At 54.0% G+C, this 53,882-nt stretch carries 66 protein-coding genes and 1 tRNA gene (2 of these 67 cut by a window edge); 36 read left to right on the top strand and 31 right to left on the bottom strand.

The window, feature by feature from the left end; genetic code table 11:
* Both leuA and ybiB read right to left on the bottom strand, forming a co-directional pair.
* Positions 1-1,044, bottom strand: the 5' portion of a protein-coding gene (gene leuA / locus AWB76_RS04355; protein ID WP_061158872.1) for a 2-isopropylmalate synthase. 609 nt of this gene lie to the left of the window's left edge; the window shows 1,044 of its 1,653 coding nt (coding positions 1-1,044); its start codon is at positions 1,042-1,044; its stop codon lies off the left edge, out of view.
* A gap of 424 nt (positions 1,045-1,468) precedes the next feature.
* The gene (gene ybiB, locus AWB76_RS04360) at positions 1,469-2,461 is read right to left on the bottom strand and encodes a DNA-binding protein YbiB (RefSeq protein ID WP_061158873.1); all 993 of its coding nucleotides are present in this window, start codon (positions 2,459-2,461) and stop codon (positions 1,469-1,471) included.
* A 326-nt stretch (positions 2,462-2,787) separates the two neighbouring features.
* On the opposite strand from ybiB, the gene AWB76_RS04365 reads away from it, so the two are divergent.
* From AWB76_RS04365 to AWB76_RS04375, 3 genes are read left to right on the top strand one after another with little or no spacing between them, the layout of a single operon-like run.
* Complete coding sequence (locus AWB76_RS04365) at positions 2,788-3,486, top strand: fumarylacetoacetate hydrolase family protein (protein WP_061158874.1); 699 nt, start codon at positions 2,788-2,790, stop codon at positions 3,484-3,486.
* Between the two features lie 10 nt (positions 3,487-3,496).
* Positions 3,497-4,141 (top strand): maleylacetoacetate isomerase, encoded by a 645-nt coding sequence (gene maiA, locus AWB76_RS04370; RefSeq protein WP_061158875.1) that lies wholly within the window; start codon positions 3,497-3,499, stop codon positions 4,139-4,141.
* Complete coding sequence (locus tag AWB76_RS04375) at positions 4,138-4,770, top strand: LysE/ArgO family amino acid transporter (RefSeq protein ID WP_061158876.1); 633 nt, start codon at positions 4,138-4,140, stop codon at positions 4,768-4,770. The genes maiA and AWB76_RS04375 overlap by 4 nt, the downstream gene beginning before the upstream one ends.
* A gap of 33 nt (positions 4,771-4,803) precedes the next feature.
* On the opposite strand, the gene ftsY is transcribed toward AWB76_RS04375, so the two are convergent.
* Positions 4,804-6,027, bottom strand: coding sequence for a signal recognition particle-docking protein FtsY (ftsY, locus tag AWB76_RS04380; protein ID WP_061158877.1), 1,224 nt, complete (start codon positions 6,025-6,027; stop codon positions 4,804-4,806).
* 229 nt (positions 6,028-6,256) lie between these two features.
* Here ftsY and rsmD point away from each other — a divergent pair, with 229 nt between their 5' ends.
* From rsmD to AWB76_RS04400, 4 genes are all read left to right on the top strand, one after another.
* The gene (gene rsmD, locus AWB76_RS04385; protein WP_061158878.1) at positions 6,257-6,883 is read left to right on the top strand and encodes a 16S rRNA (guanine(966)-N(2))-methyltransferase RsmD; all 627 of its coding nucleotides are present in this window, start codon (positions 6,257-6,259) and stop codon (positions 6,881-6,883) included.
* Between the two features lie 99 nt (positions 6,884-6,982).
* Complete coding sequence (gene coaD, locus AWB76_RS04390) at positions 6,983-7,489, top strand: pantetheine-phosphate adenylyltransferase (RefSeq protein ID WP_061158879.1); 507 nt, start codon at positions 6,983-6,985, stop codon at positions 7,487-7,489.
* 215 nt (positions 7,490-7,704) lie between these two features.
* On the top strand, positions 7,705-8,694 hold the full coding sequence (locus AWB76_RS04395; protein ID WP_061158880.1) for a tyrosine-type recombinase/integrase: 990 nt from the start codon (positions 7,705-7,707) through the stop codon (positions 8,692-8,694).
* Positions 8,695-8,722: 28 nt separating this feature from the next.
* Positions 8,723-8,971, top strand: a complete 249-nt coding sequence (locus tag AWB76_RS04400) for a hypothetical protein (RefSeq protein WP_061158881.1) — start codon at positions 8,723-8,725, stop codon at positions 8,969-8,971.
* A gap of 91 nt (positions 8,972-9,062) precedes the next feature.
* On the opposite strand, the gene AWB76_RS40635 is transcribed toward AWB76_RS04400, so the two are convergent.
* The 13 genes from AWB76_RS40635 to AWB76_RS04445 form a co-directional block, all read right to left on the bottom strand.
* Positions 9,063-9,239, bottom strand: a complete 177-nt coding sequence (locus tag AWB76_RS40635) for a hypothetical protein (RefSeq protein WP_157696041.1) — start codon at positions 9,237-9,239, stop codon at positions 9,063-9,065.
* Positions 9,240-9,280: 41 nt separating this feature from the next.
* Entirely contained in the window at positions 9,281-9,508 is a 228-nt protein-coding gene (locus AWB76_RS04405) for a hypothetical protein (protein WP_061158882.1), read from the bottom strand.
* 7 nt (positions 9,509-9,515) lie between these two features.
* Positions 9,516-9,746 carry a hypothetical protein gene (locus tag AWB76_RS04410; protein ID WP_157696042.1) on the bottom strand — a complete coding sequence of 77 codons (231 nt, stop codon included), beginning with the start codon at positions 9,744-9,746 and terminating at the stop codon, positions 9,516-9,518.
* 100 nt (positions 9,747-9,846) lie between these two features.
* On the bottom strand, positions 9,847-10,266 hold the full coding sequence (locus AWB76_RS04415) for a hypothetical protein (RefSeq protein WP_157696043.1): 420 nt from the start codon (positions 10,264-10,266) through the stop codon (positions 9,847-9,849).
* A gap of 26 nt (positions 10,267-10,292) precedes the next feature.
* Positions 10,293-11,645 carry a tail fiber domain-containing protein gene (locus AWB76_RS40640; protein WP_157696044.1) on the bottom strand — a complete coding sequence of 451 codons (1,353 nt, stop codon included), beginning with the start codon at positions 11,643-11,645 and terminating at the stop codon, positions 10,293-10,295.
* Entirely contained in the window at positions 11,642-12,013 is a 372-nt protein-coding gene (locus AWB76_RS40645; protein WP_157696045.1) for a hypothetical protein, read from the bottom strand. The genes AWB76_RS40640 and AWB76_RS40645 overlap by 4 nt, the downstream gene beginning before the upstream one ends.
* Positions 12,014-12,057: 44 nt before the next feature.
* Complete coding sequence (locus AWB76_RS04425) at positions 12,058-12,390, bottom strand: hypothetical protein (protein WP_061158886.1); 333 nt, start codon at positions 12,388-12,390, stop codon at positions 12,058-12,060.
* A gap of 5 nt (positions 12,391-12,395) precedes the next feature.
* Positions 12,396-14,123 carry a glycine-rich domain-containing protein gene (locus tag AWB76_RS42635; protein ID WP_157696046.1) on the bottom strand — a complete coding sequence of 576 codons (1,728 nt, stop codon included), beginning with the start codon at positions 14,121-14,123 and terminating at the stop codon, positions 12,396-12,398.
* Positions 14,123-16,921 (bottom strand): beta strand repeat-containing protein, encoded by a 2,799-nt coding sequence (locus tag AWB76_RS40655; protein ID WP_157696047.1) that lies wholly within the window; start codon positions 16,919-16,921, stop codon positions 14,123-14,125. The genes AWB76_RS42635 and AWB76_RS40655 overlap by 1 nt, the downstream gene beginning before the upstream one ends.
* A 2-nt stretch (positions 16,922-16,923) precedes the next feature.
* On the bottom strand, positions 16,924-17,301 hold the full coding sequence (locus AWB76_RS40660; protein WP_157696048.1) for a hypothetical protein: 378 nt from the start codon (positions 17,299-17,301) through the stop codon (positions 16,924-16,926).
* Between the two features lie 16 nt (positions 17,302-17,317).
* A complete protein-coding gene (locus AWB76_RS38880; protein ID WP_074171284.1) occupies positions 17,318-17,806 on the bottom strand; it encodes an HNH endonuclease signature motif containing protein in 489 nt (162 codons plus the stop codon).
* 299 nt (positions 17,807-18,105) lie between these two features.
* Complete coding sequence (locus AWB76_RS40665; protein ID WP_157696049.1) at positions 18,106-18,393, bottom strand: hypothetical protein; 288 nt, start codon at positions 18,391-18,393, stop codon at positions 18,106-18,108.
* Positions 18,393-18,935: a hypothetical protein gene (locus tag AWB76_RS04445; RefSeq protein ID WP_061158890.1), complete on the bottom strand. Its 543-nt coding sequence runs from the start codon at positions 18,933-18,935 to the stop codon at positions 18,393-18,395. The genes AWB76_RS40665 and AWB76_RS04445 overlap by 1 nt, the downstream gene beginning before the upstream one ends.
* Before the next feature lie 108 nt (positions 18,936-19,043).
* Here AWB76_RS04445 and AWB76_RS04450 point away from each other — a divergent pair, with 108 nt between their 5' ends.
* Positions 19,044-19,337, top strand: coding sequence for a hypothetical protein (locus tag AWB76_RS04450; RefSeq protein ID WP_157696050.1), 294 nt, complete (start codon positions 19,044-19,046; stop codon positions 19,335-19,337).
* Positions 19,338-20,097: 760 nt separating this feature from the next.
* Here AWB76_RS04450 and AWB76_RS04460 read toward each other — a convergent pair.
* The 7 genes from AWB76_RS04460 to AWB76_RS04485 all read right to left on the bottom strand — a co-directional run bounded on the left by AWB76_RS04460 (position 20,098) and on the right by AWB76_RS04485 (position 23,427).
* Positions 20,098-20,319 (bottom strand): hypothetical protein, encoded by a 222-nt coding sequence (locus tag AWB76_RS04460; protein ID WP_061158893.1) that lies wholly within the window; start codon positions 20,317-20,319, stop codon positions 20,098-20,100.
* Positions 20,320-20,380: 61 nt separating this feature from the next.
* Positions 20,381-20,752: a hypothetical protein gene (locus AWB76_RS04465; protein ID WP_061158894.1), complete on the bottom strand. Its 372-nt coding sequence runs from the start codon at positions 20,750-20,752 to the stop codon at positions 20,381-20,383.
* Positions 20,749-20,919, bottom strand: coding sequence for a hypothetical protein (locus AWB76_RS40670; RefSeq protein ID WP_157696051.1), 171 nt, complete (start codon positions 20,917-20,919; stop codon positions 20,749-20,751). Before AWB76_RS40670 ends, AWB76_RS04465 begins: the two co-directional genes overlap by 4 nt.
* Positions 20,920-21,315: 396 nt before the next feature.
* A complete protein-coding gene (locus AWB76_RS04475; protein ID WP_061158896.1) occupies positions 21,316-21,771 on the bottom strand; it encodes a hypothetical protein in 456 nt (151 codons plus the stop codon).
* Between the two features lie 63 nt (positions 21,772-21,834).
* Entirely contained in the window at positions 21,835-22,170 is a 336-nt protein-coding gene (locus AWB76_RS04480) for a hypothetical protein (RefSeq protein WP_157696052.1), read from the bottom strand.
* Positions 22,167-22,370, bottom strand: coding sequence for a hypothetical protein (locus tag AWB76_RS40675; RefSeq protein WP_157696053.1), 204 nt, complete (start codon positions 22,368-22,370; stop codon positions 22,167-22,169). The genes AWB76_RS04480 and AWB76_RS40675 overlap by 4 nt, the downstream gene beginning before the upstream one ends.
* Positions 22,351-23,427 (bottom strand): hypothetical protein, encoded by a 1,077-nt coding sequence (locus AWB76_RS04485; RefSeq protein WP_061158898.1) that lies wholly within the window; start codon positions 23,425-23,427, stop codon positions 22,351-22,353. Before AWB76_RS04485 ends, AWB76_RS40675 begins: the two co-directional genes overlap by 20 nt.
* A gap of 793 nt (positions 23,428-24,220) precedes the next feature.
* On the opposite strand from AWB76_RS04485, the gene AWB76_RS04490 reads away from it, so the two are divergent.
* The 28 genes from AWB76_RS04490 to AWB76_RS04605 all read left to right on the top strand — a co-directional run bounded on the left by AWB76_RS04490 (position 24,221) and on the right by AWB76_RS04605 (position 47,818).
* Positions 24,221-24,409 (top strand): hypothetical protein, encoded by a 189-nt coding sequence (locus AWB76_RS04490; protein WP_061158899.1) that lies wholly within the window; start codon positions 24,221-24,223, stop codon positions 24,407-24,409.
* Positions 24,409-24,738 carry a hypothetical protein gene (locus AWB76_RS38885; protein WP_208606534.1) on the top strand — a complete coding sequence of 110 codons (330 nt, stop codon included), beginning with the start codon at positions 24,409-24,411 and terminating at the stop codon, positions 24,736-24,738. Before AWB76_RS04490 ends, AWB76_RS38885 begins: the two co-directional genes overlap by 1 nt.
* Positions 24,739-24,912: 174 nt before the next feature.
* A complete protein-coding gene (locus AWB76_RS04495; protein ID WP_157696054.1) occupies positions 24,913-25,203 on the top strand; it encodes a hypothetical protein in 291 nt (96 codons plus the stop codon).
* Positions 25,203-25,358, top strand: coding sequence for a hypothetical protein (locus AWB76_RS40680; protein ID WP_157696055.1), 156 nt, complete (start codon positions 25,203-25,205; stop codon positions 25,356-25,358). The genes AWB76_RS04495 and AWB76_RS40680 overlap by 1 nt, the downstream gene beginning before the upstream one ends.
* Positions 25,355-25,726 (top strand): hypothetical protein, encoded by a 372-nt coding sequence (locus AWB76_RS04500; RefSeq protein ID WP_061158901.1) that lies wholly within the window; start codon positions 25,355-25,357, stop codon positions 25,724-25,726. Before AWB76_RS40680 ends, AWB76_RS04500 begins: the two co-directional genes overlap by 4 nt.
* Positions 25,727-25,832: 106 nt before the next feature.
* A complete protein-coding gene (locus AWB76_RS04505; RefSeq protein ID WP_157696056.1) occupies positions 25,833-26,093 on the top strand; it encodes a hypothetical protein in 261 nt (86 codons plus the stop codon).
* A 124-nt stretch (positions 26,094-26,217) separates the two neighbouring features.
* Positions 26,218-26,781 (top strand): hypothetical protein, encoded by a 564-nt coding sequence (locus AWB76_RS04510; protein WP_061158903.1) that lies wholly within the window; start codon positions 26,218-26,220, stop codon positions 26,779-26,781.
* Positions 26,782-26,963: 182 nt separating this feature from the next.
* Positions 26,964-27,212 (top strand): hypothetical protein, encoded by a 249-nt coding sequence (locus AWB76_RS04515; protein WP_061158904.1) that lies wholly within the window; start codon positions 26,964-26,966, stop codon positions 27,210-27,212.
* Positions 27,213-27,303: 91 nt separating this feature from the next.
* Positions 27,304-27,726: an antirestriction protein gene (locus tag AWB76_RS04520; RefSeq protein WP_061158905.1), complete on the top strand. Its 423-nt coding sequence runs from the start codon at positions 27,304-27,306 to the stop codon at positions 27,724-27,726.
* A gap of 63 nt (positions 27,727-27,789) precedes the next feature.
* Complete coding sequence (locus tag AWB76_RS04525; protein WP_061158906.1) at positions 27,790-28,107, top strand: hypothetical protein; 318 nt, start codon at positions 27,790-27,792, stop codon at positions 28,105-28,107.
* Positions 28,108-28,236: 129 nt separating this feature from the next.
* Positions 28,237-28,701: a hypothetical protein gene (locus AWB76_RS04530; RefSeq protein ID WP_157696057.1), complete on the top strand. Its 465-nt coding sequence runs from the start codon at positions 28,237-28,239 to the stop codon at positions 28,699-28,701.
* Positions 28,694-30,145 (top strand): PBSX family phage terminase large subunit, encoded by a 1,452-nt coding sequence (locus tag AWB76_RS04535; protein WP_061158908.1) that lies wholly within the window; start codon positions 28,694-28,696, stop codon positions 30,143-30,145. Before AWB76_RS04530 ends, AWB76_RS04535 begins: the two co-directional genes overlap by 8 nt.
* A gap of 20 nt (positions 30,146-30,165) precedes the next feature.
* Positions 30,166-31,260, top strand: coding sequence for a hypothetical protein (locus AWB76_RS40685; RefSeq protein ID WP_157696058.1), 1,095 nt, complete (start codon positions 30,166-30,168; stop codon positions 31,258-31,260).
* Positions 31,261-31,289: 29 nt separating this feature from the next.
* On the top strand, positions 31,290-32,258 hold the full coding sequence (locus tag AWB76_RS40690) for an SU10 major capsid protein (protein WP_157696059.1): 969 nt from the start codon (positions 31,290-31,292) through the stop codon (positions 32,256-32,258).
* 99 nt (positions 32,259-32,357) lie between these two features.
* A complete protein-coding gene (locus AWB76_RS04550) occupies positions 32,358-34,898 on the top strand; it encodes a portal protein (protein WP_061158911.1) in 2,541 nt (846 codons plus the stop codon).
* 9 nt (positions 34,899-34,907) lie between these two features.
* A complete protein-coding gene (locus AWB76_RS40695; protein ID WP_157696060.1) occupies positions 34,908-35,195 on the top strand; it encodes a hypothetical protein in 288 nt (95 codons plus the stop codon).
* Positions 35,182-35,499 carry a hypothetical protein gene (locus AWB76_RS04555; RefSeq protein WP_061158912.1) on the top strand — a complete coding sequence of 106 codons (318 nt, stop codon included), beginning with the start codon at positions 35,182-35,184 and terminating at the stop codon, positions 35,497-35,499. Before AWB76_RS40695 ends, AWB76_RS04555 begins: the two co-directional genes overlap by 14 nt.
* Positions 35,500-35,501: 2 nt before the next feature.
* Positions 35,502-35,681: a hypothetical protein gene (locus tag AWB76_RS04560; RefSeq protein ID WP_061158913.1), complete on the top strand. Its 180-nt coding sequence runs from the start codon at positions 35,502-35,504 to the stop codon at positions 35,679-35,681.
* A 14-nt stretch (positions 35,682-35,695) separates the two neighbouring features.
* Positions 35,696-36,307, top strand: coding sequence for a phage adaptor protein (locus AWB76_RS04565; protein ID WP_061158914.1), 612 nt, complete (start codon positions 35,696-35,698; stop codon positions 36,305-36,307).
* Between the two features lie 5 nt (positions 36,308-36,312).
* The gene (locus AWB76_RS04570; RefSeq protein WP_157696061.1) at positions 36,313-37,812 is read left to right on the top strand and encodes a hypothetical protein; all 1,500 of its coding nucleotides are present in this window, start codon (positions 36,313-36,315) and stop codon (positions 37,810-37,812) included.
* Positions 37,813-38,247: 435 nt separating this feature from the next.
* On the top strand, positions 38,248-39,948 hold the full coding sequence (locus AWB76_RS04575) for a hypothetical protein (RefSeq protein ID WP_157696062.1): 1,701 nt from the start codon (positions 38,248-38,250) through the stop codon (positions 39,946-39,948).
* Complete coding sequence (locus AWB76_RS38890; RefSeq protein ID WP_074171285.1) at positions 39,945-42,971, top strand: lytic transglycosylase domain-containing protein; 3,027 nt, start codon at positions 39,945-39,947, stop codon at positions 42,969-42,971. The genes AWB76_RS04575 and AWB76_RS38890 overlap by 4 nt, the downstream gene beginning before the upstream one ends.
* Before the next feature lie 41 nt (positions 42,972-43,012).
* A complete protein-coding gene (locus AWB76_RS40700) occupies positions 43,013-44,035 on the top strand; it encodes a hypothetical protein (protein WP_157696063.1) in 1,023 nt (340 codons plus the stop codon).
* Positions 44,035-44,847, top strand: coding sequence for a hypothetical protein (locus AWB76_RS40705; RefSeq protein ID WP_157696064.1), 813 nt, complete (start codon positions 44,035-44,037; stop codon positions 44,845-44,847). Before AWB76_RS40700 ends, AWB76_RS40705 begins: the two co-directional genes overlap by 1 nt.
* A gap of 9 nt (positions 44,848-44,856) precedes the next feature.
* Entirely contained in the window at positions 44,857-46,071 is a 1,215-nt protein-coding gene (locus AWB76_RS40710; RefSeq protein ID WP_157696065.1) for a hypothetical protein, read from the top strand.
* 155 nt (positions 46,072-46,226) lie between these two features.
* Positions 46,227-46,589, top strand: coding sequence for a hypothetical protein (locus AWB76_RS04595; RefSeq protein WP_157696066.1), 363 nt, complete (start codon positions 46,227-46,229; stop codon positions 46,587-46,589).
* Positions 46,583-46,855 (top strand): hypothetical protein, encoded by a 273-nt coding sequence (locus tag AWB76_RS04600; protein ID WP_061158921.1) that lies wholly within the window; start codon positions 46,583-46,585, stop codon positions 46,853-46,855. The genes AWB76_RS04595 and AWB76_RS04600 overlap by 7 nt, the downstream gene beginning before the upstream one ends.
* Before the next feature lie 702 nt (positions 46,856-47,557).
* Positions 47,558-47,818, top strand: coding sequence for a YfhL family 4Fe-4S dicluster ferredoxin (locus AWB76_RS04605; protein WP_061158922.1), 261 nt, complete (start codon positions 47,558-47,560; stop codon positions 47,816-47,818).
* Here the strand turns inward: AWB76_RS04605 and hisC are convergent.
* The 8 genes from hisC to AWB76_RS04645 all read right to left on the bottom strand — a co-directional run.
* Positions 47,815-48,882 carry a histidinol-phosphate transaminase gene (gene hisC, locus AWB76_RS04610; RefSeq protein ID WP_061159022.1) on the bottom strand — a complete coding sequence of 356 codons (1,068 nt, stop codon included), beginning with the start codon at positions 48,880-48,882 and terminating at the stop codon, positions 47,815-47,817. The genes AWB76_RS04605 and hisC overlap by 4 nt on opposite strands.
* Positions 48,883-48,895: 13 nt before the next feature.
* Positions 48,896-49,498 (bottom strand): aminoacyl-tRNA hydrolase, encoded by a 603-nt coding sequence (gene pth, locus AWB76_RS04615; RefSeq protein WP_035497577.1) that lies wholly within the window; start codon positions 49,496-49,498, stop codon positions 48,896-48,898.
* Positions 49,499-49,603: 105 nt separating this feature from the next.
* Positions 49,604-50,224, bottom strand: coding sequence for a 50S ribosomal protein L25/general stress protein Ctc (locus AWB76_RS04620; protein ID WP_061158923.1), 621 nt, complete (start codon positions 50,222-50,224; stop codon positions 49,604-49,606).
* Positions 50,225-50,375: 151 nt separating this feature from the next.
* Positions 50,376-51,329 carry a ribose-phosphate pyrophosphokinase gene (locus tag AWB76_RS04625; RefSeq protein WP_061158924.1) on the bottom strand — a complete coding sequence of 318 codons (954 nt, stop codon included), beginning with the start codon at positions 51,327-51,329 and terminating at the stop codon, positions 50,376-50,378.
* Positions 51,330-51,380: 51 nt separating this feature from the next.
* Positions 51,381-51,457 (bottom strand) — tRNA-Gln (locus AWB76_RS04630).
* 53 nt (positions 51,458-51,510) lie between these two features.
* Entirely contained in the window at positions 51,511-52,392 is an 882-nt protein-coding gene (ispE, locus tag AWB76_RS04635) for a 4-(cytidine 5'-diphospho)-2-C-methyl-D-erythritol kinase (RefSeq protein ID WP_061158925.1), read from the bottom strand.
* A gap of 29 nt (positions 52,393-52,421) precedes the next feature.
* Positions 52,422-53,048: a lipoprotein insertase outer membrane protein LolB gene (gene lolB, locus AWB76_RS04640; protein ID WP_061158926.1), complete on the bottom strand. Its 627-nt coding sequence runs from the start codon at positions 53,046-53,048 to the stop codon at positions 52,422-52,424.
* Positions 53,048-53,882, bottom strand: partial view of a tetratricopeptide repeat protein gene (locus AWB76_RS04645; protein WP_061158927.1) — the end only. 1,025 nt of this gene lie beyond the right edge of the window; 835 of the gene's 1,860 nt are visible here — the last part of the coding sequence; the start codon falls outside the window, past its right edge; its stop codon occupies positions 53,048-53,050. The genes lolB and AWB76_RS04645 overlap by 1 nt, the downstream gene beginning before the upstream one ends.

The raw sequence follows: 53,882 nt of genomic DNA on the forward strand, positions 1-53,882 counted from the left end.
CTGCGCGAAGCCCTTGCGGATCGCGTCCTGATGCGAACCCGAAAACGCGGTGAACACGAGATCGCCGGCATACGGATGGCGCGGATGCACCGGAATCTGGTTGCAACGCTCGACGACGCGGCGCACGGCGTCGATATCGGAGAAATCGAGGCCCGGATCGATGCCCTGCGTGTAGAGATTCATCGCGAGCGTGACGAGATCGACGTTGCCGGTGCGCTCGCCGTTGCCGAAGAGACAGCCTTCGACGCGATCCGCCCCCGCGAGCACCGCCATTTCCGCCGCCGCGACCGCCGTGCCGCGATCGTTATGCGGATGCACGGACAGCACGATGCTGTCGCGAAAGCCCATGTTGCGGTCCATCCACTCGACCTGATCGGCGAACACGTTGGGCATGGCGGCTTCCACGGTCGCGGGCAGATTCACGATCATCTTGTGATCGGGCGTCGGACGCCACATTTGCGCGACGGCGTCGCAGACTTCGCGCGCGAACGAGAGCTCCGTCATGCTGAACGTCTCGGGCGAGTACTGATAGACCCAGTGCGTGTCCGGCCGCGCCGCCGCGCATTCCTTGATGATGCGCGTGCCTTCGACGGCCAGCGCCTTCACTTCTTCCTTCGACTGATTGAACACGATCTTGCGGAACGACGGCGCGATCGCGTTATAGAGATGCACGATCACCTTGCTCGCGCCTTCGACGGCTTCGAACGTGCGTTCGATCAGCTCACGGCGCGACTGTACGAGTACTTCGATGGTCACGTCGTCCGGAATGCGCTTTTCGTCGATCAATTTGCGCACGAAATCGAAATCGGTCTGCGATGCCGACGGGAAGCCCACCTCGATTTCCTTGAACCCGATTTTCACCAGCATCTCGAAGAATTCGAGCTTCGCGGCGATGCTCATCGGCTCGATGAGCGACTGATTGCCGTCGCGCAGATCGGTGCTCATCCAGATGGGCGCCTTTTCGATCGTGCGGTTCGGCCAGCGGCGGCCATTCAGACGGACTTGCGGAAACGGGCGGTATTTCTCGGCGGGGTTCGGCATCATGATCGTCGATCTCTCTTCGGGCGATGTGCGTAGCGTCTGCGGGAGAGGCCGTGTCCGGCGGCTGGCCGGGCGTGGCGCGATGCACGTAAGACCGGGCGGCGCGCGCGTGTCACGGAGCCACCAGCGACGGTGACGCCTGCGACCAACGTGAACGTGCGCGAAGCAGCGTGCATGTGACCCTCGCGTTTCCGATTCGCGGGATGCGCGAACGAAAAGCTGACGACTACAGGTGGTAAGGAAAGGAACTGCGGGAACTTCTGGAGGACCGCGCTTGCTGGGGAAACCGGCGACGCGCGGCGCTACGTCTGGCGACTTACGCTAGACGTAGCGATAGGGGCCGCGCTAGGCGGCCCGAAATAATTCGGAGGGAGGGGTGCTGGGTGAAGCTCATGCGGTCGACTTTAAACCAGCGTTGAATTCCGTGTCAAATGGGATTTGCCTGACCGGTGGCCGGTTTGCGCACCACATCGGCGATGACTTCGACCTGACGCGCGACCGCGGGCGGCACCGGCACGTCGCCGCGCAGCACGGATTCGATCCATCGCGCGGTGGTCGCGGCATCGAGCGTTTCGGGCAATTCGACCTGCGGCGCGTGCGGCTGCGAATGCTCCGGCGCGATCAGCGTCTCGACGTGGCCGTCGTGGAACCAGTCGACCTGCACCTGGCGGCGCGTATCGGCTACGGCTTCGCCTTCCGTGCCGCGTGCGAGCAGTGCGCCGCCCGCCGCCGCGTCCGGATGCGCGGTGAAAAGCCCGGTGAGACTCTCGCGATACTCCGGGTGCGTGTAGTTGACGAGCCGCAGGCCGGGATCGGCGAACGGCTGAAGGATCTTCACGAGCGTATGCGTCGAATTGCGCACGCCCATGCGGCGTCTGAGCGCCAGCAGCCGCGCGAGCTTCGGCGCGAGCACGGTGATCGGCGCGAACGAAAGGCGGCGCGACGCGAGACTGTCCTCGATTTCATCGTGCGAATTCGCGTGCGCGATGCCCAGTTCGGCGAAGATTTCCGCGCTCGTCACGCGGCCGGGATCGTCGGTGACGCCGTGAACCAGCACCGGCACGCCTTCGCGCGCAAGCAGCAGCGACAGCAGCGGCACGAGGTTGGGCGTCTTGCGTGCGCCGTTGTAGCTCGGAATCGAAACGGGGCGCGCGTGCTCGCGGCCATCCTGCACGTGTAGCGGTTCGAACGAGCGATGCGCGGCGGAGAGCATCGCGGCGAGTTCGGCGGCGGATTCGCCCTTGACGCGGTAAGCGAGCAGCACGGCGCCGAGTTCGAGTTCGGGGACGCGATCGTCGAGCATCGCTTCGTAGAGCGCGTAGGTATCCTCGTGCGAAAGTGCGCGCGCGCCGTTCGGCCCGCGGCCGATTTCCTTGATGTAGCGTGCGCAGGCGAAAGTAGGGGAAGCGGAGTCGGTCATGGAGAGGTGCGTATTCGGGCGCTCGATTGCAGGCTTCGAGCGACGCCGTTGCGCGTTTCAAGGTGCAGGAATGCTATTGAGTACCGCATTTGAAGAGCGCTGGCAAGGTTTCCCGGTCGCGCGTTTCGCCCCGTTTTCGTCCGATGCTTACTAAAAGCGCTGTGCCAGAGCCGTGCCCGAAGGCCGCGCGAAAGCTCGCGAAGCCAAGCCGGACAAGCTTCGCCACGATTTGCGCGCGCACGTTAAACTCTTTGTTCTCGCCGGCCGACCGGGCCAGCGCATTCGTCCATGAATCTGCAAATCAAAACAGCAAACAGGAGAGCGGGATGAGTTACGTGTTTCCCCCGGCGCCGGCAGCAGCGGTGCCCGTCGATGGTTCGAACGAGCAGTTTCCCGTGCGCCGCATCTATTGCGTCGGTCGCAATTACGAAGCTCACGCGCGCGAAATGGGCCACGATCCCGACCGCGAGCCGCCGTTCTTCTTCAGCAAGCCCGCCGACGCCGTGCTGAACGTCGCGCCGGGTTCGACGGCCGAATTCCCGTATCCGTCGCAGACGAAGAATCTGCACTTCGAGATGGAGCTCGTCGCGGCCATCGGCAAGCAGGGCAAGGACATTCCCGCCGACAAAGCGCTCGATTACGTCTACGGTTACGCGCTCGGCCTCGACATGACGCGCCGCGACCTGCAAGCCGAAGCGAAGAAGCTCGGCCGTCCGTGGGACACGGCGAAGGGCTTCGACCGCTCCGCGCCGATCGGCCCGATCCATCCGGTATCGAAGGTCGGGCATCTGGAAAAGAGCGCGATCTGGCTGACCGTCAACGGCGAGGAAAAGCAGCGCTCGGACATCTCGCAACTGATCTGGTCGGTTGGCGAGACGGTCGCGTATCTGTCGACGCTCTTCGAACTCTTCCCCGGCGATCTCATCTTCACCGGCACGCCCGAAGGCGTCGGCGCGGTCGTGAAGGGCGACGTGCTGAAGGGCGGCGTCGAGGGCATCGGCGAATTCTCCGTGCGCGTGGTCTGAGTCCGCGATCATGAAGCTCTATAGCTATTTCCGCAGCTCGGCGGCGTATCGCGTGCGTATCGCGCTGAATCTGAAAGGGCTCGATTACGAGTACGAAGGCGTGCATCTGCTGCGCGACGGCGGCCAGCAACTGAAGCCCGAGTATCGCGCGATGAATCCGGACGGCATCGTGCCGACGCTCGTCGATGGCGACGACATCCTCACGCAGTCGCTCGCAATCATCGAGTATCTGGAAGAGACGCATCCCGAGCCGCCCCTTTTGCCGAAGCAGCCGCTGGACCGCGCGTTCGTGCGCTCGGTGGCGATGCAGGTCGCGTGCGAGATTCATCCGCTCGACAATCTGCGCGTGCTCAAGTACCTGAAGCATCAGGTCAAGGTGCCCGATGAAGTGAAGGACGCGTGGTATTGGCATTGGGTCGAAACGGGTTTCGCGTCGCTCGAAAAGCGGCTCGCCGCCGACAAGCGCGTCGGTTCGTTCACCTTCGGCGACACGCCGACCGTCGCCGATCTGTGCATCGTGCCGCAGGTGTTCAACGCGCGGCGCTTCGGCATCGACACGAGTCCTTATCCGACGATCGCGCGCATCGCCGATCACGCCTGCACGCTCGACGCCTTCGCGCGAGCCGCGCCCGCGCAGCAGCCGGACGCCGAATGACGGCTGCGGTATCGGCGGGTGCGCTGTCGAGTTATCTGTCGGGTGCGGGGTTGGGCGCGAGCCTGATCGTCGCGATCGGCGCGCAGAATGCGTTCGTGTTGCGGCAGGGTTTGAAGCGCAGGCACGTGGGCATCGTCGTGTCGATCTGCGCGTTCATCGACGTAATGTTGATCGCGCTCGGCGTCGGCGGCATGGGCGCGCTCATCGCGCGTGCGCCTTTTCTGCTCGACGTGATTCGCTGGGCTGGCGCGATCTTCGTGTTTCTGTACGGCCTGCGCGCGTTCATCGCGGCGTGGCGCGGGCCGGGACATCTGAACGCATCGGATGGCGATTCGCAGACGGCGATCGGCGCGGCGTCCACCGTGCTCGCGTTGTCGCTGCTCAATCCGCACGTTTATCTCGATACCGTCGTGCTGCTCGGCGGCATCGGCGCGCAACGCGGCTGGCCGGGCAACGCGTGGTTCGCGGCCGGCGCGATGTGTTCGTCGGTCGTCTGGTTCACCGCGCTCGGCTACGGCGCGCGTCTGCTGGAACCGTGGTTCGAGAAAGACGTGTCGTGGCGCGTGCTCGATGTGATCGTCGGCTGCGTGATGGTGTGGATCGCGGCTTCCCTGGTCTTCGCGCGATAAAAAAAGAGCGCCACGCAGGCGCTCTTTTTTCGTTCAGCCGAGCAAAGCGTCGGCGAATTCTTCGGCGCTGAACGGCTGCAAGTCTTCCACTTTCTCGCCCACGCCGATGAAATACACCGGAACGGGCCGCTGACGCGCGATCGCGGCGAGAATGCCGCCCTTCGCGGTGCCGTCGAGTTTCGTGACGATGAGACCCGTCAGGCCGAGCGCGTCGTCGAACGCCTTGACCTGCGCGAGCGCGTTCTGACCCGTGTTCGCGTCGATGACGAGCAGCACTTCGTGCGGCGCGTCGGGCATCGCCTTCGCGATCACGCGGCGCACCTTGCGCAGCTCTTCCATCAGATGCAATTGCGTCGGCAGACGGCCGGCAGTGTCGGCCATCATCACGTCGATTTTCCGTGCGCGCGCCGCGCCGACCGCGTCGTAGATCACGGCGGCGGCGTCGCCGCTTTCCTGTGCGATCACCGTCACGTTGTTGCGCTCGCCCCAGACGGTGAGTTGTTCGCGCGCGGCGGCGCGGAACGTATCGCCGGCGGCGAGCAGCACCGACTGGTTGAAGCGCTGCAAATGCTTCGCCAGCTTGCCGATGCTCGTCGTCTTGCCGGCGCCGTTCACGCCCGCGATCATGATGACGAGCGGCTGCGCGCGGCCGAGCATCAGCGATTTTTCGAGCGGACGGAGCAGATCGACCAGCAGTTCGCGCAGCGCCTTCTTCACCTGCGACGCTTCGGTCAGACGCTCCGCGCGCACCTTCTCGCGCAGCGATTCGAGCAGGAATTCGGTTGCATCGACACCGGCGTCGGACATGAGCAGCGCGGTTTCGAGTTCTTCGTAGAGATCTTCGTCGATCTTCGCGCTGACGAAAATGCCCGTCAGATTGTTGCTCGTCTTCGAAAGACCGTGACGCAGACGCGAAATCCACGACTTTTTCGCGGCGGGATCGAGCGTGGGCGGCGGCACGACTTCCTCGCTCGCCTGATCGGTTTCCGGACCGCGCGCCCATTGCGATTGCGTGCGGCCTTGCCAGTATTCCTTCGATTCATCCGTCGGTGGCGTCGGGGCAGGGGACTTCGGAGCCGCCGGCGCGACGGGTTCTTCGGGCCGCGCTTCTTCCAGCGGCGCATCGGCGCCGAGCGCCTGCCGTTCTAGCTCGGCGTCGGAGATTGCGTCGTCCTCGGCAGCCTCGACGGATTCGTCCTGAGGTTCGTCGAGCGGCGCGTCAGCCGGCTTTTTGAATTTCTTGAAGAAGCTGAACATGGATGTCTGGCGATGATGCGCGTGATCCGGCGGCCCCGTGCGCGTTGTCGAGCCGCTTGCGCGAGGCCCGCGCGATGGGATGGAAGCCGCGTATTTTATCAGGCGCCGCCCGCAGCGCCTGTGCGGCCCCCGGCACGGCGTGCGCGTGTGGTAACGTTGGCTTTCATTGTTCGCGCCGGCTCATCTTCGAGTAAAACAAGCCCGGCGCGCCCGACTCCGACAATTCTTTATGCCTCGCACGTCCGCTACTCGCTGTACCTTGCCCAGCCATACGCCATCGCGCGGAGGCAAACCGCACACGATCCGCATCATCGGCGGAGACTGGAAACGCACGCCGCTGCCCGTGCTCGATCTCGACGGCCTCAGGCCCACGCCGGATCGCGTGCGCGAGACGCTCTTCAACTGGCTCGGCCAGGATCTCTCCGGACAACACTGCCTCGATATGTTCGCCGGCAGCGGCGCGCTCGGTTTCGAAGCAGCGTCGCGCGGCGCGGCACGGGTGCTGATGGTCGAACGAAGCGCGAAGGCGGCGGCACAGATCCGCGCGAATCAGGCGAAGCTCGGCGCGCGCAATATCGAGATCGCGGAAGCGGACGCGCTGCGGCTCGTCGCCAGCCTCGCCCCCGGTTCATTCGATGTCGTCTTCCTGGACCCGCCCTTCGGCGATCACGCGTTGCTGTTGCGCGCGCTGGCGCTGGCCGCGCCGCTCGTTGCGCGGGATGGAGCGATTTACGTCGAATGCGGCGATCCGCTGGAGGTATCGGGCATCGATGCGCTCGCTGGCTGGAGCGTCGTGCGCGAAGGCAAGGCGGGCGCCGTCCGCTATCATTTGCTGCGCCGCGAAAATGAGGAATAATGCGCGTTCCCCGATTTTGGCGCTGCCAAGGTCGCGGGGATTGAGGAGAATGGGTCGTCGCAGCCACGCGGCCCCATGTAAATAGAAGAGGAGAAGCTCATGGTTGTCGCCGTGTATCCGGGTACGTTCGACCCGCTCACCCGCGGGCATGAGGACATCGTCCGGCGCGCGTCGAGCATTTTCGATCAGCTCGTCGTGGGCGTCGCGGACAGCCGCGCCAAGAAGCCATTTTTCTCGCTGCAGGAGCGGCTGGATATCGCGCATGAGGTGCTCGGGCACTATCCGAACGTGCAGGTGAGCAGCTTTACCGGGCTTCTGAAGGATTTTGTGCGCAAGAACAACGCGCGTGTGATCGTGCGCGGACTGCGCGCCGTCTCCGATTTCGAATATGAGTTCCAGATGGCCGGGATGAACCGCTATTTGCTGCCCGACGTCGAAACGATGTTCATGACGCCGTCCGACCAGTACCAGTTCATCTCCGGCACCATCGTGCGCGAGATCGCGCAGCTCGGCGGCGACGTGAGCAAGTTCGTGTTCCCATCGGTGGAAAAGCGGCTGATCGACAAAGTCACCGAGCAGACTCAGAAAGATCCGGCGGCGCCTTGATACGCCGGGCCCGCGCACTCATCTTCGAGGTTGCGCGGGTTTATGCCGGACACCATCCGGCGCAAGAGAGTGAAGCATGTCCCTGATCATTACCGACGAGTGCATCAACTGCGACGTTAGTGACCCTGCGGATTCACCTTAATAAACAAGGGTTTAGACCAAGTTTCCAGCCGAAAATTCCTCGAAAGTGCAACTAGAGTGCAACTGAGGATCATATGGCTAGCTTCGTACAGCGTGGCGACAAGTGGATGGCACGCATTGCGGTTAAGGGATACCCTAAGCAGAACAAAACGTTCGACACACACGCTGAGGCAAAGGCATGGGCGGCAGAGGTAGAAGCGGCCATGTACAGCAGGACGTTTGTTGATGCTTCTGAGGCTAAGGACGTGCTGTTTGGGGAGCTTGTAGAGCGTTATCGCAGTCTGGAAATACCAAAGCGCAACTACGACAATAAGAGCGAATACTTCAGGCTTGGCAAGATCGCCAGAAGCTTCATAGGGCAGTACAGCGTCTACAACCTAACGCCTATGGTCATCGCACAGTATCGCGATGAACGCATAAAAGAAGTAGGACCGGCCACTGTTGCGCGTGAGCTAGCTAACATTCAAGGCATCATCAACCACGCTTGTAGAGAGTGGGGATTGAAGGTCGAAAATCCCTGTTTGAAGGTCAAAAAGCCAAAGCTTCCACCGGGCAGAAACAGGCTACTTACTGACGAGCAGTTGGCTATCTTGCTGCATGAGCTTCGTCCCGGTAGCCATGCAAAACGTAACCCGCTGTTGTATCCGCTTGTTCAAGTAGCGCTTGAGACTGCTATGCGACGTGGGGAGTTGTTGACGCTAACTTGGGATCGAGTGGACTTGGAAAGACGTACAGCGCACCTGCCTATCACTAAGAATGGCAAGTCACGTACTGTCCCACTTAGTAGCAAAGCTGCTGAGATAATGGCTGCGTTGCCGCGTACTGATAAGCGTGTGTTTCCGCTCAGTAGCTTTGTTGTTGACAGTGCTTGGTGGAGACTGTGCAAGCGTGCAGGTATCGAAGACTTCAACTTCCACGACCTGCGTCACATGGCTACTACACGTCTTGCTAAGAAGCTGCCTAACGTTATTGAGCTATCTGCTGTAACGGGGCATAGCAATCCTAAGATGCTTGCACGGTACTACCATACGACGCCAGAGGAACTTGCGCTGAAGATTGGCTAAATACCGTGTCATTGACACGGAGAAATTCATGCAAACAACTTACATCTGCACAATTCCATACATCATCACTGATCAAGAAGCGCCCACACTCGGGTTGGTCTATACACGTCCCGAGATCGAGGCGCTGCTACACAAACTCAACAACTTTGAACTGACCTTGTTCCCAAGAACAGGCACATACCGCAGATTCCAAGTCGTTTTCAAGCTATATGACGAGGTCGATGTTGATGCGTTGAAGTCTCAATTTCCACAGTTGGAATACACCGTAGCAGAATGAAAAAAGGGGAGCTAGAAGCTCCCCTTGTTGTTTGCAAATTGAAGTTAATAATGCGTCTGGACCTGGCAAGAAAAGACGCAGTATTTATCAGTCAGTGCAGCACTTTGATCAGCGCGATCACAATCCCGAACACTGCTGAGGCAAAACCAGCACCCCAGACAAAGGGCATCCACTGTCGTTCAGTTGCGATCTTAGCTGTCTCTTGGATCAGCTTCGAGTTGGTTGCACGCAGCACTTCCAACTCTGCCTCGAACTTGAGAATGTCCATCTGCTCTCTCACGTTGTGCGCTCCTTGTAGTTATAGCACAGTTAGGGCATGACAATGATGCGCACGACACCTTGTTGCGACTGCTTTGCTGCTACCTGCTCGCGCACCCAGTTGGTAGCTGCTTTCTTCGCTACCGCGTAGCTGACCGGGCCGGTGCTGTACTGCATCTTGTCACCTGCGATGTGCGCTTCGAAGACCCAGCAGCCAAACCCGCGGGGAGACTTTGCATGACTAAAGAAATAGCGGTCAGTGTAGAAGTCGATCTGCATGATTGCCTCAGTATTGTTCGCGTCCGTCCGTGTACTCGATCGTGCTACTCAGGTCGAGCGCTTGTACCTTTGCAATCTCCGTCTTGCCAAACCAGATGATGAACAGACCGGGTTCTGCGGGACTGCGTTGCACTTTGACCTTCTTGCCAGCTTTGTGCGTGCGACCAGCGCTCAGGCCGATGTACTTGCTTTCGACTTCCTTCTTCAACTTTGCAACGCGTGGGATTTCGTAGCTCACTTCGTTCTCCTTGTTAATTACCACGCTCAGATGGTAATTTCACCAGGTGCAGAATCAACAAAAGAGTGACAGCCGCAAAAGAAAAAACGGAGCTTCGCCTTTACGAAGGAATGATCGTGAAGTAATCGCCAGTGTTTGCGCGCAGCAAGTTTGCGTAGTTCGCTCCCTGCCAGCTTCGGGAGTTTTGCCAGTAGAGCACGCTGCTGACACCAGTCGTATTGTTGGTGATCGTGTAATTGCCTTGCCAAATTGGGGCGACAGAAAAGTCCAGTTCGCAATTGCCATTGCTCGCATTGACAATCAACTGATCCGCAGTCCCACCCATGCAAGGGGTTCCACTAAAACCTACGCTTGACGTGGACGCAGACATGGTGATGCCTTTGGCAATCTTGCCCGTCTTGCCGTAGAAGTCGGAGAACGAGATTGGTGTACCTGAACCTACCTTATTCGCAAGTGCGCGAAGGATGCCGTCATCGAGGTTGTTCCTGTTAGACCCAACTTCGTTGTTCAGGTCGCTCATCGAAATAGCGCCGCTAGATTGGAGAGTCATTGCGCACCTCCCAGTTGAGCGATGCGCTCACGCAGATGCTCAATTTCTCGGCAAAGCTCCACGCATAGCGCAAGCGCCGCACCACCATAATCTACAGTGAGTGTGCCGTTCACATCCTTCACAGCTTCAGGGATGATTGCTTGGAACGACTGCGCACCGACGCCAACAAAGCGCCCCTCAATGTCTGTTCGGTCGAACGTTCCACTCTTTTCAAGCGCAGCGACTTTGCTGATTGTGTCGGATGGAAGCGGCTCCCAGTTGTACTTCAGGCGTTCGTCTGAGTAGCCAGTAATGTTGGCGCGTGCAATTACAGCGCCTGCATCAGTGATCTGGAGATTCCATGCGTTGCCAGCATTGTTGATAAAGCCGACAAGTCCGGTTGAATCCGCACGTAGATAGGCAGTGTATGCCGGGCCGCTCAGTGCGAGGTTGCTGTAGTTCTGAATGGTCAGATTAGTACCGAACAGGGCCGCACCATTGAACTGATGTGTATTTGCGGTGTAGTTCAGGGTTCCTTTACCCAGCGTTCCAGCAGTACCACCCGATGCAATTATTCGACAGTCGTAGTCGTTGCCAGAACCGCCCACTGAGTGGAAGTCGATGAAAGAAGTGGTTGTCGTAGTGCCACCCAACTCAAGACCAGCCGTTGATGCAGTGCCGCCGAGCGTGTTTGATGCGCCATTTGAAACGATGCCTTGGCTAAACGTCTTTGCACCAGACACAGTTTGCGTGGTGTCGAGCGTCATTGGGTTAGCCAAGTTGCCGCTATCCCAAGGCGTCTGTGCATTGAACGTTGGACGTACAGAGAACGTCTGCTGGCTCGCCCAAGTATTAGCAGCGTTCAACAAAGGCACGTTTGCGCCGCTTGTCCCTGTGTTCTGCGTTGCTGCTGTGCCAAGACCGAGAGCAGAGCGTGCGCCGCTTACTGTTGTCGTGCCTGTACCGCCACTTGTGACCGGCAATGGAAGCGTGATGCTTGCTGCTGAGTTTGCCGCTGCTGTCGCGCTCGCTGACGCTTGTGATGCTGCTGTATTCGCGGTTCCCGCACTTGTAGCCGCTTGTATGGCGCTGTCGCTTGCTGCTGATGCGCTTGCGGAAGAATTGCTAGCTTGCGTGGTTGCGAGCGTCGCGCTGCCTGCGGCATCCGATGCGCTTTGTGTGGCAGCGGCTGATGCTTGAATCGCGTTCTGGGATGCTTGAACAGCGTTGGCTACTGATGTTTCAGCGGCTGCAATTGTGTTTAGCGTGTCTTGCAGAGTGCCAGACATTGCGATTGGAAGGAATGCGCCAAAGCTTGCTGCGATCTGTCCTTGATCGCCATCCAGTGTAAAGATTAGTTCTGTGCTCATGAGGAGATCGTTGGTCCCTTTGGAATTGGTTTAATGCGGAACTCGATTGGCTTTGCATACTCAACGTCTCCAGTTGGTGTTACGCACTTGAAAACTAACTGCGCTTTACCCACAGGCCATAGAGCAGTCTGCGATGGTGTTGCTGTTAGCTGGAACCTGCCGTTTGTGTCGGGCAGTACAGCGTTGGTGTTGTTAGTGACCGTGATGCTGTCAATGTACTCGCCGTCTTCGGTGAAGACGTTTGCACTGACTTGCCAGAGGGAGTAGTCAGCTTGATCGCCGCTTACTCCGCTCGTGCCACTAGCAACTGATCCGCTTGTTCTTAGCGTGCCTGCATAGTTGAATGAGGCACCTGTATAGATGTTCATGGAACGTTACCTTGTTATTCTTTTTATTTAACGTTGCTGCTAGCTTATGGACGTGTGGGCCACTGCGGAGGATTATTTGCGGACAAGTCCATGTTCTCCAGTTCAGCGAGATAGCTCTGCCAAACACTTAGTGACGGATCATTCTTTGCTGTCAGACGTTTGATCACGACGTTAGCTGACGCCGCTAAACCATTGTAGGTATTTGTAATTAAGTCTTGCGTCATCGTGAACGTTGTGCCGTCATACAGCCATCCGAAGGTGACTGTTGAGTCGGCTGGCAATGCGATGACGTTTGGATCGCTGTTGTCGTAGTCGTCGGGCATCACGACCATGTTGGCCACGACACCGTTGTCTACAAATGCTGCTGTAATGCTCATTCTTACTACCCCATAATGCAGATCAGTCTGCGTTTTCTAGTTGTTACTACAGCGGGAGTCGTCGTTAAGGGTGGGGAGTACGTAATAACGATAACCCCTTGGCCGCCAGAAGGAGACGGATATGCATTACCGGCACCTGCACCACCACCATACTTACCTCCACTAGCCGGAGCATTGAAGGAGCCACCACCGCCACCGCCCGCGCCAGCAGCACCGTTAGCCATATCAGTACCGTCGCCACCCTTTCCAGCGCCGTTATTGTCATCACCACCGCCGCCGCCACCACCGTTTGTGCCGGCAGTACCTACAATCGTCGTGCTGCCTGCTGGTGCAGCAGTGCCACCGCCTGTGCCAAGATAGTTATTGCCGCCGGTTCCGTTCGAAGTCTCTGTACCAGCAGCACCCGGCGAGCCACCGCTTGCACCGCCACCACCACCACCTGCGTCGAAACTGAGGTTGTACGCGTCTCCGCCATTTGCGCCGGGACCGTTGGGACCGCCCGCACCACCACCACCACCGCATGAGAAGGAGCTTGAGAAGTCACCACCGCTGCCGCCTGCGCCACCGTCATAGTGAATGCTGCCGCCAGTGCCGCCCGTGCCGCCGAGTATGCGTGTCGTTGGAGCAGTGCCACCATATGCGAGGCCACCACCACCTTTAGCGACAATAAGACCGCTGTTCCACGATGTGTCACCACCAGGTCCACCGAATGACGAGCCGCCCGCACCGATGGTATATGTGACTTTGGAACCTGCTGTATAGCCTGTGAGACCAACATCTGCGCGGTACTCACCACCACCAGCAGCATAGCCAGTACCGAAGACAGAGCCACCACCACCAATAAGCTCGACCTTGTCTAACGTCCCGGAGCAATCAGCAGGGACTGTCCAGCTTGTTCCTGACGTTAGAACTACGTACTGCTGAGGAATGTAGGTAATGCGAATTTGACCTGCTGCACCATTACCACCTGTGCCGTTTGGTCCGCCGTTATCACCGCCACCACCACCACCACCGGGGAAGCCACCTGCGCCGCCCACGTTGCCGCTTGCATTGTCGGAATAACTACCACCACCACCACCACCGCCATTTGCGTTAGCAGCACCAGCAGAGCCGTTCTTCGATGTGCTTGTGCCGCCTGTTCCGCCTGCACCACCACTAACACCGTTGTCACCAGCACCGCCGTTTCCGCCAGCTACCCCTGAGCCTGTGTTGTCCTTGCCGTTTGAACCGGCGACGCCTACACCGTCAGGGCCAGCAGCACCACCACCACCACCGCCTGAGCCAACGTCATAGCCTGATAGACCACCACCACCACCGCCTTTACCACCTGCGTACTTGGTCGAACCGATTGCCGTAGTTGTAGAACCACCAGCACCGCCACCTAGGCCTGGCTCTGCGCTGTACAAACCACCTGCGCCGCCCAACGCACCCACGGAGGAAACGGAAAGGGACGTGCCGTTGAAGTATGTGTTTCCACCGGTTGTGCCATCTGTACCGTTACCGCCGATACCAGCAGCACCAATCGCATACTTGATCGCTGCGCCGGGCGTCAATGTGAGGTTGGTGATAGCTGAGTAACCGCCACCACCACCTGCTGCACCGCCATAGTTACCATCAGCGCCGCCACCACCGCCTGCTCCCCAGACCTCGACTCGGTTACTCTTTGGGTTCCAATCGCTCGGTACTATCCATGACGAACCAGCAGTTAGAATAATTACTGTTGGAGTTGCCATTAACGTGTACCTGCAAACGTAATAGCGATGTTTGCAAGCGTCGCGTCAGGCGTCGCGGGGCCAGTGATCTGGATAGCATCACCGACCGCAAATGTCGTAGCAGTACTAAATGTGAAGGTCGAAGAAGTTGCACCTGCCGCAAACGCGAACGAACCGATAGACGTGCCGTTACGGGTGATCGTGAAGGTCGTTGTCGCCGTTGCTGCTGTGCCTGCAATTGCCTTGGAGTTAGTCAGTGACGCCGGCCATGTAAATGCACGTGGTGCAGCAAAGCGGAAAACAACTTCGCTCGCGGTCGTTGTTCCTTCGATATAAAGCGCAATGTCGTAGGGCTGTGAAGTCCATGCTGCTGCTGTCGTACTAGTCGCTTGCAGAACCTGTCCCGCTGTTGGTGCTGTTGCTGTACTAGTGCCGCCGTTAGCTAATGGCAAGGTCCCGGTTACTGCTGAAGCAAGAGGTACTTGGCCCCATGCTGGCGCTACACCAACACCTTTCGATAACAGGACAGAACCGGTCGCAACGGCGCTAAGACCAGCGAGTGACGTGGCGGTTGATGCGTAAAGGAGCTGCCCCAACGTGTAGGAACTTAGGCCAGTACCGCCGCTCCCAACTGGCAAAGTGCCTGCTACGGCTGTCGTTAGACTCACCTTGCCGTATGAAGGAGCTACGCCTACACCACCCGAGATGATGACGTTACCCGCAGCAACATCGCTCAAGCCAGCTAATGTGCCGGAAGCAGATGCATAAAGAATCTGGCCGGTCGTATAGCTAGTAAGGCCAGTACCGCCTTGCGATACAGGAATGGTGCCTGTCGTGCCGCCGCTTAAACCGCTGATCGCGTTCTGCACGTAAGCAGTAGTCGCTACCTTTGTTGAGTTATCACCGGCTGTCGGAGTACTGGCTGTGATCGCGCCATTTACTTGCAGGTTTGAAACACCGTCGTCTGTAGTGGTATTGACCAGCAGACGGTTGCCGTACACCAAGCGCATTGCAGATGCTTGGTTAGCTGTAGTTGCGGTGTCGTTTGTCGTGTTGTTGATGGCAAAATCGATGTACTCATTGCCCCATGCGCCACCGTTGAAGCCGCTGCTGATCGTTGAGACAAGGCGTGAGCCATAATCGCTGACCGTACCGCCAAACGTACCCCACAGCCCGATCGCTGCATTAGTGCTATTTGCACCGTTTGCGCCTTTCACAGTCAACTGTGGCGAGGTCGCTGATGGAACTGCTGTGAGAACTAAGTTCGCGGCGTTGGTCGTGCCTGTGAATGTCGGAGCAGCGGTTAATGCGCCACCAACACCTGTAACGTCACCAGATGTGAGCGTTACTGCGCCAGTGCGACCGTTGAATGATGAAACGCCTGCAACACCACCAGAGCCGCTTCCGCTGCTTGGTGTAGTCCAGACCATGTTGGTGCCGTCTGAACCGAGCACCTGTCCTGCTGTGCCGACTGACGTAATGCCAGTACCACCGCTTGAGACTGGAATCGCGTTTGAAGAAGTAATGCGCCAAGCGTTGAGCGTGCCGCCAACGTTCACGTTCTTGTTGACGCCCAAGCCGCCAAGAATTACTGCGCCACCTGTGGAGTTAGACGTTGAGTCTTGAGAGGAGTTGACCCACAAGCCTGTGCCAGTGGTTGCTTGGCATGAAACAGAGCCGGAGAACTGGCCGTAACCTGTAGTAACGCCCGTATTGATGTAAGCTGCACCGCCTACGCCAAGACCACCGCCTACCGTCAACGCACCTGTTGTCGTTGAAGTAGCTGCCGTAATGTCAGTAATGCTAATCTTTCCAACGCCGCTAATGTCAGAAGCGGTGAGTGTCACTGCACCTGAACGAGTGTTGAATGTCGTTACGCCGGATGACTGGACGTTAGCGCTCAATACACCGTTGCTGATCGACAAGCCGCTACCGACCATTACACCACCGAGCGTTGAAGCAGATGCTGTTGGCAACGTATATGCAGCAGGGATAGTTGGCTTATTCAGAATCTGCGCTGCGCCGCTGACTGCGTTCCAATCGCTATTAACCTGCGCCGCTGCTGTAGCGCTCAATACGCCGCTGGTAATAGACAAGCCACTACCTACCTTCACGCCACCCAGTGTTGATGCTGATGCAGTTGGAAGCGTGTATGCCGCAGGAATCGTTGGCTTGTTCGTCAGGTCGGTATATGAGCCGGAGAACAGAGTTGGCTTGTTGAGAACCTGTGCAACACCTGAAGCAGCATTCCAATCAGCATTGACTTGTGCTGCGGGAATAGCTGGTGCGCCTGTCAAGTCGGCATACTTACCGCTTGTCGCCACTGGCGCGAGACTTACGAACGTTTGGCTAGCTGCGGTAGCGCTTTGTGCCGCTGCTGCTGCGCTGTTCGCTGCATTTGTCTCGGACGTTGCTGCCGCCGTCTGGCTTTGTGATGCTGCCGCTGCGCTGTTAGCCGCTGCTGTCTGGGAGCTTGATGCCGCTGCCGCACTGCCAGCCGCTTGTGTAGCGCTATTACCAGCAGCCAGGGAGCTTGCCGACGCGTTGCTTGCCTGAGTTGCGGACGTACCTGCTGATGCGCTGGCTGCTGATTCGCTAGCTGCTGCGTTTGTCTCGCTAGTTGCCGCCGCTGCTGCTGATGCGGACGCTGCCGCTGCTTGCGCTGCCGCTGCATCTACTTTGCCGTCTACTGCTGCCGCTGCTGCGATAACGTCTTGAATCGTGCTGTCGATTGGCAGTGGAAGGAAAGGGCCGAAGTTGGCGACTAGCGTGTTGCCGTCACCCTTCAATGTGAAGATAAGGCGTGGGGTCGTTGTCATTGTTATGCGCCGTATTTGCTGAGTGGGTTTGCACGTAGACGCATCCAGAACGGTTGATCTGTGATCGTTACGCCGTTTGGCCCTTGTGCTGAAATCCAGAACTGCGCTTTGCCAACAGGCCATTTCGCTGTATCACCAGCGGACGCAGTAATCTGATAAAGCCCGTTCGTATCCGGTACGGTCGGGTCTGAGAGGTTTGTTACCGTGAAAGAACCGATTTGGTTCTCTGCGTCGGAGTCAAACAACGCTGCTTGAATGTTCCACTGGCTCCAGTCAGGTTGGTTGCCATTGGGACCATAAGTCCCGCCAGCAACGTCGCCATCAAGCATCAGTGTTCCTGCGTAGTTGAAAGTGTTTCCAACGAAAAAATCGACTGCCATTGTTCGCCTTGTAGTTTTATTTCTTTGGCGCAAACTCGCCGTAGCAGGCACGTCTTACTTTCGCCACTACTGCTGCCGCTGCTTCAACTGATTCATACGTACCCAAGTAGGTGCGCTTGTTCTCAAAGTTGATGTATGTTTGGTATTTACCGCTGCTGACCTTTGACACGCCTGCGTAGCCAGATGTATTCAGCTTGCTGAGATTTGCATTGCGGGCGTTTTGTGCAGGTGTTGCTTCGCGGAGGTTTTCCCAGCGATTATCGAATGGGACACGGTTGATGTGATCGACTAGCTGTTTTGGAAATGCGCCAGTCATGTACAGGAAAGCGAGACGATGCTCATAATAGTGTTTCCCATTGATTGTGATACAGCGGTAGCCTTTGTCTGCTTTTGATCCTGCGCGTTGATTAATAACGTGGGCGCGGCCGGTTAGCCATGTGAAGTGACCTGTAATTGGGTCATAGTGGAGGAGACTCTTAAGTCTCTCTTGTGTAAGTGTAGTCATTTGCTTTTTCCGTTCATCGAGAGCTGCAATCCGCTCGTCTCTTCTATTTATTTCGCAGATGAAAAAGCCACCGGAACGGAAAATAACGGTGGCCTGTTGTCAAATTGTTTTTCGCTTTACTATCACTGCATCTATTCTTGCGTTGCCTATGTCTTCTTCTTCGAATCTGGCATAGAAGCGGAACATGTCAGTAATGTCTTGCTGTAGGTCGTCAAGAACTTGCATCTCGAAAGTGCAACTCTTGCCGTCCTTGTTTAGCTTTGCGATTACCTTGACGTTGAAGACTGATTCACCTTCACTCATTCTGTATCTGTAGCAACACCTGGGTTCTGCGTTGGATCGACACCTGGGTAATTAGGATCGGTCGGTGCAGTAGGTGGAGAGAAGATCGGTGCTGAGATCAGGCTAGGAGGGTGTTTCAGCAACTTCTTGATATCTTCAACCAACAGCTTGTTTGTCAGTGCTGGCAGCAACGTTGCTGCAATGTCTGCTTCTGCGTATTGCTTAAGCTTTTCAGCTAGCTTGTGCAGGTCTGATACTGTTGGGTATGTTGTCAATGCGTTGAGTTGAATTGCGAGTTCGTCCATTACTTGATCTCCGTTGTCCAAATTACTTCTTGTTTTGTGAATCCAAAGCGTGGTGCTAGGTCGTCCCACCAGTCTTGGTTAGTGCCAAATGCGATGTGCGTGCAGCCGCATGCCTTCGCCAGTTCCCATACTTCCTTATGGAAGGTGGTCAGGATTGAAGGGGCTTGCTTCTTGTTGGTTGTCTCGTTGCTGACTGCGATCCAGATGTGGAATGTCTTGCCGCGTGCAGTCTCGCGTACTGTGACGATGCCAAACCCGCAACTGTCTTCAATTGCTTGCTCGCGTGTCTCGTACAGTGTTGGTGCTTCCGCTTCTGCTTTCTTGCCGCGCTTCTTGGTTGCGCTTCGTGCGATGGAAGTAAAGACACATGTAGCGCGTCCCTCGTACAGGTCTTTGAAAACCGTTGCTGGCATCCAACCGTCTGGGTTACGGCCTTCCTTGACCATGTAGTCAAGACCAGCTTTGATTACGTGCCAGAACGTTGGTACTTCATCCTTCGTGATAAGGATCAGGTTGTTAGCCCTTGTATTGTCGAATTGCATATCGTCTCCATAAAAATGCCACCGTATTTAGCGTCGGCGTTCTAGTGAGTTTTAAGTTGCAACTCAACTGCGCTAAATACTTGTGTGTTAGAAAAGGAGAGACACAACATGCAAGAACGACACTTATTCGTATTCCAGATGCGCGAAGCAGAACAGATGACGCTCAAAGAGCTAGCTGAAGATGGACTGGCAGTATTCGAGCTAAACAAGCAGATTAACGAGTGGATTACTGACAACGACCTACGAGACCTTGTCGAGTACCAACCACCACGCCAGATAGTCACTAAGAAGATGATTGCGTTTGAAGCTCCATCATGGGAGTTCCGTGACGAGTACCATGCGCTACAGTTCAAAATGATCTTCGGTACCCGCTTCGAGTACCAGATTTACGATGCGGAGTGAGACTATGAATTCGAACTGGATCGTAAGCAACAGTACATTTGGTCTACTCGTTGAAAACGTGTCAGACGCTAGAGTGTCTGAGGTCACAGAATGGTTTGACGCCGCCTACGGAAGCGATGACGTTGCGAACGTATATTTTCAGAAGCAGGACCATACTACAGAACGAGTGGTTCTGCGTGGCTGGACGGTGAGTGAATTGCATAACTGCTGCACCGTTTTGATTGTCGAATGCAAAAGCGATAACGTTGCAGCAATGTTCAAACTTAGGTTTCTGTGATGGATATAAATAGATTGACCAATGGAACCCGTTCATTGGCCATGAAGTTGTATATTCTCTCTAAAGCGAAGGCCCGGAAATTCCGGGCCTTTTCTGTTTATCGCGCTACATTCCATCCGTTCAGCTTTGCTCGCTGATCGTCTTTCATTGTCTTCAGTATCCTGATGTACTCTCTGTATGTCAGCTTCACTACATCGTTGTCTACACCGTTCTTCTGCTTTTCTTCCATCTCAGCAGGTCCACCGGGTCTGTACCTACACTTGTCACCATGCGTGGTGTTGAAGTACCAACCTGACTGCGTTGTTCTTCCGCAATGTTCGCAAGTGCTGGTGGTAGTTACTTTTGGTCGTTGTCGCTTGAAGATGCCATGCTTGCTTTTCTTCAGCGTGCATCTTGGACCGTGATAAGCATTGAAATAGAACTTCGTGTATTCGTTGCCACAGTTAGCGCAAGTGTAGCGGGGCCGCTTTGGTAGTTGTTTAGTCACAGGTAATCGCTCCACCGCAATTTAAAGTGGATAGCGTCTGTCTCGTTGAAGAAGTAGAAAGGTGCTTGGATGGAGTACACCAGAAATGGACCAATACAGCCGCCGACCAACGGCACGCCGTAATCAAAATCTGGAGTATTTTCCTCGCACCAATGAATTGCGTCGTTTACCTCCTGGACGTTCTGCGTTGTTAGGATAATTTCAAATGTTGTTTGCATAATGCTCTCCGTTTGCACTCGTATTTACCAAAGTGCAGGAGAGCGTTTGCGGCGGGCGAGATCACATATACCTGAGCTTAAACATTACTGCTACTTGCTCTTGGCAAACTAGGTGTAATTCGGTTGCGTAGGAATAGTATTTGTTCTTATAGCCAGCCCAAGTGTTTGTCTCAAAGTCCCATTTGCGTTGGACAGCTTCTACAGGTTCTGTCTCGAAGAAATGCAAACCCCAATGCGTTTTTTCCGCGACGCGCTTCTGCCATTCCGGTGTTCTGGAGTCGGAGCTTTTACTGTTACCGTCACCAAACGATTCTGTAAGCCAGTCATAAAGCTCTTTATGCAGCTTTAACTTTGGGTTCACTGATGTCTTGAAAATGTACAAGCCGTGGCTGTCAAGCGATTCACTCCATACATGGTTATTGTGATCGTTCATTGCGCGCCCCCGAATGCGTTCAGCAGTTGTTGAACCATCGCCTTTAATTCTCTTACTTCATGTAGAAGCGTGTTCATGCCACTGCTTTCCGGCCCGTTAGCAGCTTTATAGACAAGGTAGTCATGCTCGCTGTTGAACCATTGTTGGGAATTGCTATCGTAATACATTGTTCTCTCTCCATTCTTTGCCGCTTATCGTGCGGCTCTATTCTCGTTAAACCGTCCGAAACATATATGGGGTCTTCGGATTCTCAGTTATTGTGAATTCTGATGTTGTTAGTGTGCGATCAGTCAAAACAAGATACAAAGTGCCTCCGCTGAACACACTAGTGCCGAAGCGACGCAGGGTTGCTTCGCTCTCGAAACGAACTGCGCCGTTAGCAAGGTAGTGGGGCTTAGTGTTTGAGAAGAACTTCTCCCTAACGGTTTTCAACTCGTACTTGTATAGCTCAGTGTTTGACTTGCTTTGTTCTTCTTCGATGTTCCCTTGCTTTACGTCATTGCAGGCTTTCAAAACAAGCAGAGGGACAACAACAGCAAGAATAATGATTAGGCATGTTGGCATTACTGTCCTTCTCCCTGTGACGCTGCAAAGGCGAACACTGCCTCCATGAAGTCCTTCCATTGTTCTTCTGTGAAAGTCCATGAACACACTTGCTGCCTTCCTACAAAGAAGCCGCAAGTATCAAGCTCCTGTCCATCCTGATTCCACCAAGCGCCTCGAATCGAACCGCCCCAATCAAGCCTACCTGCAAAGAACGTCGTGTTGCACATAAGCAAGTATTGCTGATAGTTGCTTTCGTCCTCGATAAACTTAAAGGTCGTTTTGCGTGTGATCACTTTACAAACTTGTAGGGCAACGTTAGCGAACAGTGCGCTAACTTCGTCGTCGTAAGTCGTGAAATCAAATAGATGGTCGCCTAAGAAGGCAAACTTACTTGGCTCACCACCGCGAACTTCGCATAGGTCCGTGTACATTGCGTAGCTGTCTTCAAGCAGTTTTGGGTAGTCGTTAGTCATGTTGTTATTCTCTCGGAAAGTAGCAGCATCAGCGCTGCTACACCCTTTCTTCTATTTATGTTTTTAAGATGCAGCTTGATCCCGCTTGCCGGGATATAACCGCTGCACGCCCGTAATGCGGTCACTGTACAGCAGCTTAACTGTGAGCGCGTCGTTGTCTTTCCACAGATACAGTGAACCCATGAACCATTGATGCTTGATGCGTCGCGCATTCAAGTCTGCTGAAAAGCTGAAGACATCCTCGTCAAGCATTCCGTGGAGGTCCATACTCATAACGTATCGGGAATGGCTGATGGTCTTTTTAATGCGAGCCAACGTCTGCTCATAGTACCTGCGCGTTGAGCTCATCTTGTATTTCATTCTTTTGGGTGTTGCTACTCTTGTTGTTGGCTTTTTCATTGTTGTTCTCTCTTTGATAGTTCTAGTTCTTCAAACGCAAGTTGGAAAACGAAGCGTCCGTCTTCTTCTAGCTTTGCTGACAGGTAGTCATATGGTGAACCGTATGTGCTGCTGGCGTTCAACCAGACTGCCGCATCTGCTTCTTGAAAGAGGATTGACGCAAACGCTTCTTCCTGGCTCTCAGTAATCAAATTCATCATCGCAGTTGTATCCCAAAGCTTCGTCATCCATCTGTGACGAATGATCTGCGCGTACTCGATCTGCTTCTGCGAACCCTGCAAGTCTGGCAAAGAACTGGTCTGCGCCCATTGACGCGCATTGTTCAGCGTTTGTCGAAACTTCGCATCTCGTTCCGCACGCATCTCCGCTTGCGCTTGATTCGCTATCTCCCGCGACGTTCTCAGCGATTCGTACTTCTGGTACTGCTGTGGCGTCAACGGCGGGTGACCATTCATGGCTCTCAACGTGTTGACTGTTTCTAGAAATGTTGGTGTCATAGCGTGTCTCCATAATTTGTTTTAGTGTGGCTTGTGATGAAGCAGGGTGTACGCCGATGGTGTCGTAGAAGCCGTACATGACCGCAGCTTTCAGCTTGCGTTCTGGGTTAGGTTCGGGTCTGCGCATCTCTACTGGCACTTGCAACTGCTCGCCGTTGATCGTCAAGATCAGTTCAACGTATGGCGTGCCGTCTTTCTTGAAGCAAGGGATAAGCGTCGCTTGGTGCGTGTGGAAGCCCTTGCGACCCTGCTTGAACACATTGGCGTATTGAAAGCCGAACTTGGTCTTTGGGAAGAAGTGCTCGACCTCGTCTTGCTTCTTGTGCTTCTTCAGGTTCTGCTTGACTGCTTCACCGATCATGCTTGTTTGCGCCTTGTATTCGGCCCATGCGTCGTTCTCGCCCATCAACGTGCGTGAAGGACGATGCAGGTCATTACCGAAGTCGTACATGTAGAAGAAGCAAGTCTTCAGGTTGTAGCGTAGTTGCTCTGGGTTCTTGGTGGTAGAGTACGTGACCTTCAATACATACTTGGCCTTACCACGTGTTGAGTGAGCGGTGTTGTCGAAGAACTGAGCACGCAACCATGTAATGCGGAATGCGTCGGTCATCAGCTTGTCTTCAAACGTTTCTGCACGTTCGACTGCTGCTTTGAACTTCTCTTCTTTTTGGATTTGTTGCGCTGTCTTCTTAGCGGCTTGTTTTGCGCGGTCGTCTTCTGTGACGCCGGATAGAAAATCGGTGATGGAGAATGTGGTCATCTCTTCTTCTTATAATAGTTTGGTGACTGGTTAGGTCGTGCTGTGCGTCGTTCGCCTTCGTATTTAGCAAAGAAGCGAGAAAAATGCGTTATAGCGGTATTCTGCGGTATCGCGGGGATTTAGTCAAAATGATGGGGACCACCACAGTCCCCATCCAGCACTTTTGCCAGCTACGACAAGAAATGACCAGCAGGCATTGCACCGGCTGTCCGTTTATTTATCTGGATTCTACGGGACACCTGCGAATACGTCAAAATACTCGTCGCACGTCAAAAGTGCGTTTCTTATTCAAGATACCATCTAATATATAGATATAGAAGGAATAAGAAACGCACTTTTCGCAGGCTCAAAGTGCAGATTTCTTTCCGGCTTTCTGCCGTTATCTGGGTGACTTCGTCCTGCTTCGCAGGTACCTTCGGTGGCTTCGCTTCCTCAGGTAGCAGCTTTCAGCGGCTGGTGCCTAGTTCTTGAAAGTGAATTGAGCCGTTATACCGCAGATTCCCGACATTCGTCAAAATGAGCGATGCACCAACACGGTGCATAAATATTGGCAAGCGTCTCATTGAATTACCGTATTGCCGATGCGGCGGGATTGACGCACCCGGTCATAGAACAGCCCGTTCTGCGCGGGAAATCGGCTAACGCAGAAAACACATATCGACCAACGCTACTGCGAATAGCGCGGTACTGTGGTCTCGATTATGAGCAGACGGAGCGACTTTCGAGTCGCTCTTTCTGTTTGCGGCATAAATACCGTGACATAGCGGCAATCAAGCCGTGTGAAGGTGTGTGTATGCCAAAGATGAAGCTCAAGACCACTGCTGAACGCTTTTTCAAGCACCGTTTAGCAATCGCTGCTTGGTTGGTGGAAAACCATGTAGCGGTTGAGATTCACTTCTGGCCCGCATCACAGAAGGCTTGCTTGCTGTTCGACAAGACAGCAGATGCGCAACGCCTAGTAGAACAAGTAGAAGGGCTGTAATGTCACGACCAAAACCAACAGTAATAGCAGTGATGCCAGCGAACAGAAAGCATCACATAGTAGAGATACTAGAAGCAGAGGCTATCTATGCGGTCTTCTATGATGGTCGTCCAGTCAACCTACGCGAACGCTGTAGCGCCTACGACTATCCCGGCCCAAAGTACAAGAAGGTGTCGTTCCCTAATCCCGGCCATGCGTTCAATTTGGCTGAAAAGCTCAATGCCAGATTCCAGACAGACAAGTTTGCCGTGTACAAGCTGACTGTTGGCGAGCTAGTGACGGAACCGCCAAAGCCAGAACCAAAGCCACGTAAAAAGAAGAAGCAATAACATTTTGACGCCAGATTAGGCAGACAGCAGAATAATAGTCCGTTCAGAGAGTGCTCTGTCATGAGAGCAACAACAGAGAAGGCCGCCTACAGCGGTCTTTTTTGTGGCTATCAACTTGCATCTTAAAAGTATAAATAGAAATGCGGGGCGATAGTGCTCCGGGAGAATAGCAACATGTTCGGTTTTTTTGAGAAGAAAGCGACGAAGCCTTGGGTCTTCACCAAATTTGAGATAGATGAACGTAACTTGAACCGTATCGAAGTGCCTGAAGGCATTGAAGTAAAGCAGACGCTTGATTCTCTGTTCAGTATTAGAACAAACTGGCTCAGCGATCCAGTTACGTATGAACTGTACTTTCCGCCAGAGCGCGAAGACGATGCATTGATGTTCAAGCTGCAATTCGGAGAGTATATCGAGGACACAACCCAGTGGCAGGCAATCAGTCCAAGTCAAGGAACGTGGTAATGACAGAAGAAGAATTGAGACGCTGGGCCGAAAAGATGGATCGCACAGGCACGACTCACAGCGAAGAATCAAAAGAGAAGATGCGACAGGCCAAGCTAGGCAAGACCAGAGGGCCATACAAGAAAAAGAACAAAGACAAGGGAGAGACAAAATGAAGGTTAAAAAGCTTATCGAACTGCTGCATAAGGTCGATCCAGAAGCTGAAACGCAAACGGAGATTTATGCGTCAATTGATCTCGCAATGGATCGGGAGACCTTAGTGTTGATCGCTCGTGGCGAATATAGCGGCGCGATTCTGCTGAACGCTGCTCTGCTAGGCTTTTCCAACGCTGTAGACAAGTTCCAGCAACACGCTAACGAGACCGGCAAGCAACGCGACAATCATCCACGCGCTGTGTTCGAACAAGCTCGTGCGGCCTACGACCAATTCTGTAGAGACGCTGGCTGCAAGCATTCCGCTTTTGATCTTGGCTATTACCACTCCCTCGATCAATGCCACAACTGCCGCAAGCGAGGCGAATGATCTGCACATAGTTGCTGAACGCACAAAGCGGATTTGCCGTGGTATCTGTCGGAACATAGAATCGTAGCGCCTACATATGGGGCAACGACAACAAGACGAGGGACCAATGAAAAAGATCATTCTTTGTGCGGCAGCACTCATGCCGCTGCTTGCACATGCGCAATGGTACGGGTCGCAACAGCAGATCGGAAACAACAGCTACGGTAGCTACTCTGGCCCGAACGGATCGTCGATGAATTCGAGCTCGACGCAGATCGGGAATACGACGTACACGAACCAGAGCTACAGCGACGGTCAAGGTCACACGACGTACAGCAACACGTCGTCAACGCGCATCGGCAACACCGTCTACACCAACGGCTACTGAAGCACTTGTAGTCCTCGGCTTTGGCGTCCTTAGGGGCGCCATTTTTGTTTGGAGCGTTGGCGTACACTGTTAGCGGACTGCATCGTACAATCGTTTCCGGTCTGTACCTGACGAGGGCGAAACGATGCTAACGGGAATGGTGGCGCTGCTAACACTGCTTGTAGCAGCTTTCGGTGGATGGATCGCGTACCAGCAGATGCGGATCAACCGCACCAAGTTGAAGGTGGACCGTTTTGACAAGCGCTTCGAGGTGTACGAGACGACTATGGACTTCGTGAACGACGTGCTAGCAACGCAGGGTACGTCAGGCACCAATCTGGACGGCTTCTTGCAAGCCGTTAGAAAGTCGCAATTCTTACTAGGCGATGACATACACGAATACCTCCTTGAGATCGCCTCAACTGCTACTTCGATCGAGAAGTTCAGCAAAGAGATCAACGCGTCGAGCGCCGATGCATTTTTCGGGGTTAGTAAGATGCGTAAGGAGGACGCTTTGGAGAAGAGAGACAATGCCATTGATTGGCTAGGCGAACATCACGCCTACCATATCAGCGGTATGTTCCACCCCTACCTATCGGTAGAAGATATCAATGGCCTCCGACCGACGATCCTGAAAAACCCGCTAGCGCGAATACCGCTTGGAACTCATATGCGCAACTTTCGCAAACGTATTCTTGGTAAACGGTGAACGCACCAACACCGCAAGCACCCATAGAGACATTGCCGGAATCACAAGCAGGGCAGCGCACAAGTCCCTCATCAACCGTGCGCTGCTGCCATTCACCGCTACTAAGCATGGCTGCCTCCGATTGTGTCCACCTGTAACCACCAAATGATAAGTATAGAAGGTGTATTGGTTGGGAGGTAAGCATGAGCAACGTATCTATTGCTGATGTTGAACGTCGCCAAAGCCTGCTGGAGCTACGTGATGAGATCAAAGGTTTAAAAGAGATCATCATCGAGCTTAGTGAGGTGGTTGCCGTGCAAAGCGCACGTATCGAAGATATGTCCCGCGAGATTGCTGAACTGCGTACTTTCCGCAGTAACGCTGTCTATGTCGTGGTCATCGCATTGGGTACAGTTGCTTGGTATCTGTTCCAGAAGTTCATCATCAAGTAAGCACCAAGGCTCCCACAACGGGGGCCTTTTTCGTTAGGTGATTTGGCTAGCGCAAGGCTATATCCTCTGGCTCCTATAGCAAGGAGTCCATATGAAAGTAACCGCACAGCCCGTACCGATGGTCGAACGCATGACGTTCCTCCCCAAGGTCTTCGGCCTCAAGCTAATGATGAAAGCGGAAGCAATGCTCTACCACACGGCAGAAGAGCTTGCAGCAGACAGCTACAAGGGCGGGTACTGGGAGTACATGAAGCTCAGTACTAGGGGAGGCTACGCAGCACCAGTCAACCCCGCACGTATGCGGCTACAAGTAGCAGGCAACGGGTACGAAGGGGAAGTAAGCGCAGACGCAGCCGGCGTCATCATCACGCTGTTTGTACTCAGCAACTTGATGTTTGAGACGAGCGGGAAGGACGAAGCACTTACGCAGATGCTTATACGGAACTGGGAGCAGCTACGCGAGTATGCAGCAACGCACACGGAGGCACGAGAAATATACAGAGCCATCGACTAATGTCTTGATTTCAGTTGGCTCTTATGTAATCTCAAGACACAGATAAACGCAAGGGGTGACGAGATGCAAACAGCAACAAGCAATAACTGGTGGAGGGAAGCACTAGAAACAGCAGCGATATACGCGCTTGCTATCTATGTGTTCACCGGCTTCTGCGTGATCTACATGATCTTCACCGAACCAGTACGCAGCACTAGCGACTACTGGGTCATTGGTCTAGTTGGTGCTCCGGTAGGTCTCTACTTTGGTTGGATGGCGATCATCCGACCGTTGCTGATCGCGCTAGCTGCTGCGTTTGTCATATTCCTGCGCTGCTTGCCGCTGATCATTGCAGGCTTCCTGCTTGGTGTTGGCTACTTCCTAGCAATGCGCATCCTCTAAGTACCCCAGTAGTACTCTCGTTTGGCTCCCGCAATGGGAGCCTTTTTTTCATCTGTCGTTCTCGCTAGCTAAATAGAAATACTAAAAGCCACTTGACCTACCCGCGGGCGGTCATAGCGAGGACACTAGATGAGCAATACGAAAGCTCCCACAAACGCATTCACTCCGCAGAACCAACCCACACCGGGCAACACACGCGGCAAATCTGCAAAGACACGTTCCCTAGCAGCGCTTAAAGCGGTGACAGGCAAGAGCGAAGACGACCTCTACGAATACATCGTAGATCAGGCGTTCCACAACAGCGACAAGGACATGATGGAACTGTTCTTGAAGACTGCTGTACCCACTACACGCAGCAAACTCCCCAATACAACCTTCCAGTACGACAGAAGCCTGCCATACCACGAGAAGTGCGAGTTGATCATTGAAGCCGTCTCCAAAGGCGAACTAAGCCCGGACGAAGGCAGCGAGATTATCAATCAGATCAAGAGCACGGCAGCGGTGTACGAGCAATCCGAGCTAGTAGCACGCATCGAGCAGTTGGAAGCATACGCATTAGCGCGACAAACTAAGCCAGCAGGTGACAATGAATAAGGCGCTATTGAAGCGTCTTGAAGTCATTGAACAAACCCACAAAGATTTAGACGCAGTAGACAAACCACGCCTGTTTCGCATTGGCGTGTTCGAAGCATCCCGCAAGGGCAAGCTGAAATACGTAATCGACGCCTTCGGAAACAAGCTAGAAGGGATGGACTACGACGCCGGTATCACTATCACAGAGAACTTCATGCCTCTGTTTGATAAGAAATACCGTTTCGTATCCATGCGTGGTGGACGTGCAGGTATGAAGACAGACACAACAGGCTTGGTCCTGCTGCTTATGTCTTACTACACACCACTCCGTATTCTCTGCTTCCGGGAAGTGCAGAACAGTATCAAGCAGTCGGTATATGCCACGTTGAAGAAGATGATCGAGAAGCTTGGCTTAGAAAGCTTCTTCGAAGACTCAACCGAGAACGAGATCAGAGGCAAGAACGGCTCTATCTTCATGTTCAAGGGCTTGCGAGATCAAACAGTAGAAAACGTCAAGTCATTCTCAGACGTAGATGTATGTTGGGGCGAAGAAGCAAGGGCATTAACAGAACGAAGCCTGCAAGTGCTTATCCCTACGGTAGTCCGTAATGAAGGCGCACGCTTCTTCTTTACATGGAACCCACAACAGGACAGCGACGCAGTCTATCAACGCTACGTGCTCAACAAGAGCGACCGCGTATGCGATATCTGGGTGAATTTCCAGCACAACCCTTGGTTCATCGACGCAATTGATGAAGAACGCCAAGAGGATAAGAACCGCTTACCTGTCGAACAGTATGAGTGGATATGGGAAGGCAAGGTACTGCCAGCATTGGTTGGTTCCGTGTATTTCAACGAAGTATCACTAGCAGTCGAACAGAACCGCATCACACGCGTATCCGTTGACCCACTGAAAGCCGTGCATCAGGTATGGGACTTGGGTATGGCCGACAACACGGCAATTATCCTCGTCCAAACACACCTGAGTGAAGTCCGCATTGTTGGCTATATCGAGAACCGTGGCAAGAACATAGCTTGGTACAACGAGCAAATCAGAGAGTGGGGAAGACAGAACCACGTAACAAGCTGGGGTACTGCATATCTCCCACACGATGGCGCCCATAGAGATATGTCTGGCAACACGCCAGAGCATTACATGAAGGCGTTTGGTTGGAAGACAGCGATCATGCCACCAAGCAACCCAGACGTGGGTATTCGTGCAGCACGCATGATGTTCCCGAACGTATGGATTGACCGTGACTGCGGCAAGCTAATTGAGTGCTTGAAGCGATATCGATACAAAGAAAATCCGGACGGCAGTCTTAGCACTGTAGTCCACGACATATTCTCACACGGTGCAGATGCATTCAGATATCTGGCATTAGAACGAGAAAAACTGACCGACACACAAAAGCAAAAGTACACCGGTCAACCATTGCGCCGTAATCATACGGTCTTTAGATAATCAATAGGAATATAAATAATATGTCACCAGAAAATAATTCACCTACCAGTGAGCCAATTGGGAGCGCAACCCAAGAAAGCCAAGGCGGTAATGTTGGCGGTGCCCTTAGCGAGAATGACTTTATCCGCTATTTCAACGAGAAGCACGGTGCAGCTAAAACAGAAGCACCAGTAGAAAAGGCAACAGAGACGGCAGAAACAAATGCTGACCTAGATGCTGATATCGTTGACATTAGTGAAAGTGATGACGAAGCAACGGAAGCAGACACAGCAGAGCTTGACAGCGATTCTAACGATACCAACGAAAGCGAACCTGATGAAACCGACGTTGACCCAGAACTCACTATTCAGGTAGATGGAAAAGAAGAAAAAGTTAAGCAATCTGAGTTGATCAAACGAGCGCAAAAGGCGACCTCGGCTGATAAGAAGTTTCAAGCTGCTTCTGAAATGCGCAAAGAAGCGGAAGAGATCAAGTCCACTTACACAAGGGACCGAGATACATTGAAAAGCTTGGCAGCACAATATCAGAATTTTATTGAGCAAGCGTACAAGATAGAACCTCCAACGATGGAACTGCTTGACACTAATCCCGCTGAATACATTAGGCAGGAAAAGATGTTCCAAGCAAAACAGCAAGAGATCTATCAAGCTAAACTCCTTCAGGAACAGATTCGTTCACAAGAAGAAACTGAACGTAAGATGGCCTCTGAGAAACATCTCAAAGAACAACAACGTATTGTTTTCGAGAAGTTTCCACAGTGGAAGAATCCTGAGAAGGCACAACACGACGCAAAACGTATTGAATCATTCTTGGACGCAACAGGATTCAGTAAGGACGAACAAGCAGGGCTGAATGATGCCCGTATGCTTGAAGTCGTGCATAAGGCTGCTTTGTACGATGCAGCTATGAAAGCTAAAGACCAGAAGAAGGCAAAGCCTACAACTGGCAAAACTTTGACATCGGGCGTATCACAAGCTGCTGATCCTCTCTTCCAGAAGAGACAGGCGCAGACACAGAACGCACGTCAAACGAAGGCGCTTCAGGACAACTTTAAACGCGAACAATCAGAAGACGCGTTTATCGAAATGTTCAAGAACAAGATGCGCACTCGTTAAAACCATCAAGCCAATTATAAGGATAAGAAATGGCTAACAACATCGTCACATCATACGACGCAAAGATTCACAACCGTGAAGACTTGGGCGATACAATTTGGAACATCGCTCCACACGACACATTCCTCTTGGACAATGCCAAGAAGACTTCAGCAAGTAACAACTTGCATGAATGGCTGCACGACTCACTGCCAACACCATCACTGACTAACGCAGTCGTTGAAGGTACAGACGCAGTAACCCAAGCACAGACAGCAGTTTCACGTATCGGTAACTATACACAGAACCTGCAAAAAGTATTCGCAGTATCAGATGGTCAAAAGGCTTCCGACGAAGCTGGTCTGACAGAACTGGCACGTTTGACATACAACAACCAGAAGGCAATCAAGCTGGATGCAGAAGCTACATTGCTGGAACGTACATCAGGCGCAGTAGGCGACACAAGCACAGCACGCACAATGAAGGGCGTTGCAGGCTTTATCGTCACTAACGCACTGTGCGGTACAGGTGGTTCCGTTGTTGCAGGCTCAGGCGCATCAACATTCACAAACCCAACAGTGACAGCCGGTACAGCACGTCCACTGACAGAAGCATTGCTTACCCAAGGTATGCAACAGTCTTTCGTTAAGGGCGGCAAGGTCACTACATTGCTCGTCTCCCCACTGGGTAAGATGACAGTGTCAGGCTTCAACGCTCGCGTTGCTAAGATGCAAAACGTGGCTGATGACTCAAAGGTCTACCACACAGCTATCGACGTTTATGATTCAGACTTCGGTCCAATCAGCATCGTTCCAAGCATTGTTCTGGCACAAGTAAGCTCAACAAACGCATACGGTCTCGACCTGACAAAGTTTGCTGTTGCTGAAAAGCAGTCAATCGGCATGGAAAAGCTGGCACGTACTGGTACATACGACAAGTACATGATCAACTGGGAACTGACTCTTGAATCACGCGCTGAAGAAGCAAGCTTCGTCATTCGCGACCTGAGCGGTTATTAATCTCTAGTAGGTTAGTACTATCACAAAGGGGCTTCGGCCCCTTTCACCATTTCTAGCCAACTAAATAACGGGTAAACCTTATAGAAGGGAAGCTCGTAAATGGCGAAAAGAACAAAACAAAGCCCTCCGCAGATTATCGCAGAAGACACAGATCAAGAAGCCGTAAAGCAACAGCTAGAGAACCAACTTAGAACGCTGCTGCCCGGCGTATTGCCAGAACAGGATGACCAACAAGGCATCCACGCATCAGTAGACCTCACAAGCAAAAGCAAGCGTAAGACGGAAGAAGAAGTTCTTGCAGTCGTCAACCAGCTTGAAATGCGCGCGAAAGACCATGTCCGCAACAGGATCATGCACCGCGCAACAAAGACCCTTGAATACTTCTACGCACAGCCAGAAGGCGACTTCAGTGTAAGTGGTGAAGGCCGCTCAGACTTCGTTGATAGCTCAGTTGCGGACACAGTGCGCTGGATCGAAACTGGTTTGGTAGACGCGTTCTGCGGCACTAACGACATTGTTGACTTTGTAGCTCGCAATTCGGCATCAGACCGGGCTGCTGAGATGACTAAGGCAATGGTCAACTACGTATGGCAACAGAACGATGGTTACGAAGTAATGCGTGCATGGATCAATGACGCATTGCTCACACCCGGTGGCGTTATCAAGATCTTCTGGGAACCAGACGGCGAGACTAAGACTGAGTTGTATGAAGGCGTCTCAGACCTAGAGTATGCGGCAATCGCTCTCTCCGCAGAGATGGGTGAATGCATCATTGTTTCCCACGACACATACCCAAATCCACAGCTTGAACAGTTGACCATGTTGCAACATGGCTTGGCTCTAGCAGGTGCGAACGCTTCCGGTATTCAGTCAGCACCAGTAGCGCCACAAGTGCAGCAACAAGCGCAAGCTGGCGTCGATCCAATGCAGGTAGCGCAGCAGACACAGATTGATCCACAACTGCCTGCGATCACGCAAACACTGCATGACGTCAAGATTGCCATTCTGCCCGACCCAAAGCGAGGCAGCATCAAGATCATTAACGTGCCATTGGACGAGTTCTACGTCGATCCATCAGCACGTCGCATCAAAGACGCAAAGTATGCAGCGCACGTCTCTAAGAAGACCATCTCAGAGCTTCGTGCAATGGGCTTCGATGATGACAAGCTAGACGATCTAAACAGCACTGAAGACAACCCAGAGCTAACGGAACTGTATCTGGCACGTAACCGTATGGATCAAGCCAACGCATTCGACTTTGCTGTTGGTACTTACGACGAGTCATTGCGTGAAGTAGAAGTAGTAGAGGCTTATCTCTTGATGGACTATGACGGAGACGGCTTTGCAGAGTGGCGCAAGATTGTTAAGGCAGGCAACACAATCCTTCTTAACGAACCATGCGACGGTAATCCATTCTGCGTAATGGTCAGCGTGCCTATTAGCCACACACTGTTTGGCTTGTCAGTGGGTGAGTTGGCAATGAACGTGCAGAAGCAGAACACAAACTTGGTCCGCTCACTGATCGACAACGTCAGCTTTGGTGCTAACGCTGCTATCTGGTTTGACGAGAACAAAGTGGATATGACCTTTGTGCAAGACGTTGGCCCCGGTTCAATGGTGCCAGTAGACGGCGACGGTAACGAGTCAATTGGCGTGGTTCCAAGCAGCAGCGGTGACATTGCAGCAGTAGTGCAGTTGCTTGAGATGTTCGACACGATCAAGCAAGAACGTACAGGCGTCCAAAAGCTAACACGCGGTAACGATGCGGACGTTGTCAACGAGACTGCCACCGGCTACATGCAGATGACAGACCGTGCAGAGGAACGAGAGAAGCTAGTTGCTCGCCACTTTGCAGAGACAGGTGTTAAGCCTGCTGTGTTGCGTATCAAGCAGTTGCTTGCAGAGCATCCAGACCAAAAGCTGGAAATCCGCTTGAACGGTCAAACAATGGAAGCAGACCCACTCGACGCACGCGCAAACATCGACCTTATCCCTCAAGTTGGTTTGGGAACAGGCGACAAGGGCCGTACATTGGCTTCATTGCAGCAAGTTATGGCACTGCAGATGCAAGCCATGCAGATGCATACTGGAATGGTCGATTTGAACCTGATCTACAACACTGCTGAACGCATTGTTAAGGCTTTGGGTGTTTCCAACGTGGGCGAGTTCGTACACAAACCACCTTCACCAATGCCACAAGTACCACCTCCACACGTATCGCCAGATATGCAGATGCAGATGCAATTGGAGACCGTAAAGGCACAAGCTAACCAACAGCAACAAGAGCGTCAAGCTCAGTTGGATGCAATGCGTATTCAAGCGCAAGCAAAGACAGATAACGAGCAGCGTCACATGGACTTCCAGTACAAGATGCAATTGCTTGAGAAGCAGAAAGAGATTGAGCAGTTGAAGGCAATTCTGGCTATCTCTGCGCAACGTGAACAAGCAGCATTCCAAGCTGGTGTAAGCCCAGAAGCAGAGCAAGCAATGTTTAACGAGACATTCTCATCCACTGAAGAAGCGTACAAGTCTGCGCTTACTGGCATCAACATGCACATGAGTGGCGAGATGGACGATCTCATTAACACTATTGCGCAAGCTCCAGACCCAACAGAGCCAGATGTAGGCCCACAACAATAAGGAATAAGAATGTCAAATGTTAATTTTGCCCCTGACGGCATCCTAGACACAGCAATTTACACTGGCGAGGAAGCTCGCCAATTGCTTAACAACCCAACTCTGCTTAAGGCGCTTGACGAGATTGAGCAGACAGCAACAAACGAGATGGTTGAAGCTCTTAACCCAGATGTACGCGAACAGAAGTGGCATTTGACCCGCGCAGTACGTGAGTTGAAGAAGAAGTTGCTTGCTATTCAAAACGCAGGCACAGCAGCAGAAACAATCAAGAGCAAGCGAGCAAAGAATGGACAGAAGTAAAACTGATATTGCAGTCACTAAGGACGTATCAGGTTATACCCTGTTCGTAAAGCAAGAGACAGACGTTACCAAAGAGCTTGAGGAAGCAAAAGCTATCCGCGCAGAGATTGGTGGACAGAACACATACGGCAAAAGCCTGCGTCACCTTGCACATTTTCCTCCATCAGCGATTACGGCTTATCTGCACGCCTACAACGTCACAGTTGCAGAGTTTGAAGCGGACAAGCGTCTTCATGTTATGCGCATGATGGCAGACCCAAACCTGCAAGCCTTTGTGATCAACCCATACTTCACAAAGAAGTAAGCGTGGATAACAAGATGCAAGAGTACACGGAGATTAACGAGCACGTGATCGAGTTCGTTACTCCGGATGGTGTTCATGTATTGGCCGACACACGTATCTCGTTGGAAGGTATCAAAGCCTTACGCGCATCGCTGAAAGCCAAGCGCGAAAAGTACGGAAAAGCTATCAAAACAAAACAATAATAAGAAGGTGAGTAATGAGTTTCGACTTTGACTCCTACGACAATCTGCAAGCAGTAGTCGCCAAATTCCTGCAACGTAACAACTTGGGGGATGAGATTCCGCTGTTCATCAAAATGGCGGAAGACAAGCTTAAGAACGTGCTGCTGAAGTTTCCGCAGCAGTTCGCACAGCCATACTCAATCGTGCCATCCGCGGGAACAACATTCATCGCATTGCCATCAGACTGCTCGCTGATCTCTAAGCTTGAGTACAAGGGCAAGCAGATGAAGTTTATCCCGCCCGAGCAAGCAAGCAGCACAAGCAACACATTTGAGAGCGGCAACTATACACTGGTAGATAACGGCATTCTGTTGCAGACAGCAGTTGATGGACAAAGCACGCTGACTATCTACTATTACTCAAAGCTGCAAAACCTCAGCGACTTCAACGAGAGCAATTGGCTTCTCGAAGATTATCCAACGATCTACCTGTATGCAACGCTTATGGAAGCGGCTTTGTACATGATGGATGACGATGCAGCGCAGAAGTGGAATATGGCATTACAAGGTGCGGTTAGCGATGCAGTGACAAGCATTCACAAAGCACGCATTCCACGCGGTTCAATGCTGCGTCGTAGACTGGTGTAAGAGATATGGCAAAAGAACAACAATTAGACCCGCAAAAGCTGGTTGGTTTTGCTCCTGACCTAGACCCGGCTACACCCGGCATCTTCCGCACTTGCAACAACATCATTCCAACAGCACAAGGCTTCAAGTCCGCTGCTAGTCCCGTTAGCTCCAACATGGCTGCGCTTCCCGCTCCTGTAGTTGGTAGCGCACTGATCGCACGCTTGAACGGCACCGATCGCCAGTTTGCAGGCACAGCGTCAAAGCTCTACGAGAACCAGAACGGTACATGGGTGGACGTTAGCCGCTCTAGCAGCTACGCGCTCGGTTCCACAGCACAGTGGCGCTTTACTGCGTTCGGCAACATGTCTTTGGCTGTGAACGGAACAAACCTAATGCAAGCGGCGCTTGACGGCGCCTTTGCTGACATTGCGAACTCTCCAACAGGTCAGATCGTATTCGTTGCCAACTACCAAGTGTTCGTCTGCAATACAACCGCAGCACCGGGTGGACAATTCGGCCCGCACTACTGGCACTGCTCAGGCGTAGGCGACCATACGCAATGGGACTACACGAACCAGCAAACGCTTTGCGCCTACGCTCCTTTGGGCGACACGGCCGGCGGTATTACAGCAGGTACGGCATTAGGTCCAAACGCAATCCTGTTCAAGACTAACTCCATGTACGTTGGAACGCTGCAAGGCTATCCAACAGGTTGGGGCTTTGAAGCAATCAGCAAGCAAGTAGGCGCATTGTGTCAAGAAGCGGTAGTCAATACCGGTTCCGCATTGTTCTTTATTGGCTCTGACGACTTCTACGCATATCAGAACAATAGCCTGCCACAACCAATTGGCGGCAATGTGCGTCGTTGGTTCTTCAACACAATCAGTCCAGCGTACAAGAACAAAATCAGCAGCTATTACGATCAAGATCAGCAAGTTATCTATTGGGCGTTTGTATCTAACAACTCCGCAAATGGTGCTTTCGACTCCTGCATCACATATAACTGGAAGACGGGCACTTGGGGCGTAATGAACCTGAACATGCAAGGGTTCATGCAGATTCTGAACGGTCAGATCACGTTCAACAGTATCGGTAATCAGTGGGTTACATACGACGCGTTGCCAGCTATTAGCTATGACTCGTCATTCTGGATCAACTTCCGCATTACACCGGGTTACTTCGACAATACGAACACCCTGTATGCATTAGCTGGTGCCTCAAAGGGCGCGACCATCTCTACGAATACATTTGGCGATACGCGTTACTACTCCACGCTGAAGCAGTTCTTCCTAATGAGCAAGCAGCAACCCGCATCTGGCACGGCTGTATGGAAGGGCGTAACGGCAGCAGGTACAAGCGATCCGTCATCAATTGCGACCGCTAAGACTGGCGCATTTGTACCCGCAGACTCCCGTATCGACGTGGATCAAAACGCACGTTGGCACGGCTTAGACCTAACACTTACTGGCGACTTCGAGATCATGGAGTGGTTCGTAACGCTGTCAACAACAGGGAAGAACTAATGGCACGCATCGGAAAGATAGTTCTCCCTACGAAGACAACCAACGTAGACGGCGAGACAGTAACTTACGCAGATACGGGACAGCTTGAAAACATCTTGAACAAGATCGTTGCGCAGCTTGATTCATTGTCAGGTGGTCAGATGGCAGCAAAGTACTCCGCTGCTTCTGCTCCACCAACTGGCACTGGTAAGACAATCACGACCAATCCAACGGGTCAGGTGTTTGGTATTACGTGGGACGTGGGCGATTTCATTCCAGCAAAGACGCCTACTGTGACCACTGCAAACGGGCACACGTATGTCTTGCAGGGTTGGGTTTGTACTGTGGGTGGCAACGCAGGTACTTCGACTCCACCAACGTTTCAAGCGTGCTACAGCGTAGTGGGGCCGTTCTAATCCTCATCTGCAATAAATAACAAGAACAACAAGGATAGCAATGGCATCTTTACTATCATTACTCAAAGCTTCAGGTCAGCCAACAACGTTGACGGACGACGAGAACGAAGCGCTGCAAGTACAGCAAGAAGCAGCAGCACAACAAACATCTGGCGTTAATGCGCTTATGGGTGTTGATGCTGGCGACACACCAACAGAAGCAGAAGCTGCACCCGCGGACGACGCACAGCCAACTCTGCTGAACGCAATCAAGAAGGGTTCAAGCGACGATCAAGGCAGCGATGCCAATCCAAGCTACGCAACCGACTCACAGAAGGCAGAAGAAGCAGCGTCACAGACCGACACGGCAGACGCACCAAGCGCTTCGGACGACAGCACTAGCACAGCTACTAGCGACGCAAACCAAAGCAATGGCGCGTCTTCTAGTGACGCTGGTAGTGCTTCCGCTGATGGTTCAAGCTCCGACGGCTTTGGCACAAAGCTTATCAACTTTCTGAAGAAAGACTTCAACCGAGCAATGTCCGATCCAAACTTGTTCCAGTCCATGATGGCAGCGGGAGCAGGCACATTGGCACACGCCAATTACGGCACAAGCGGTGCATCAGCGCTTGGTCAAGGTATGCAAGAAGGACAGAAGTACTACCAAGCCCGTTTGCAACAGCAGATTGCGAATAACATGGCGCAAGCGCAATACCAACGTCAAGCAGCAAAAGACAAGTCTGAGATTGACGCAAAGGACGAAGAAACACGCGGCAAGAAGATCGCCAACGATCAAACTGGCCTGCGTATGAACGTGTTCGGCCAGATTCAAGCTGGCAAGGTCAGTCCAAAGGACCCACGCGTCGGCGCAGCATTGGCATCAACAGGTATGAAGCCAGACGAGATTACATCTGCGATGCAAGGATGGGCACCTGAGTTGGGGACTCCGCAAGAATACATGGACCCAAAGACCGGCATCCAAATGGTTCAGGACCGCACAAAGACAGGTCAACTCATTGGCCAAGCATATCCGAAAGCTGTTGCTCCTACTTCACTGTCTGCTGGAAATACGCTTGTCAACACACAAGCTCCTGATGCTAGTGGCAATGCTTCTGTTGTTGCGAACGGTGGCGTTCCGTTAGACCAGCAGAAGTCAGCACGCGACGCTAGCGATAAAGCTGCTGATGCAAAGACCACTATGGATATGTCAGGGCAAGCGATTCAAGCATATAACGACCCAGCATACCAGAAGCTTATGAAGGACGGCCTGCTTGGTAAGGCTAAGTCCTATTTGCAGTCCAAGTACAGTATGCAGACTGATCCGCTTGCCATCATCGACGCGCAGATCAACGACCTCAACAAAGCAAAGACGCTTACAACCGTTTTAGGTAGTGGTGTAGGCAAGCTAGATAGACCAGTTCAGCAAGCAGTTATGGAAGGTTCATTAGACGTTCGTTCATTGCCACTTGATCAGAAGTTGCAGATTGCGAACATGATCTACAACCAATCCAAGGACTCATACGAGCGCAACTCCCGCACTGCTGCTTGGGATAGCCAGGTTGTTGGAAACTCCGTAAGCAAAGACATGAAGCTGAACGACGGTACTGTGATTCCCGGTGGTTCTACTCGTGAGAACTACATCATGGGTACACAGAAGGGTAACGCGCTTGGTCTACCAGAAGCAAAGAAGCAAGCCAATGCACCAGTATTCAATAAGTCTGACTTGCAAGCAGAAATGAAGCGTCGAGGTTTAATTAAATGAGCATGACACCAGATATTAGCCAACTCAGCGACGCACAACTGCAATCGCTGTATAGTCAGGCAAACGACTCAAGCGATGGGACAGCACCTGCTGTCTTGTCGCCAGTCCAAGCCATTCAGCAGATAGAGAGCAGTGGTGCATCGGACAAGGCTGCGGTTTCAAACCCAGCATCATCAGCCGCTGGCTCAATGCAGGTGTTATCTGGTACTCGTCGCGATCCCGGCTATGGTGTCAAGCCATCAGACGGCAGCCGCGAGGACGATGCTCGTGTCGGTCGCGACTACTACTCAGCGCTTCAGAAGAAGTACGGTGATGACCAAACAGCAGCGCTCGCATATAGCTGGGGTCCTGGCAACGTTGATAAGTGGGTCAAGAACGGCGGTGATCTGTCCAAGATTCCAGACGAACAGCTTAAGTACGTCAACAAGTTCCAATCATTGACTGGACTTGGTAACGACACAGCTACGGACGACACTGCAACTTCTGACAAAGCACCCGGCACAGTCGGAACAACCACTAACCCAATCCTGATGGGCGCACGTGATGCCATTGAGAGCAAAGTGCAACCTATCGTTGGCTGGATTCACAAGGCAGCAGAGGCACACCCCTTTATCAGCAAGCTGATTGACATGGTGCCAGAACCAGACTTTGGCGATGGCCCACGTACTGGAACTGCCGCGCAGAATTCTGCACAAGGGTTGAAAGACCTGGCTTCCACAAAAGCTACTGCTGAAGCCGCTTACAACAAGGCAGACCACAACTGGGTTGATTCCACTGGTCGCATTGCATCGGACTTAACGGGTTCCGTAGCGCTCACACCAATGACAGGTGGCGGACTGGGTAGCACAGTTGTTCAAACTGCCGCGCAAGGATTTTTAAGCGACCCTGATCATCCTTTCGAGGGTGCTGGTTGGGGTACTGCTGGTGGAGTCGCCGGGCACGTTGCCGGTACTGTTCTGAAGCCTCTAGTAAAGGCATACGCACGTACAGGTAGCAAGCTTGCTGGTGTTGATGCAACGGCAGCAGACGCAGGCAAAGCAACGGGCGCAGCATTCTCACCTGCTGAACAAGGCATGGCTTCAAAAGTCGCTGACGACATTAACGCGAACGGTGCCAACGCTTCCGACGTTGCAAACGATCTGGCAGCAAACGCAGACAGCAACGTTCCCGGCTATAAGCGTACAGCAGCGGAAGCTACAAACAACCCAACTGTTCAAGCCGCGCAGCAAGGATTGGACAAGAGCGAGAACAACGCTGGACTGGCAGCAAGAGCGCAGGCAAACGCAGAAGCCAATACAACGCACCTACAAGGTCAAGCTACGACTGACGCACAGTTGCAAGCGATGAGAGACGCTTTCGAGCACGGACAAGAAAGACTAGCTGCGCAAGGGAATGCAGAAGTAGGGCCGGTAACAGCAGCGCAAAGCGAGTCAGTGTTCGATACACCCGCAATGCAGAAGAACTTGGGCCGTGCTAACACAATGGCACTGAACGATGGTGAATCCGCAATCCAGCGTGCGTTTGATGCGCCTAACGACGATCTAGTCGCAGGATGGCATGGCCTTTCAGGTAATGCGGAAAAGACGGCTGCGCTTGAACGTGAACGCAACCTCGTTACTTCACCGATGTACGAAAACGTGCTCGGTGCAGCGAAGCCACTGCCAGTTCAAGGTCAACTAGCAGATTTGCTTGACCGTCCTGTTATGCAAAGGGCGTTGAAGGAAGTCGAGACATACAAGCTGAACGCTGGTGATAAGACTCCTGTTATCAACAACGGCGCTATTGCTCCGCAAGACTTGAACATTGCGAAGATGCATTTGGACAGCTACATCCAGCGTATGAACAATCCAATGGATGCAGCATCAGCGGACAAGTGGCAACAAGGCGCATTCCTAGATGTACGCAAGCAGATTAACAACCTGCTTGAGAACAAAGTCAAGGGCTTTGCAGACGTCAACAAGGAGTTCGCACGTCGCTCCGAGCAAATCGCAGAAAGCCACTTTTTGACGGACCCAAACATGGTTAACGCGCTAGGTAAGTTGAACGTCGGCAAGCTCGACGCGTTGGTTAAGGCAATACAAGCGGGCAAAGCCAATAACAATCCAATGGATGCAGCCAAGTCAATTTCGCACGGAAAGTTAGCACAACTTGAGAAGCTTCGTGATGACGCTGTTGTGTCATTGAGCCGCAAAAGCGCTGAAGGTTTGCGTGGCGATTCCTACAACTACTTGCGTCAAGCAGCAGAGAAAGACCCAGAAGCAGCGGCACAGATGCGTCAACACTTGGAAGACAACTCTTTGTCCTACAAGATGTTCTACGCAGACAACGAAGCAGGCACGCAAAAGATCGCACATCAAGAGAACTTCAACAACCTAGTTAAGAAGTTTGATACCCGACCAGACGGCAATGTTGCGTGGAATGACCTGAAAAACATTCACGCTAACAGCAACGACTTCTCGGCGGACCACATGACGCGTATGAGCGACGTGCGCGAAAACTTGCGCCGTTATGCAACACGTACAGAGCAAGTAACCGGCAGCAATACTGCGTCAAACTTTGCAAAGCGCGAAGGCTTCGACAAGCTCGTAAATGCTGAACGTGGCAAGGGCATTGGTAACTATTTGATGACCGAGGAAGGTCAACGTATGGCCCGTGTAGGTATTGATGCTGCTGCGGGTCTTGCAGGTATTCACTTCGGCGGGCTACCCGGCATCTTAGCTGGTTACGTATCCGACAAGGCCGTATCAAAGCTTGCGCCAGTAATCGGTAAGAGCCTTGGCGGTGAGACACAAGAAATACTCGCTCAGAAGACAGCAGCAAACCGCCAAGCTATCGAACAACTGTTGCTTGATCCAAAGCGTCTGTCTCATGCACTAACAGCAATGGAAAAGGCGGGCGCAGATAAGAAGGTAATCAACGATAACCTGATAAGTAAGATGAAGTCTACCAAGGCAACAACTGGTTTGCTTGGCGCAATTATCGCAAGTCAGCTTACACACACGGACGAGGATAAGCGCAAGTAATTCGCTGCAATCCCAAAGAACAATAACAACAAGGGAACAAGATGTCGATTTTCCTATTAAAAAGAAAAGCCTTAGGCCATGTGCCTTGTGGCTCAAGCCCAAGCAGCGGTGGTAGTTCAACTACCACACAGGAGTTGCCCGGCTATGCACAGCCAACTGCTCAGGACATTCTCACAAAGAGTACCGACCTAGCTAACTCTGGCGTACCACAATATACTGGTCAAACATACGCGCAAGCGAATGATACTCAAACCAACGCTATTCAGGGGATGACCAATCTCGCGAATAGCGGTGGTGTGGGTGGTCAAGTTAGCGGCTCAGTTGCCAACACTGCTAATAACGGTGGCAACAACTACGGCACCGTTCAAGCAACGCAAGCAACAGCAGCACAAAACCCATATGCGACTGCGGTCAATCCGTACACACAGCAAATGGTGAACGCTGCTAACCAGCAGACTACTCAAGCGTTCAATCAGAACGCGATGAATATCAATTCGCAGTTTACGAACAGCGGTGCTTTCGGTGGTAGTGCTTACCAGAATGCAGCGAACAACGCGAACACAACACTTGCAAACGCGTTGGCTAATAACTCAGCCAACATGTATGGCAATGCGTATAACCAAGCAGTGTCAGCAGCTAGCAGCAACGCAGCATTGGCAACCCAAGCGAGCTTGGCGAACCAGTCCGCAAACCTGCAAGCGGATAGCTTGAACAGTAGCAACTACAACACTGCTCAAGGTCGTGCGCTTACTGCTGCGTCATTGGCTCCAACATTGGATGCGAATACGCTGTCACAGCTTAACGCTGCATACACAGGCGGTACGGCTCTGCAAACAAACGATCAGAACGCGCTTAACGCCCAGTACCAACAATGGTATCAGGCTGCTATGGCACCGTATGAAAACTTGGGTGTTGAAGAGTCAGGGTTGAGTGCAGCATTGGGTAACGGTGCGCAAGGCGTAACAAATTCAACACAATCAGCAAGCCCGTTTGCGGTTACTTCAGGTTTAACACAGTCTGGCGTAGGCCTGCTTGGTTCATTGGCACAAGGAGGATACCTGTAATGTCAGTTCCACAATCAATTACGGCACTAAGCCAAACGCTTGCAAGTAATAGCCCGCCCGGTAACGAGCCAATCGGCAATAACTTGGCTTTGTATCTGCAAGCAGGCTTTGGATTCATTGCACAGCTTCGCGATGGCACAGCGCTTAACATGACGAAAGCGCTGTCAATGAATAACTACCAAATCAATAACGTTGCAGCAGGTACGGCAGCTAATGATGCGGTCAACCTGAACCAGCTTAAGACATACGAGCCAATCGGCACGATCAAGATGTGGTGGGGTACAGCTACTAATGCGGCTGTACAAGCTGCATGGGGTACAAACTGGGCGCTATGTAATGGTGCTAACGGTACACCAAACTTCCTTGACCGTATGCCTATCGCAGCAGGCGGTAGCTATGCGACAGGTTCAGCAGGTGGCACAACCACTTACGCGCTGTCAGTAGCGAACATGCCCGCTCACTCACATTATGTGAATGACCCCGGCCATGCTCACGGTGTTTATGACCCACAGCACGCTCACGGTGTTTCCGATCCCGGCCATGCTCACGGCATGCCAAACGGCGGTGTTGGTCAAGCAGGTAGCGATAACGGTGGTGTTACCGCTGCATCAGGTCCTAATGGATATGGTTCACGCGGTGCGCAAAGCACTTACGGAAGTGGCACAGGCATTGGCATCTATGGTGCAGGTACAGGTATCGGCATTTACGGTTCCGGTACAGGCATCTGGTTGAATAACACCGGCTCAGGCGCTGCGTTTACAGTCATCCCGCCATATATCGGCGTTTGCTTCGTAATGAAGATCGCGAACTAAGGAGACGATATGGGTTCAGCAGTTAATTCGGCCGGTAACGCAATCGGTAGCGTCTTTCACGGCGCTGACGAGTTGCTATCGCCGGTAACAAAGACTCTGGGCGGGATTGATAAAAAGATCAATCCGCTTCGCAGAATCGGCTTCATCGACAACACGATGGACACCATCGAATCTCACCCAGCGGAAGCAGCGGCAATTGCCGCTGCTGCATACTTCACTGGCGGTGCAGCTCTTGGTGCAATGGGCGGACTTGGAGCAACAGCAGGAGCAACCGCTGGCGCGACCGGCGCACTTACAGCAGAAGCAGGTACTGCCGCAGCTATTGGCGCTGGTGCTGCTGACGTTGGTACAGCAGCAGGGCTTGGTTCTGGTTTGCTCGCAGGTACAGCAGGAACGGAATTGGGCGTTGGTGGACTGGCAGCAGCAACAGCGGGTTCAACAGTTGGCGCAACAGGCGGATTAGGCGCTGGTCTCGCTAGTATGGGAGCAGGTGCAGCAGGCGCGTCAATGGCAGCCCCTGGCTTCACTGGTGTTGGTAATGCAATTGGTGGTGCATTGGGCCAAGGTGCAGGCACAGTCGGTACTGGCTTTCAAGGTGCTATGAATGGCGCAGCGCTATACGGCGACTCCGGTTTGACAGGCACGGTCGGTCTTGGCTCTACAGGACTCAACAGCGCAATGGCCGGTGACATGGGTAGTTCGCTGGGCGCATTCAATTCCACATTGGGCGGTCTCGCTCCAATGGGTACGGACGCTTCAGGCGCTTTGGGTGGTGGTTTGTCCGGTGCTGTGGATGGTGGTGCAGGTATTGGTTACGGTACAGGCGCAACTAGCACGATGGGCGGGTGGGCGAATAGTCCATTGCTCGGTAAGGCTATGACCGTCGCAAATTATGGTGCGAAAGCGTCAGCCGCAAGTTCAGCAGGGCAAGGGGGTCAGCAACAAACCCCAGTGGCAAGAGCGCCAGCGGCAAGACGCGCTGGCGGTACTGCTGCTGGTTACGTTCCTGCTCCAATGGCGTCAGTGGGCACACCTGCTGCGTCATTTATGCCTATGCCCACAATGGGAGCAGCACTGCCTACTTCGACAAGCAGCTACCAGACACTGCTTAGTAATATGCTTGCAAATGAGCAGAAGTCACCAATGGCCGGACTATCCAGCGGGTTCATGCCCGGTAATGGCGGTTCAATGAATCCCGGCTTTCTGCTGCCCGGCATGTATTGAAGATTGTAAAATTTTCAGCTGTATAAAAACAACGCGATAACTCGTTGATCTAGAACCACCTTTTTCGATTTTCGAAAAGGTGGTTTTATTCATTGTGGTCGGCCATACGTATTGGCATGATGCGTCTCTCTTAACGACGAAGGAGAAACGCAGAAATGAGCAACGAACTTAGATGGCGGTGTCTTCCCGCAGAACGCAAGAATGGCGTGAGTATGTGGGAGTGTAAATCGGTTTTACGACCGGACGACATTGCGAAGATCACCGCATTCCGGCTATACGCTCAAGAAGTGTTCGATTGGTTCTCGGAACGATACCCAAAGAAGCGACGCTTGCCGATGTTCACTAGAGAAGAATCGAAGCTGTACACCTTCGACTTCAAGCGGCAGCAGTATCAACCTAGCGACTATATCCACGTCTACCACATTCTTCTCGACGTAAAGGGCGACGCGGACAATATCGACTTCAGATTCAAATTTGCGCCAGACGGCTATGAAACTATCGGGGAGAAGCAATGTTGAGCGAACGACTTACCCGCGTCAGAAGCGGGAACGGGCACGAATACACGGCGTTCTTCTCCGGTCAAGGCGCACGGACGAACACGTATGCGCTCTTGCGCGAACTGCGGCAATGGTGGAAAGACTGTGTCGATAAGACTGATGAAGCCGGTAGCGTTGAGATTTACGGCAATACAGACGTAACTCCCGCTGACTACCGTATTTTCGTGAAGCTCACGAAAGACAGTAACGTCGTTCTGTTTAAACTGCGCTTCGACCCGAAGGATTAGTTCGGTTTGCTGCTCGCGTAGCTACCATCTTCACAAACTGTGCAGGCTTCCTTTTCCATTTGGATTGAGATGCGCTCATTTTGTCGCGCGAGGTTTCGCTATGTGTTCGGCCAGTGTTCGCTGTCAATGCTGCCTGACGTGTCTTCTGTGAGATTGTGCGCGGATTAAGCTTATTGCTAGTCCGCGCATTCTCTTGCACCGTACAGCAGTAGATATTTCCCAGTTCGTAAGCTCCCTTATCGCCATAGCGTGCCATGACGTAGTTGTATTTCTCGCGTCCGCGCTCGTGATAATGACCGGTGGATTGCCACCAGTCCCACCATTGCTCGAAAGTAAGCTTGAATTCAACGTTGCGTCTTTTCGCGTGACCTTTCTGGCTGTTATATGCGATCCGGTCTTTCTTTGTAATTGTCATTATCGACCCTTTATTATTTTTGTTATGGGTCGATAATGCCTAGCGCCGTGCAGAATGTCAAAATTCAGGCTACACTTGATGCCTTGCCATATTCATGCTATCAGATGGCTTGGGCTGCATGTAGCACGCGGAAAGCGCAAGGTACACAGCGCTTTTGCACAGGCGGGACGCTGTGCAAGTGGTGCAACAGCAGTGCAAATGAGGCGAGGAATCGTCTGGAAATCGTAGCTTCGACCTTCAGCTAGGGTCGGCTAAGTTCTTGAAAATTAAGGTAAAAGTAGGCCAGAGTGTCACTGCATATCACTTCAGAGTGCATCAACTGCGACGTCTGCGAGCCCGAGTGCCCGAACGACGCCATTTCGATGGGTCCGGAAATCTACGTGATCGACCCGAACAAATGCACGGAATGCGTCGGCCATTTCGACGAGCCGCAGTGCCAGCAAGTCTGCCCTGTGGAATGCATTCCGCGCGATCCGGCGCACGTCGAATCGCCGGAACAGCTCATGGCCAAGTACCACGCGCTGATGGCCGCCAAGGGCCGTTCCTAAGCGACGATTTCCGTCAGCGCCGCGACGAGCGCATCGCATTCGGCAGGCGTGCCGATGGAAATGCGCAGATGCTGATCGATGCGCGGCAGCTTGAAGTGGCGCACGAAAATCTCTTTCGCCTTGAGCGCGGCGGCGAGCGTCGCGGCATCGTGCGACGGATGTTTCGCGAAGACGAAATTCGCGGCGGACGGCACGACATCGAATCCCAAAGTCTGTAGCTGCGACGTGAGCTTGTCACGGCTCGCGATAACCTTCGCGCAGGTTTCCTCGAACCACGCCTGATCCTCGTACGACGCGAGCGCCGCGACTTGAGCGAGGCGATCGAGCGGATACGAGTTGAAACTGTCCTTCACGCGCGTGAGCGCTTCGATCAGCGCCGGATCGCCGAACGCAAAGCCGACGCGCATGCCCGCGAGCGAACGCGCTTTCGACGTCGTCTGCACGACGAGCAGGTTCGGATACGCATCGATCAGATTCACGGCCGATTCCGCGCCGAAATCCACATACGCTTCATCGACGATGACGGGCGCATCCGGATTCGCCTTCAGCAGCACTTCGATTTCCGAAAGCGGCAGGGCGCGGCCCGTCGGCGCATTCGGATTCGGAAGCAGCACGCCGCCGCACGGCGCGCGGTAATCGTCGACATCGATCGCGAAATCGGCGTTCAGCGGCATCGTTTCGTATTCGACGCCGTAAAGCTGCGCGTAGACCGGATAGAAGCTGTACGTGATATCGGGAAAGCGGATCGGCCGGTCGTGCTTGAGCAGTGCCTGAAACGCGTGCGCGAGCACTTCATCGGAGCCATTGCCGGCGAACACTTGCTCGATGCGCAGCCCGTGATGCTTCGCGACGGCCTCGCGCAACGCGCGCGCGGTCGGATCGGGATACTTGCGCAGCGACGCGCCGTCCTCGCCGAGTTCGCGGCGGATCGCCTCGAGAACGCGCGGCGACGGCGGATACGGGTTCTCGTTGGTGTTGAGCTTGACGGGATGCGCCAGCGCGGGTTGCTCGCCCGGCACATACGGTGTCAGACGATGGACGATATCGCTCCAGAAACGGCTCACGGTCGGCTCCAAATCAAGAATTGCGGTGCAGGTTCATCATCGCACGCTCGGTTTCGCCGGCGACGACGAACGGCATCACGGCGAGCGCGCGCTCGATCGACTGATCGATCACGTCCTGTTCCTCGCGGCGCGGCGGCTTGAGGACGAAGTTGGCGACGTCGGGTTTCGCGCCCGCCCGCGCGCCTTCGGGAATCAGATCGCGCGGATGCCCGATGCCGATACGCAGCCGCCAGTACTGCTGCGACGACAGATGCGCGGAAATGTCCTTCAGCCCGTTGTGCCCGCCGCTGCCGCCGCCGAGCTTCATCTTGACGGTGCCGGGCGGCAGATCGAGTTCGTCATGCGCGACCAGAATTTCATCGGGGAGAATTTTGAAGAACTGCGCAAGCGCGACAACCGATTGCCCCGAACGATTCATGAACGTCTGCGGTTCGAGCAGATGCACTTCGTGGCCGTGCAGACGTCCCTTGCCGTAGAAACCGTGAAAGCGGCGCTCGTCGCGCAGCGTCGCGCCTGCATCGCGTGCGAACTGGTCGACGAACCAGAAGCCCGCGTTGTGCCGCGTCGCGGTGTATTCGGCGCCCGGATTGCCCAGGCCGACGATCAATTTGATCATGTCGAATCTTGTAGAACGAAAAAAAACCCGCCGGGGCTTGCGCGCCGGCGGGTCACGTCGACCGTCCTTGCGAACGGATCGAGAGGATAGCGGTGTTCCGCGTGCTTACTCGGCTGCCGGCTTTTCGCCTTCAGCGGGTTCACCAGCCTCTTCCGACACGACGGCAGCCGGAATGGTCGCCGAAGCCACCACCGGATTTTCCGTCTCGACGGAGATCGTCAGGCTCACGCCCTTCGGCAGCGGGATGTCCTTCGCGTGCATCGTCTGGCCGGCTTCGATCTTCGCCAGATCGATTTCCAGGAACTCAGGCAGGTCTGCCGGCAGGCATTCCACTTCCAGTTCCGTCACGACGTGCGAGATCACCGCGCCCGACAGCTTCACGGCCGGGTTGGTTTCCTGGTTCATGAAGTGCAGCGGCACCTTGGTGTGCAGCTTCTTCTTCGCGTCGACGCGCTGGAAGTCCACGTGCAGCACGAGCTGCTTGAACGGGTGGTATTGCACGTCGCGCAGCAGAACCTGTTGCGACTTGCCGGCCACTTCCAGATCGAGAATCGACGAGTGGAAAACTTCTTTCTTCAGGGCGTGCCACAGGGCGTTGTGGTCGAGTTCGACCAGTTGAACGTCCGTTTCACCACCGTACACGATACCCGGGGTCTTGCCCGAGTTACGCAGGCGGCGGCTCGCACCCGTACCTTGCTTGCTACGCTCGAAAGCGACGACTTTCATGTTTCACTCCTATATCTGCCCGCGACCAGGCAGGGAAACCGGGATCATCGAAAAGGTGTGATCCCACAACAAGCGACGCGAACCTTCGTCCGTTCGCGCCGATCATGCAAAAACGCGAAGCGTGTGCTTCGCGTTCCTTGCTCAATTCTGTTTAACCTTCGGCGAAGAGCGACATCACCGAGTCGCCGCGCCGGATTCGGGAGAACGTCTCCGCGAGCAGACCCGCGCTCGACAGCGGGCGGATCTTCGGGCACGCGAGCGATTCAGCCGAAAGGGGAATCGTGTCGGTGACGACGAGTTCGTCCAGTTCCGATGCCGTGATACGCGCCGCTGCGCCACCGGAGAGAACCGGGTGCGTCGCGTAGGCGAAAACCTGTTTCGCGCCACGGTCCTTCAACACTTGCGCGGCCTTGCACAGCGTGCCGGCGGTATCGACCATGTCGTCCATGATCACGCAGGTGCGGCCTTCCACTTCACCGATGACGTTCATCACCTCGGCGACATTCGCCTTCGGACGGCGCTTGTCGATGATCGCGAGGTCCGTGTTCAACTGCTTGGCGAGCGCGCGCGCGCGCACCACGCCGCCGACGTCCGGCGACACGACCAGCAGATGGTCATGGTTCTGCTTGCGCAGATCGCCGAGCAGAACGGGCGTCGCGTAGATGTTGTCGACGGGGATGTCGAAGAAACCTTGAATCTGGTCGGCGTGAAGGTCCATGGTGATCACGCGATCGACGCCGGCAATTTCCAGCATGTTCGCGACGACCTTCGCCGAGATGGCCACTCGCGCGGAACGCGGACGGCGGTCCTGGCGCGCATAGCCGAAGTAGGGGATGGCTGCGGTGATCCGGCCTGCGGATGCGCGCTTGAGCGCATCGACCATGATCATCAGTTCCATCAGGTTGTCGTTCGTGGGGGCGCAGGTGGACTGCAGAACGAATACGTCTTTGCCCCGAACGTTTTCCTGAATCTCGACCATGATCTCGCCGTCTGAGAAGCGGCTGACCATTGCTTTGCCGAGAGGGATTCCAAGGATTTTGACGACTTCCTGTGCAAGCGCGGGATTGGCGTTGCCAGTAAAAACCATCAGGCCGTCACTGCTCATCGTGCACCTGTCTGCGGCTGGAAAACGAGAGGAAAAACGCGAGAAAAGGAATGGCAGGGGAGGAAGGACTCGAACCCTCGCATGCCGGAATCAAAATCCGGTGCCTTGACCAACTTGGCGACTCCCCTACACAACTCTGAGTCTTGCCGGGAAGTGTAGGACATACCCGACAAAACAAAACCTATGACGCGAAAGCGAAGAGAGGGTGAGAATCCAGACTTGCTGTCACCACGCTCTTCCAGCTTGCCGGCAGTTTGGCTTGCGCCATTTCTGCTTCGGCTCGGCTGGCAAAAGCGGCAAACACGCTCGCTCCAGATCCAGTCATTCGCGCCGGTGCGAGATTGGAAAACCACTCGAGCACCTTTGCAACTTCCGCGTACTTTCCTGCAACTACAGCCTGCATGTCGTTTCGACCGAAGCTGTCTGGCCAGTTTGTGTCTGACCTTTGCTGTGCAAGAAAGTCCATCATTGTGACGACTTTCGAATCCCGTGTCAAGCTTTTTTCGGAGAAAATCGCCGCGGTGGGGACGTGAACATCAGGTGTTACTACGAGGAAGAAACGCTTCGGCAGTTCGACCGCCTTGAGTTCCTCACCCACACCTTCTGCGAAAGCATTTTGCCCGAAGACAAAAACTGGCACGTCCGCGCCGAGTTGCAGGCCGAGATTCTGCAGAATCTCACGCGAAAGATCAACACCCCAGAGACGATTTAACGCTAAAAGAGTTGTCGCCGCGTCGGAACTGCCTCCGCCGAGGCCCGCGCCCATCGGCAGACGCTTGTCGATCTCGATCTCCGCGCCGAACTTCGTGCCCGTGTGCTGCTGAAGCAGGCGCGCGGCCCGCACGACGAGATCGTGATCTTCGGGCACGCCCGGCACGTCCGTCTTGCGCGTGATGACGCCGTCGTCGCGTCGCCTGAAGTGCAGACGGTCGCCCCAGTCGAGCAACTGAAAGACCGTTTGCAGCGAGTGATAGCCATCCGGACGGCGGCCCGTGATGTGCAGGAAAAGGTTCAGCTTCGCGGGCGCGAGGCAGTCACGGAGCGAATCGGTCGATGAGGACATGCGTGATGCTTTGAAACAATGCGGCAAGGTTATTGATCGAGCACGAGCTTGATGTCGAGCGGCGGTTCGTTGCGCGAAAGATTCACGCGCTTCACGCCGGTTGCGGGTGCGTCGGCATAGGCCAGATAGTCGATCGTCCATCCGTCCTGTCTGATTTCCTTCGGACGGCCGTTGTTCGCTTCGGGATCGAGCGTGGTCTGCGCGCGCGAACTCGGCGCCGCCGACGGTTGCAGCCAGTAGCGCAAGCCTTCCACCGGCAAGGCGAAACCGAGCGTGTTCTGCATCAACTGGGAGACGTTGTCGGCGCTCACCGGCTGCCGGTTGGGCAACTCGAGCGTGGCGAGCGACGGCGACGACGTCACGATCGCCATCGTCTGGCCGAGCGGGTTGCGCAATTGCAGCGTGACTGTGTCGCCCGTCTCCTGCCAGTCGAAATTGCCGTAGGCGTTGCGCTGCGTGCCGTTCTGGTCGTTGTACTGCACGGCGAAGCGCCCGTGGTACATGCGGCTCGTCTGCGTCGCGAGCGACGTGGAGGCGTCTGTCGTCGTGGGAACGCGCGGCTGGACCGCGCAACCGGACATCACCAGCGCGGCGGCCGCCGCAAAGCCGAGCGCGCCGCGTCGAAACGATGCGCCGGCGAAAAAATCGAATGCCATCAAAGGTCGTTTACCTGGAGTCGTTTCAGCGTTTTGACGAGCGTGTCGTTGTCGGGTTCGAGCTTTTGCGCTTGCCGCCACGTGGCGCGCGCCTGATCCTGCTGCCCGGACTTCCATTGGACTTCGCCCAGATGCGCGCCGATTTCGGCATTCGGCTGAAGGTTATAGGCGTTCTTGAGAATCTTCTCCGCTTCGGCGGCGTTCCCCTGACGGAAGCGCGCCCAGCCGAGGCTGTCCATGATGAACGCGTCGTTCGGCGCGAGCGAGACCGCCTTTTCGATCAGTTTCACCGCTTCGTCGAGCCGCTGATTGCGGTCGACGAGCGAATAACCGAGCGCGTTGTACGCCTGCGGATTGCTCGGCTGCGTGCGCATCAGCGTGCGAAGCTGGGTCTCCATGACGTCGTAGTGGCCGTTTTTCTCGGCGGCCATCGCGTAGTCGTAGATGAGATCGGGGTCGTCGGGGAATGCGGCCACCGCCTTCGCGAGATTCGCTTCCGCTTCCTTGTAGCGATGCGCCTCGAACAGAATCGCCGAATCGGTGCGCGCGAGCAGCGCCAGATCGCGCGGATCGGAGCTTTGCAGGCTGCCGAGCAACGCGCGGGCGTCGTCGACCTTGCCTTGCTTCGCGAGCAATTGCGCGCGCGTGATCTGCGCGGGCAGGTACTGCTGGCTCGTGCGCGGAATCTTGTCGAGCCACTGGCTCGCGGCGTCGTCGTTTTTCTGCTCGAGCGCCAGTTGCGCGAGATAGATGTACGCCTGGCCGGGGTCCGCGCCCGGCGTGTTTTCGGCTGCCTTCGCGTACTGATTCAGAAAGTCCTGCGCCTTGTCGAAC

The sequence above is a fragment of the Caballeronia temeraria genome (genome assembly GCF_001544795.2).
GTDB classification, from domain to species: Bacteria; Pseudomonadota; Gammaproteobacteria; order Burkholderiales; family Burkholderiaceae; genus Caballeronia; species Caballeronia temeraria.

What these genes read in the sequence shown, in the direction of transcription:
- AWB76_RS04520 (WP_061158905.1), top strand. Translation starts at nt 27,304, where the DNA reads ATGAAAGTAACCGCACAGCCCGTACCGATGGTCGAACGCATGACGTTC.
- AWB76_RS42635 (WP_157696046.1), bottom strand. Translation starts at nt 14,123, where the DNA reads ATGGCAACTCCAACAGTAATTATTCTAACTGCTGGTTCGTCATGGATA.
- AWB76_RS04495 (WP_157696054.1), top strand. Translation starts at nt 24,913, where the DNA reads ATGTTCGGTTTTTTTGAGAAGAAAGCGACGAAGCCTTGGGTCTTCACC.
- AWB76_RS40655 (WP_157696047.1), bottom strand. Translation starts at nt 16,921, where the DNA reads ATGACAACGACCCCACGCCTTATCTTCACATTGAAGGGTGACGGCAAC.
- AWB76_RS40685 (WP_157696058.1), top strand. Translation starts at nt 30,166, where the DNA reads ATGTCACCAGAAAATAATTCACCTACCAGTGAGCCAATTGGGAGCGCA.
- AWB76_RS04595 (WP_157696066.1), top strand. Translation starts at nt 46,227, where the DNA reads ATGAGCAACGAACTTAGATGGCGGTGTCTTCCCGCAGAACGCAAGAAT.
- AWB76_RS04505 (WP_157696056.1), top strand. Translation starts at nt 25,833, where the DNA reads ATGAAAAAGATCATTCTTTGTGCGGCAGCACTCATGCCGCTGCTTGCA.
- AWB76_RS04625 (WP_061158924.1), bottom strand. Translation starts at nt 51,329, where the DNA reads ATGAGCAGTGACGGCCTGATGGTTTTTACTGGCAACGCCAATCCCGCG.
- ispE (WP_061158925.1), bottom strand. Translation starts at nt 52,392, where the DNA reads ATGTCCTCATCGACCGATTCGCTCCGTGACTGCCTCGCGCCCGCGAAG.
- AWB76_RS38885 (WP_208606534.1), top strand. Translation starts at nt 24,409, where the DNA reads ATGTCACGACCAAAACCAACAGTAATAGCAGTGATGCCAGCGAACAGA.
- AWB76_RS40665 (WP_157696049.1), bottom strand. Translation starts at nt 18,393, where the DNA reads ATGGACGAACTCGCAATTCAACTCAACGCATTGACAACATACCCAACA.
- AWB76_RS04450 (WP_157696050.1), top strand. Translation starts at nt 19,044, where the DNA reads ATGCAAGAACGACACTTATTCGTATTCCAGATGCGCGAAGCAGAACAG.
- AWB76_RS04405 (WP_061158882.1), bottom strand. Translation starts at nt 9,508, where the DNA reads ATGCAGATCGACTTCTACACTGACCGCTATTTCTTTAGTCATGCAAAG.
- AWB76_RS04565 (WP_061158914.1), top strand. Translation starts at nt 35,696, where the DNA reads ATGAGTTTCGACTTTGACTCCTACGACAATCTGCAAGCAGTAGTCGCC.
- pth (WP_035497577.1), bottom strand. Translation starts at nt 49,498, where the DNA reads ATGATCAAATTGATCGTCGGCCTGGGCAATCCGGGCGCCGAATACACC.
- AWB76_RS04500 (WP_061158901.1), top strand. Translation starts at nt 25,355, where the DNA reads ATGAAGGTTAAAAAGCTTATCGAACTGCTGCATAAGGTCGATCCAGAA.
- AWB76_RS40690 (WP_157696059.1), top strand. Translation starts at nt 31,290, where the DNA reads ATGGCTAACAACATCGTCACATCATACGACGCAAAGATTCACAACCGT.
- AWB76_RS04555 (WP_061158912.1), top strand. Translation starts at nt 35,182, where the DNA reads ATGGACAGAAGTAAAACTGATATTGCAGTCACTAAGGACGTATCAGGT.
- AWB76_RS04365 (WP_061158874.1), top strand. Translation starts at nt 2,788, where the DNA reads ATGAGTTACGTGTTTCCCCCGGCGCCGGCAGCAGCGGTGCCCGTCGAT.
- AWB76_RS04530 (WP_157696057.1), top strand. Translation starts at nt 28,237, where the DNA reads ATGAGCAATACGAAAGCTCCCACAAACGCATTCACTCCGCAGAACCAA.
- AWB76_RS04535 (WP_061158908.1), top strand. Translation starts at nt 28,694, where the DNA reads ATGAATAAGGCGCTATTGAAGCGTCTTGAAGTCATTGAACAAACCCAC.
- AWB76_RS04570 (WP_157696061.1), top strand. Translation starts at nt 36,313, where the DNA reads ATGGCAAAAGAACAACAATTAGACCCGCAAAAGCTGGTTGGTTTTGCT.
- AWB76_RS04375 (WP_061158876.1), top strand. Translation starts at nt 4,138, where the DNA reads ATGACGGCTGCGGTATCGGCGGGTGCGCTGTCGAGTTATCTGTCGGGT.
- AWB76_RS40705 (WP_157696064.1), top strand. Translation starts at nt 44,035, where the DNA reads ATGTCAGTTCCACAATCAATTACGGCACTAAGCCAAACGCTTGCAAGT.
- maiA (WP_061158875.1), top strand. Translation starts at nt 3,497, where the DNA reads ATGAAGCTCTATAGCTATTTCCGCAGCTCGGCGGCGTATCGCGTGCGT.
- AWB76_RS04395 (WP_061158880.1), top strand. Translation starts at nt 7,705, where the DNA reads ATGGCTAGCTTCGTACAGCGTGGCGACAAGTGGATGGCACGCATTGCG.
- AWB76_RS40635 (WP_157696041.1), bottom strand. Translation starts at nt 9,239, where the DNA reads ATGGACATTCTCAAGTTCGAGGCAGAGTTGGAAGTGCTGCGTGCAACC.
- AWB76_RS04550 (WP_061158911.1), top strand. Translation starts at nt 32,358, where the DNA reads ATGGCGAAAAGAACAAAACAAAGCCCTCCGCAGATTATCGCAGAAGAC.
- AWB76_RS04485 (WP_061158898.1), bottom strand. Translation starts at nt 23,427, where the DNA reads ATGACCACATTCTCCATCACCGATTTTCTATCCGGCGTCACAGAAGAC.
- AWB76_RS40695 (WP_157696060.1), top strand. Translation starts at nt 34,908, where the DNA reads ATGTCAAATGTTAATTTTGCCCCTGACGGCATCCTAGACACAGCAATT.
- AWB76_RS04480 (WP_157696052.1), bottom strand. Translation starts at nt 22,170, where the DNA reads ATGAAAAAGCCAACAACAAGAGTAGCAACACCCAAAAGAATGAAATAC.
- AWB76_RS04525 (WP_061158906.1), top strand. Translation starts at nt 27,790, where the DNA reads ATGCAAACAGCAACAAGCAATAACTGGTGGAGGGAAGCACTAGAAACA.
- AWB76_RS40645 (WP_157696045.1), bottom strand. Translation starts at nt 12,013, where the DNA reads ATGAACATCTATACAGGTGCCTCATTCAACTATGCAGGCACGCTAAGA.
- rsmD (WP_061158878.1), top strand. Translation starts at nt 6,257, where the DNA reads ATGCCTCGCACGTCCGCTACTCGCTGTACCTTGCCCAGCCATACGCCA.
- AWB76_RS04460 (WP_061158893.1), bottom strand. Translation starts at nt 20,319, where the DNA reads ATGCAAACAACATTTGAAATTATCCTAACAACGCAGAACGTCCAGGAG.
- AWB76_RS04515 (WP_061158904.1), top strand. Translation starts at nt 26,964, where the DNA reads ATGAGCAACGTATCTATTGCTGATGTTGAACGTCGCCAAAGCCTGCTG.
- AWB76_RS40700 (WP_157696063.1), top strand. Translation starts at nt 43,013, where the DNA reads ATGTCGATTTTCCTATTAAAAAGAAAAGCCTTAGGCCATGTGCCTTGT.
- AWB76_RS04400 (WP_061158881.1), top strand. Translation starts at nt 8,723, where the DNA reads ATGCAAACAACTTACATCTGCACAATTCCATACATCATCACTGATCAA.
- AWB76_RS04575 (WP_157696062.1), top strand. Translation starts at nt 38,248, where the DNA reads ATGGCATCTTTACTATCATTACTCAAAGCTTCAGGTCAGCCAACAACG.
- AWB76_RS04415 (WP_157696043.1), bottom strand. Translation starts at nt 10,266, where the DNA reads ATGAGCGACCTGAACAACGAAGTTGGGTCTAACAGGAACAACCTCGAT.
- AWB76_RS40640 (WP_157696044.1), bottom strand. Translation starts at nt 11,645, where the DNA reads ATGAGCACAGAACTAATCTTTACACTGGATGGCGATCAAGGACAGATC.
- AWB76_RS04445 (WP_061158890.1), bottom strand. Translation starts at nt 18,935, where the DNA reads ATGCAATTCGACAATACAAGGGCTAACAACCTGATCCTTATCACGAAG.
- ftsY (WP_061158877.1), bottom strand. Translation starts at nt 6,027, where the DNA reads ATGTTCAGCTTCTTCAAGAAATTCAAAAAGCCGGCTGACGCGCCGCTC.
- AWB76_RS04620 (WP_061158923.1), bottom strand. Translation starts at nt 50,224, where the DNA reads ATGAAAGTCGTCGCTTTCGAGCGTAGCAAGCAAGGTACGGGTGCGAGC.
- AWB76_RS38890 (WP_074171285.1), top strand. Translation starts at nt 39,945, where the DNA reads ATGAGCATGACACCAGATATTAGCCAACTCAGCGACGCACAACTGCAA.
- AWB76_RS40710 (WP_157696065.1), top strand. Translation starts at nt 44,857, where the DNA reads ATGGGTTCAGCAGTTAATTCGGCCGGTAACGCAATCGGTAGCGTCTTT.
- AWB76_RS40660 (WP_157696048.1), bottom strand. Translation starts at nt 17,301, where the DNA reads ATGGCAGTCGATTTTTTCGTTGGAAACACTTTCAACTACGCAGGAACA.
- coaD (WP_061158879.1), top strand. Translation starts at nt 6,983, where the DNA reads ATGGTTGTCGCCGTGTATCCGGGTACGTTCGACCCGCTCACCCGCGGG.
- AWB76_RS04465 (WP_061158894.1), bottom strand. Translation starts at nt 20,752, where the DNA reads ATGAACGATCACAATAACCATGTATGGAGTGAATCGCTTGACAGCCAC.
- AWB76_RS04490 (WP_061158899.1), top strand. Translation starts at nt 24,221, where the DNA reads ATGCCAAAGATGAAGCTCAAGACCACTGCTGAACGCTTTTTCAAGCAC.
- AWB76_RS40675 (WP_157696053.1), bottom strand. Translation starts at nt 22,370, where the DNA reads ATGATGAATTTGATTACTGAGAGCCAGGAAGAAGCGTTTGCGTCAATC.
- AWB76_RS04475 (WP_061158896.1), bottom strand. Translation starts at nt 21,771, where the DNA reads ATGACTAACGACTACCCAAAACTGCTTGAAGACAGCTACGCAATGTAC.
- AWB76_RS04425 (WP_061158886.1), bottom strand. Translation starts at nt 12,390, where the DNA reads ATGAGCATTACAGCAGCATTTGTAGACAACGGTGTCGTGGCCAACATG.
- AWB76_RS40680 (WP_157696055.1), top strand. Translation starts at nt 25,203, where the DNA reads ATGACAGAAGAAGAATTGAGACGCTGGGCCGAAAAGATGGATCGCACA.
- ybiB (WP_061158873.1), bottom strand. Translation starts at nt 2,461, where the DNA reads ATGACCGACTCCGCTTCCCCTACTTTCGCCTGCGCACGCTACATCAAG.
- AWB76_RS40670 (WP_157696051.1), bottom strand. Translation starts at nt 20,919, where the DNA reads ATGTATTACGATAGCAATTCCCAACAATGGTTCAACAGCGAGCATGAC.
- lolB (WP_061158926.1), bottom strand. Translation starts at nt 53,048, where the DNA reads ATGGCATTCGATTTTTTCGCCGGCGCATCGTTTCGACGCGGCGCGCTC.
- AWB76_RS04600 (WP_061158921.1), top strand. Translation starts at nt 46,583, where the DNA reads ATGTTGAGCGAACGACTTACCCGCGTCAGAAGCGGGAACGGGCACGAA.
- AWB76_RS38880 (WP_074171284.1), bottom strand. Translation starts at nt 17,806, where the DNA reads ATGACTACACTTACACAAGAGAGACTTAAGAGTCTCCTCCACTATGAC.
- AWB76_RS04510 (WP_061158903.1), top strand. Translation starts at nt 26,218, where the DNA reads ATGCTAACGGGAATGGTGGCGCTGCTAACACTGCTTGTAGCAGCTTTC.